General features: G+C 57.5%; 49 protein-coding genes and 4 tRNA genes (2 of these 53 running past the window's edge). 22 read left to right on the top strand and 31 right to left on the bottom strand.

Annotated elements, in window-relative coordinates; all coding sequences use genetic code 11:
- The 7 genes from ACN082_RS01555 to ACN082_RS01525 form a co-directional block, all read left to right on the top strand.
- Nucleotides 1–423: the 3' portion of an ABC transporter substrate-binding protein gene (locus ACN082_RS01555; RefSeq protein WP_419099093.1), read on the top strand. It extends 1,179 nt beyond the left edge of the window; the window shows 423 of its 1,602 coding nt (coding positions 1,180–1,602); its start codon lies beyond the left edge, outside the window; its stop codon occupies nucleotides 421–423.
- A gap of 189 nt (nucleotides 424–612) precedes the next feature.
- Nucleotides 613–1,566, top strand: coding sequence for an ABC transporter permease (locus tag ACN082_RS01550; RefSeq protein ID WP_419099092.1), 954 nt, complete (start codon nucleotides 613–615; stop codon nucleotides 1,564–1,566).
- A 2-nt stretch (nucleotides 1,567–1,568) separates the two neighbouring features.
- Nucleotides 1,569–3,548, top strand: a complete 1,980-nt coding sequence (locus ACN082_RS01545; protein WP_419099091.1) for a dipeptide/oligopeptide/nickel ABC transporter permease/ATP-binding protein — start codon at nucleotides 1,569–1,571, stop codon at nucleotides 3,546–3,548.
- Nucleotides 3,545–4,411 carry an ATP-binding cassette domain-containing protein gene (locus tag ACN082_RS01540; protein WP_419099090.1) on the top strand — a complete coding sequence of 289 codons (867 nt, stop codon included), beginning with the start codon at nucleotides 3,545–3,547 and terminating at the stop codon, nucleotides 4,409–4,411. The genes ACN082_RS01545 and ACN082_RS01540 overlap by 4 nt, the downstream gene beginning before the upstream one ends.
- A 52-nt stretch (nucleotides 4,412–4,463) precedes the next feature.
- Nucleotides 4,464–5,384: a dihydrodipicolinate synthase family protein gene (locus ACN082_RS01535; RefSeq protein WP_419099089.1), complete on the top strand. Its 921-nt coding sequence runs from the start codon at nucleotides 4,464–4,466 to the stop codon at nucleotides 5,382–5,384.
- A 33-nt stretch (nucleotides 5,385–5,417) separates the two neighbouring features.
- Nucleotides 5,418–6,371, top strand: coding sequence for an ROK family protein (locus ACN082_RS01530; RefSeq protein WP_419099088.1), 954 nt, complete (start codon nucleotides 5,418–5,420; stop codon nucleotides 6,369–6,371).
- An 8-nt stretch (nucleotides 6,372–6,379) separates the two neighbouring features.
- Nucleotides 6,380–7,066 carry an N-acetylmannosamine-6-phosphate 2-epimerase gene (locus ACN082_RS01525; RefSeq protein ID WP_419099087.1) on the top strand — a complete coding sequence of 229 codons (687 nt, stop codon included), beginning with the start codon at nucleotides 6,380–6,382 and terminating at the stop codon, nucleotides 7,064–7,066.
- 42 nt (nucleotides 7,067–7,108) lie between these two features.
- Here ACN082_RS01525 and nagB read toward each other — a convergent pair whose 3' ends face one another.
- Both nagB and ACN082_RS01515 read right to left on the bottom strand, forming a co-directional pair.
- Nucleotides 7,109–7,918, bottom strand: coding sequence for a glucosamine-6-phosphate deaminase (gene nagB / locus ACN082_RS01520; RefSeq protein ID WP_419099086.1), 810 nt, complete (start codon nucleotides 7,916–7,918; stop codon nucleotides 7,109–7,111).
- A 411-nt stretch (nucleotides 7,919–8,329) separates the two neighbouring features.
- Nucleotides 8,330–10,039, bottom strand: a complete 1,710-nt coding sequence (locus ACN082_RS01515; RefSeq protein WP_419099085.1) for a long-chain-fatty-acid--CoA ligase — start codon at nucleotides 10,037–10,039, stop codon at nucleotides 8,330–8,332.
- Between the two features lie 47 nt (nucleotides 10,040–10,086).
- Here ACN082_RS01515 and ACN082_RS01510 point away from each other — a divergent pair, with 47 nt between their 5' ends.
- The 5 genes from ACN082_RS01510 to ACN082_RS01490 all read left to right on the top strand — a co-directional run bounded on the left by ACN082_RS01510 (nucleotide 10,087) and on the right by ACN082_RS01490 (nucleotide 14,489).
- On the top strand, nucleotides 10,087–10,236 hold the full coding sequence (locus ACN082_RS01510; protein ID WP_419099084.1) for a hypothetical protein: 150 nt from the start codon (nucleotides 10,087–10,089) through the stop codon (nucleotides 10,234–10,236).
- 133 nt (nucleotides 10,237–10,369) lie between these two features.
- Entirely contained in the window at nucleotides 10,370–11,206 is an 837-nt protein-coding gene (locus ACN082_RS01505; protein ID WP_419099083.1) for a hypothetical protein, read from the top strand.
- Nucleotides 11,207–11,388: 182 nt separating this feature from the next.
- Entirely contained in the window at nucleotides 11,389–12,102 is a 714-nt protein-coding gene (locus tag ACN082_RS01500; RefSeq protein ID WP_419099082.1) for a LuxR C-terminal-related transcriptional regulator, read from the top strand.
- A gap of 28 nt (nucleotides 12,103–12,130) precedes the next feature.
- Nucleotides 12,131–13,483 carry a sensor histidine kinase gene (locus ACN082_RS01495; protein WP_419099081.1) on the top strand — a complete coding sequence of 451 codons (1,353 nt, stop codon included), beginning with the start codon at nucleotides 12,131–12,133 and terminating at the stop codon, nucleotides 13,481–13,483.
- The gene (locus ACN082_RS01490) at nucleotides 13,473–14,489 is read left to right on the top strand and encodes a hypothetical protein (RefSeq protein WP_419099080.1); all 1,017 of its coding nucleotides are present in this window, start codon (nucleotides 13,473–13,475) and stop codon (nucleotides 14,487–14,489) included. The genes ACN082_RS01495 and ACN082_RS01490 overlap by 11 nt, the downstream gene beginning before the upstream one ends.
- Nucleotides 14,490–14,966: 477 nt before the next feature.
- Here the strand turns inward: ACN082_RS01490 and ACN082_RS01485 are convergent, their stop codons facing one another.
- The 4 genes from ACN082_RS01485 to ACN082_RS01470 form a co-directional block, all read right to left on the bottom strand.
- Nucleotides 14,967–16,427, bottom strand: coding sequence for a dihydrolipoamide acetyltransferase family protein (locus tag ACN082_RS01485; RefSeq protein WP_419099079.1), 1,461 nt, complete (start codon nucleotides 16,425–16,427; stop codon nucleotides 14,967–14,969).
- 21 nt (nucleotides 16,428–16,448) lie between these two features.
- Nucleotides 16,449–17,438 (bottom strand): alpha-ketoacid dehydrogenase subunit beta, encoded by a 990-nt coding sequence (locus tag ACN082_RS01480; RefSeq protein ID WP_419099078.1) that lies wholly within the window; start codon nucleotides 17,436–17,438, stop codon nucleotides 16,449–16,451.
- 4 nt (nucleotides 17,439–17,442) lie between these two features.
- Nucleotides 17,443–18,618 (bottom strand): thiamine pyrophosphate-dependent enzyme, encoded by a 1,176-nt coding sequence (locus ACN082_RS01475; RefSeq protein WP_419099077.1) that lies wholly within the window; start codon nucleotides 18,616–18,618, stop codon nucleotides 17,443–17,445.
- 181 nt (nucleotides 18,619–18,799) lie between these two features.
- Nucleotides 18,800–19,945: a histidinol-phosphate transaminase gene (locus ACN082_RS01470; RefSeq protein WP_419099076.1), complete on the bottom strand. Its 1,146-nt coding sequence runs from the start codon at nucleotides 19,943–19,945 to the stop codon at nucleotides 18,800–18,802.
- A 108-nt stretch (nucleotides 19,946–20,053) separates the two neighbouring features.
- Here ACN082_RS01470 and ACN082_RS01465 point away from each other — a divergent pair.
- Nucleotides 20,054–20,128: transfer RNA gene (locus ACN082_RS01465), tRNA-Thr, on the top strand.
- 86 nt (nucleotides 20,129–20,214) lie between these two features.
- Here the strand turns inward: ACN082_RS01465 and ACN082_RS01460 are convergent.
- From ACN082_RS01460 to ACN082_RS01445, 4 genes are all read right to left on the bottom strand, one after another.
- Nucleotides 20,215–20,457: a hypothetical protein gene (locus ACN082_RS01460; protein WP_419099075.1), complete on the bottom strand. Its 243-nt coding sequence runs from the start codon at nucleotides 20,455–20,457 to the stop codon at nucleotides 20,215–20,217.
- Between the two features lie 35 nt (nucleotides 20,458–20,492).
- The gene (locus ACN082_RS01455) at nucleotides 20,493–21,344 is read right to left on the bottom strand and encodes an HpcH/HpaI aldolase/citrate lyase family protein (RefSeq protein ID WP_419099074.1); all 852 of its coding nucleotides are present in this window, start codon (nucleotides 21,342–21,344) and stop codon (nucleotides 20,493–20,495) included.
- 82 nt (nucleotides 21,345–21,426) lie between these two features.
- Complete coding sequence (locus ACN082_RS01450) at nucleotides 21,427–22,173, bottom strand: ABC transporter ATP-binding protein (RefSeq protein ID WP_419099073.1); 747 nt, start codon at nucleotides 22,171–22,173, stop codon at nucleotides 21,427–21,429.
- 32 nt (nucleotides 22,174–22,205) lie between these two features.
- A complete protein-coding gene (locus ACN082_RS01445; protein ID WP_419099072.1) occupies nucleotides 22,206–23,297 on the bottom strand; it encodes an ABC transporter permease in 1,092 nt (363 codons plus the stop codon).
- Between the two features lie 195 nt (nucleotides 23,298–23,492).
- Between ACN082_RS01445 and ACN082_RS01440 the strand changes: the two genes are divergently transcribed.
- Together ACN082_RS01440 and ACN082_RS01435 are read left to right on the top strand one after the other, a co-directional pair.
- Nucleotides 23,493–24,887: a sensor histidine kinase gene (locus ACN082_RS01440; protein ID WP_419099071.1), complete on the top strand. Its 1,395-nt coding sequence runs from the start codon at nucleotides 23,493–23,495 to the stop codon at nucleotides 24,885–24,887.
- Nucleotides 24,877–25,506 carry a response regulator gene (locus tag ACN082_RS01435; protein WP_419099070.1) on the top strand — a complete coding sequence of 210 codons (630 nt, stop codon included), beginning with the start codon at nucleotides 24,877–24,879 and terminating at the stop codon, nucleotides 25,504–25,506. Before ACN082_RS01440 ends, ACN082_RS01435 begins: the two co-directional genes overlap by 11 nt.
- A 137-nt stretch (nucleotides 25,507–25,643) precedes the next feature.
- Here the strand turns inward: ACN082_RS01435 and ACN082_RS01430 are convergent, their stop codons facing one another.
- The 5 genes from ACN082_RS01430 to ACN082_RS01410 all read right to left on the bottom strand — a co-directional run bounded on the left by ACN082_RS01430 (nucleotide 25,644) and on the right by ACN082_RS01410 (nucleotide 31,242).
- Nucleotides 25,644–26,834, bottom strand: coding sequence for an acyltransferase family protein (locus ACN082_RS01430; RefSeq protein WP_419099069.1), 1,191 nt, complete (start codon nucleotides 26,832–26,834; stop codon nucleotides 25,644–25,646).
- 170 nt (nucleotides 26,835–27,004) lie between these two features.
- Nucleotides 27,005–27,490 carry a dehydrogenase gene (locus ACN082_RS01425; protein ID WP_419099068.1) on the bottom strand — a complete coding sequence of 162 codons (486 nt, stop codon included), beginning with the start codon at nucleotides 27,488–27,490 and terminating at the stop codon, nucleotides 27,005–27,007.
- Between the two features lie 128 nt (nucleotides 27,491–27,618).
- Nucleotides 27,619–27,810: a YbdD/YjiX family protein gene (locus tag ACN082_RS01420; RefSeq protein ID WP_419099067.1), complete on the bottom strand. Its 192-nt coding sequence runs from the start codon at nucleotides 27,808–27,810 to the stop codon at nucleotides 27,619–27,621.
- Between the two features lie 7 nt (nucleotides 27,811–27,817).
- Nucleotides 27,818–30,088 (bottom strand): carbon starvation CstA family protein, encoded by a 2,271-nt coding sequence (locus tag ACN082_RS01415; RefSeq protein ID WP_419099066.1) that lies wholly within the window; start codon nucleotides 30,086–30,088, stop codon nucleotides 27,818–27,820.
- 143 nt (nucleotides 30,089–30,231) lie between these two features.
- Nucleotides 30,232–31,242, bottom strand: a complete 1,011-nt coding sequence (locus tag ACN082_RS01410) for an NAD(P)H-quinone oxidoreductase (RefSeq protein ID WP_419099065.1) — start codon at nucleotides 31,240–31,242, stop codon at nucleotides 30,232–30,234.
- 165 nt (nucleotides 31,243–31,407) lie between these two features.
- On the opposite strand from ACN082_RS01410, the gene ACN082_RS01405 reads away from it, so the two are divergent.
- A tRNA-Ser gene (locus ACN082_RS01405) sits at nucleotides 31,408–31,495 on the top strand.
- A 289-nt stretch (nucleotides 31,496–31,784) separates the two neighbouring features.
- Nucleotides 31,785–31,873 (top strand) — tRNA-Ser (locus ACN082_RS01400).
- 77 nt (nucleotides 31,874–31,950) lie between these two features.
- Here the strand turns inward: ACN082_RS01400 and ACN082_RS01395 are convergent.
- From ACN082_RS01395 to ACN082_RS01355, 9 genes are all read right to left on the bottom strand, one after another.
- Entirely contained in the window at nucleotides 31,951–32,478 is a 528-nt protein-coding gene (locus tag ACN082_RS01395; protein ID WP_419099064.1) for a SixA phosphatase family protein, read from the bottom strand.
- A 9-nt stretch (nucleotides 32,479–32,487) separates the two neighbouring features.
- A complete protein-coding gene (locus tag ACN082_RS01390; protein WP_419099063.1) occupies nucleotides 32,488–33,270 on the bottom strand; it encodes an alpha/beta fold hydrolase in 783 nt (260 codons plus the stop codon).
- 134 nt (nucleotides 33,271–33,404) lie between these two features.
- Nucleotides 33,405–34,175, bottom strand: a complete 771-nt coding sequence (locus ACN082_RS01385) for a winged helix-turn-helix domain-containing protein (protein ID WP_419099062.1) — start codon at nucleotides 34,173–34,175, stop codon at nucleotides 33,405–33,407.
- Nucleotides 34,176–34,583: 408 nt separating this feature from the next.
- Nucleotides 34,584–35,222, bottom strand: coding sequence for a uracil phosphoribosyltransferase (gene upp / locus ACN082_RS01380; protein WP_419099061.1), 639 nt, complete (start codon nucleotides 35,220–35,222; stop codon nucleotides 34,584–34,586).
- Between the two features lie 461 nt (nucleotides 35,223–35,683).
- Nucleotides 35,684–35,774: transfer RNA gene (locus ACN082_RS01375), tRNA-Ser, on the bottom strand.
- Nucleotides 35,775–35,855: 81 nt separating this feature from the next.
- Nucleotides 35,856–36,515 (bottom strand): TetR/AcrR family transcriptional regulator, encoded by a 660-nt coding sequence (locus ACN082_RS01370; protein WP_419099060.1) that lies wholly within the window; start codon nucleotides 36,513–36,515, stop codon nucleotides 35,856–35,858.
- Between the two features lie 104 nt (nucleotides 36,516–36,619).
- A complete protein-coding gene (gene tadA / locus ACN082_RS01365; protein ID WP_419099443.1) occupies nucleotides 36,620–37,093 on the bottom strand; it encodes a tRNA adenosine(34) deaminase TadA in 474 nt (157 codons plus the stop codon).
- A 38-nt stretch (nucleotides 37,094–37,131) separates the two neighbouring features.
- Entirely contained in the window at nucleotides 37,132–39,315 is a 2,184-nt protein-coding gene (locus ACN082_RS01360) for a RecQ family ATP-dependent DNA helicase (protein ID WP_419099059.1), read from the bottom strand.
- A gap of 6 nt (nucleotides 39,316–39,321) precedes the next feature.
- Nucleotides 39,322–40,071, bottom strand: a complete 750-nt coding sequence (locus tag ACN082_RS01355) for a DUF6270 domain-containing protein (protein WP_419099058.1) — start codon at nucleotides 40,069–40,071, stop codon at nucleotides 39,322–39,324.
- Nucleotides 40,072–40,145: 74 nt separating this feature from the next.
- Between ACN082_RS01355 and ACN082_RS01350 the strand changes: the two genes are divergently transcribed.
- From ACN082_RS01350 to ACN082_RS01335, 4 genes are read left to right on the top strand one after another with little or no spacing between them, the layout of a single operon-like run.
- Complete coding sequence (locus ACN082_RS01350; protein ID WP_419099057.1) at nucleotides 40,146–42,143, top strand: glycosyltransferase family protein; 1,998 nt, start codon at nucleotides 40,146–40,148, stop codon at nucleotides 42,141–42,143.
- A gap of 36 nt (nucleotides 42,144–42,179) precedes the next feature.
- The gene (locus ACN082_RS01345; RefSeq protein ID WP_419099056.1) at nucleotides 42,180–42,821 is read left to right on the top strand and encodes a hypothetical protein; all 642 of its coding nucleotides are present in this window, start codon (nucleotides 42,180–42,182) and stop codon (nucleotides 42,819–42,821) included.
- Nucleotides 42,818–44,296 carry a hypothetical protein gene (locus tag ACN082_RS01340; protein WP_419099055.1) on the top strand — a complete coding sequence of 493 codons (1,479 nt, stop codon included), beginning with the start codon at nucleotides 42,818–42,820 and terminating at the stop codon, nucleotides 44,294–44,296. The genes ACN082_RS01345 and ACN082_RS01340 overlap by 4 nt, the downstream gene beginning before the upstream one ends.
- Entirely contained in the window at nucleotides 44,293–46,800 is a 2,508-nt protein-coding gene (locus tag ACN082_RS01335; RefSeq protein WP_419099054.1) for a bifunctional glycosyltransferase/CDP-glycerol:glycerophosphate glycerophosphotransferase, read from the top strand. The genes ACN082_RS01340 and ACN082_RS01335 overlap by 4 nt, the downstream gene beginning before the upstream one ends.
- 85 nt (nucleotides 46,801–46,885) lie before the next feature.
- On the opposite strand, the gene ACN082_RS01330 is transcribed toward ACN082_RS01335, so the two are convergent.
- From ACN082_RS01330 to ACN082_RS01320, 3 genes are all read right to left on the bottom strand, one after another.
- Nucleotides 46,886–47,881 (bottom strand): hypothetical protein, encoded by a 996-nt coding sequence (locus ACN082_RS01330; RefSeq protein ID WP_419099053.1) that lies wholly within the window; start codon nucleotides 47,879–47,881, stop codon nucleotides 46,886–46,888.
- Between the two features lie 318 nt (nucleotides 47,882–48,199).
- Nucleotides 48,200–50,434, bottom strand: a complete 2,235-nt coding sequence (locus tag ACN082_RS01325) for a hypothetical protein (protein WP_419099052.1) — start codon at nucleotides 50,432–50,434, stop codon at nucleotides 48,200–48,202.
- Between the two features lie 2 nt (nucleotides 50,435–50,436).
- Nucleotides 50,437–52,458, bottom strand: a complete 2,022-nt coding sequence (locus ACN082_RS01320; RefSeq protein WP_419099051.1) for a CDP-glycerol glycerophosphotransferase family protein — start codon at nucleotides 52,456–52,458, stop codon at nucleotides 50,437–50,439.
- 227 nt (nucleotides 52,459–52,685) lie between these two features.
- On the opposite strand from ACN082_RS01320, the gene wecC reads away from it, so the two are divergent.
- Nucleotides 52,686–53,939, top strand: a complete 1,254-nt coding sequence (gene wecC, locus ACN082_RS01315; protein WP_419099050.1) for a UDP-N-acetyl-D-mannosamine dehydrogenase — start codon at nucleotides 52,686–52,688, stop codon at nucleotides 53,937–53,939.
- Here the strand turns inward: wecC and wecB are convergent.
- The 4 genes from wecB to ACN082_RS01295 form a co-directional block, all read right to left on the bottom strand.
- On the bottom strand, nucleotides 53,895–55,091 hold the full coding sequence (gene wecB / locus ACN082_RS01310) for a non-hydrolyzing UDP-N-acetylglucosamine 2-epimerase (RefSeq protein WP_419099049.1): 1,197 nt from the start codon (nucleotides 55,089–55,091) through the stop codon (nucleotides 53,895–53,897). The two genes, wecC and wecB, sit on opposite strands and share 45 nt — an antisense overlap.
- 48 nt (nucleotides 55,092–55,139) lie before the next feature.
- Nucleotides 55,140–56,012 carry an ABC transporter ATP-binding protein gene (locus ACN082_RS01305; RefSeq protein ID WP_419099048.1) on the bottom strand — a complete coding sequence of 291 codons (873 nt, stop codon included), beginning with the start codon at nucleotides 56,010–56,012 and terminating at the stop codon, nucleotides 55,140–55,142.
- Complete coding sequence (locus ACN082_RS01300; RefSeq protein WP_419099047.1) at nucleotides 55,999–56,913, bottom strand: ABC transporter permease; 915 nt, start codon at nucleotides 56,911–56,913, stop codon at nucleotides 55,999–56,001. Before ACN082_RS01300 ends, ACN082_RS01305 begins: the two co-directional genes overlap by 14 nt.
- A gap of 213 nt (nucleotides 56,914–57,126) precedes the next feature.
- Nucleotides 57,127–57,509 carry the 3' portion of a hypothetical protein gene (locus tag ACN082_RS01295; RefSeq protein ID WP_419099046.1) on the bottom strand. It continues 301 nt past the right edge of the window, so only the last 383 of its 684 coding nucleotides appear in the window; its start codon lies beyond the right edge, outside the window; its stop codon occupies nucleotides 57,127–57,129.

Raw genomic sequence — 57,509 nt, 5'->3', positions numbered from 1 at the left:
TCCCTCAAAGATGCCGGTATTGAGGTTGCCCTAGAAGACTCACAGTCTTCCTCCCTCTACTCCGACTTTGTCGATAGCGGCGACTTCGATGTGGTCCTGGCCCCCGGCGATCCCTCAGTCTTCGGCAATGACCCCGACCTACTTCTGTCCTGGTGGTACCGCGGTGCTACCTGGCCTGAGAAGCGCTTCCGCTGGTCCTCCACCCCTGAATACGCCGCCCTGCAGAGCGCAATGTCTGCCGCGGTCACATCAGAGAAGCCCGACTGGAAGGCCTGCCTGGACATCGTGGCAGAGAATGTACCCCTCTACCCCCTCTTCCACCGCAAGCTGCCCACCGCGTGGGCTACCGACAGCCTGGTTGACTTCAAGCCGCTCCCCACGACCGGCCTGTCATTCCTGAATGTCGGCACCACCCAGGCTTAGCCTGGGATCCGTGAGCGGGCTCCCCCTCCACACATGATTTGAACCGCTCACAGTAATCGCTCATTGAGCACCTGGTTGCCTGCCCGCCCGGCCCCTAGGCCGGTAGCGGGCAGGCTCAGCCAGCCCTGGCGCCTCACCGTGCGCTAGCCACACCCACCTCGTTCTTTCTCTTGCAGGGAGTGACTCTCCGTGTCAAACTTTCTTAGGCTCCTCGGCAGACGCCTGGTAGCCCTGCCCATCATGATTTTGGGCGTTACCCTTCTTGTCTTCATCATTCTCCAGTTCACTCCTGGTGACCCCGCCACTATTGCCCTGGGCGAAGGCGCATCGGAAGAAGCTAAAGAAGCCTACCGAGACTCGCACGGTCTCAATGACCCGCTCTATGTCCAGTACTTTGCCTTCCTGGCACGGCTAGCTCACTTTGATTTGGGTATGACTACCCCACCCGCTCAGCCTGTTATTGACCAGATTAAGGTCGCTTTCCCCACAACCTTGCAGTTGACCTTCCTGGGGGTTGTCATCGCTGCTGTGGCTTCCTTGGTCCTTGGCGTTGTTGCCGCCCTTTACCGCGATCGCTGGCCCGATCAGCTGATCCGTGTGCTGTCCATGGCCTCCATCGCCACTCCTTCCTTCTGGCTGGGTATCCTCATGATTCAGTACTTTGCTCTGGGCCTGGGCTGGTTCCCCACAGGTGGTTCCGCACCGGCAGGTAGCGGATTTGGCACCTGGCTTTTGCACATGTTCCTTCCGGCAGTGGCTCTTGCTGTGCCCGTCAGCGCATCGCTGACCCGAACCGTTCGTACCTCCATGGTGGAAGAACTCGACAAGGACTACGTGCGCACCGCTATCGGTAACGGTGTCCCCCGCAAGGAAGTTATTACCAAGAACGTACTCCGTAACGCCCTCATCACCCCGGTCACCGTGCTGGGCCTGCGCATTGGCTACCTTCTGGGCGGCGCGGTCGTCATCGAGATGATCTTCTCCCTCAATGGCATGGGCAACCTCATCTTTATCGGTATCACCGGTAACGACATCAACCTTGTCCAGGGCGTTGTACTAACCATCGCCATCACCTTTGTTCTGGTCAACATTGTCGTTGACCTGCTCTACCTGCTCATCAACCCACGAATCAGGAGCGTCTAATCATGCGTAGCGGACTCGCAGAACGCCTCTCAGCACCGGGCATCCGATTCAAGGCGCTCCCCGCTAGCTCAAAGCTAGCTCTCACATTCATCGCCCTTATTGCCCTGGTTGCGCTCTTGGCACCCTGGCTAGCTCCTCACGATCCGCTAGCCTCCACCGGCGCACCGATTGGTGCACCCAACTCTGAGTACCTCTTTGGTACCGACCGTCAGGGCCGCGATATTCTCTCCCGCCTCATGTACGGTGCCCGCGCTTCCCTGCAGGTAGGCCTCGGCGCTGTTGCCCTGGCACTGATTATGGGTGGAATCCTGGGCTCACTTGCAGCAACCAGCTCTAAATTTGTTGCAGAAGTCATCATGCGCATCATGGATGTGCTCATGGCCTTCCCCGGTATCGCTCTGGCCGCTGTCTTGCTGGCCTCCCTGGGCAACTCTGTTGGGACTATTATCTTCGCTATTGCGGTGGTCTACACCCCGCAGCTAGCCCGCGTTGTCCGCGCCCAGGTGCTGGCAGCCTGGGACGAGGACTACGTCCGTGCAGAGCGCGTTATGGGTGCCCCCCGCTTCTACATCCTGCTCAAGCACGTGGTACGCAACACCATCGCCCCGGTGCTGGTTTTTGCAACCGTTATGGTGGCCGACGCTATTATCTTGGAGGCTTCGCTGTCCTTCCTCTCCGCCGGTGTACGCCCCCCTGAGCCTTCCTGGGGTAACGTCATCGCAGACGGTCGCGCTATCGTGCTAGCAGGCGGCTGGTGGGCCACCACCTTCGCAGGTGGCGTTATCTTGCTCACCGTCCTGGCACTTAACGTGCTCTCTGAGGGCATGACCGATGCCATGGTGAACCCCAAACTCCGCCGTAAGGTCAAGATCGAAGAAAATAATGAACAGCCAACCGCCCAGGCTCTAGCAGCATCTGCGGCCCTAACCGTACGTGACCGCAAGGCTAGCGCTGAGCTTGAAACTGTTCTGCAAAAACTCAAAATGACTGAAAGCCGCAGGGAAGACCGCCTCATGGCAGATCCTTCAGCTCGAGTCATACTTGAGGTCAAAGACCTTTCTATCTATTTCCCTGAGCGGTTTGGCGACACCCCCGTGGTTGACCGCGTTTCCTTCACCGTCACCGAAGGCCAAACTATGGGCTTGGTCGGTGAATCAGGTTCCGGTAAGTCCATCACCTCACTGGCTATCATCGGCTTACTTGACCGTAAGGCCAAGATCACCGGCTCCGTCCTCTTTGAAGGTCAGGAACTGGTCGGTGCCAGCGAAGCCGAGTTCCAGAAGCTCCGCGGTGCCGTGATTTCCATGGTCTACCAGGACGCCCTGAGCTCTCTGAACCCCTCCATGCTGATCAAGGACCAGATGGAGCAGCTCACCCGCCGTGGCGGCCGCAAGAGCCCCGAAGAACTCCTCCGCCTGGTCAAACTTGACCCGGAGCGTACTCTAGCCTCCTACCCGCATGAGCTATCTGGTGGTCAGCGTCAGCGTGTTCTCATCGCCATGGCACTCTCCCGCTCCCCCAAGCTGGTTATTGCCGATGAGCCCACCACCGCACTCGATGTAACCGTGCAGGCAGAAGTAATCGACCTGCTCAATGAGCTGCGTGAGCAGCTGGGCTTCGCCATGATCTTCGTGTCCCACGACCTGGCCTTGGTAGCCCAGGTAGCCCATCGTATCTCGGTTATGTACGCGGGCCAGATTGTAGAAGCCGGCGCAACCAGCCAGCTCTTGACCAACCCCCAGCATGAATACACTCGCGGCCTTCTGGGAGCAGTGCTTTCTATCGAGTCCGGGGCAGAACGGCTCTACCAGATTCCCGGTACCGTGCCCTCACCCTCAGATTTCTCAGCAGGGGACCGCTTTGCACCCCGTTCACTTCGACCCGATGCCGACCCCGAGCAGAAGCTGGTCTTCACGCCTGTTGAAGGCGACAGCGACCACCTCTGGGCATCCCACCTCACCACCGCACAGGAGACAGCATGAGCAACCCAGCTGTAACCCCCGCAGACAAGAGCCTGCTCAATACCACCGGCCGGGCTGCAGTGAGCCGTGTCAATGAGCCCATCATTGAGCTCAAGGACGTCCAGGTTCACTACCGAGCCCGTAGTGGCGGTATTCTCAAGCCCACTATCGTCAAGGCTGTTGACGGGGTAAACCTCACGGTTCGCCGCGGTGAAACCATCGGCCTGGTCGGTGAGTCTGGGTGTGGTAAATCCACCCTGGCCTCTGTGATTGTGGGCCTGCAAAAGCCCACCGGCGGTGACGTCCTCTTCAAGGGTAAGAGCGTGCTCAAGCGCAATGCTGCCCTGCGTAAAGAGTTCGGTTCCGATGTCTCGATCGTCTTCCAGGACCCGGCCACTGCGCTCAACCCCCGTATGACCATCCAGGACATCCTCAAGGATCCCCTTGATGTGCACGGCATTGGCGATAAGTCAGGCCGTGACCGCCGAGTGCGTGAGCTCCTGGCGCTGGTGGGTCTACCCGTTTCCGCCGCCGATGCTCTGCCCTCCCAGATTTCTGGTGGTCAGCGTCAGCGCGTAGCAATTGCCCGCGCCCTGGCTCTGGAACCCAAGATTATTGTGGCCGATGAGCCCACCAGTGCGCTGGATGTGTCGGTGCGTGCCCAGGTGCTCAACCTGCTCTCAGACCTTAAAGAAGAGCTCTTCTTGGGTATGGTCTTCATCTCCCACGATATCCAGACCGTTCGCTACGTCTCAGACCGTATCTGCGTCATGAACAAGGGCAACATCGTCGAAGAGGGGACCGCCGAACAGGTCTTTGATACCCCCAGCCAGGATTACACCCGCACCCTCTTAGGGGCTGCACCCACTCTGCTCCACGTCTAAAAGAGACAGCGGCTTTCAACTCAATAATTTAATATTCCAGGAGAAGAATCACATGAGCTCCCCGCTTTTTTCCGGCCTTATCCCGCCACTTCTAACTCCCCGTTCCGCCGACGGCACCCTCGATTTGGGCTCCCTGGAGCGACTGATTAACCACCTGATCGAAGGCGGTTCACACGGTATTTTTGCCCTGGGTTCATCCTCTGAGGTGCTTTACCTAACCAATGCTGAGCGAGAAAAAGTGCTCCGCACCTGTGTAGAGACCATTGCAGGGCGAGTCCCTCTCATTGTCGGAGTTAACGACATGACCACAGCCCGTGTTATTGACGAAGCCCAGCGCCTGCTTGCTATTGGTGGCGACGCGATTGTGGTCACCAGCCAGTTCTACGCTGTAGATAATACCTTTGAAGAAGACCGACACTTCCGCGCTATCGCTGATGCTGTAGATGTACCGGTCTTCGCCTACGACGTTCCGGTACGCACCAAGCAGAAGCTCCCCCTGGGCTTGCTGGTTCAGCTGGCCAAGGACGGCGTAATTGCCGGTGTTAAAGACTCATCCGGTGATGACGTTGCTTTCCGCCAGCTCGCGCTTGCAACCGCTGATATTGAGGGCTTCGCCGCCTTTACAGGTCATGAGGTGGTCTGCGACGGTGCTCTGCTCTCAGGTGCGGCAGGCCTCGTACCGGGCCTAGGCAATGTTGACCCTGCAGGCTACCGTCGTCTCTTTGATGCGGCTCAGGCCGGGGATTGGGAGAGCGCCCGCAAGGAGCAGGACCGCCTAGCCAAGCTCTTTGACATTGTTTTCGTTCAGACCCCCAGCGTCTCAGGCGGAGCGGCTGGCCTGGGTGCTTTCAAGACCGCACTACAGATCATGGGAGTCATTGAATCAAACACAATGTCTCAGCCCATGGAGACACTAGGGTCCGAAGAGGCAGAGCGGATTCGCGCTATCCTTGCCTCAACGGGGCTCCTCTAGGCCGGGTTTAGCACACCCACTGAAGGGACAAGGATGAGTAACCCCCAACACGTCGCCCTGGTCGCTGACCTAGGAGGCACCAAAACCGCGCTTGGCATTGTCAGTTGCACAGGCCAGGTTCTCCACCGTGACCAGATACCCACTTTGGCTCAGGCTGGTGGTACTGAGCTGGCCCGGCACACGGCTGAGGCGCTCAAAAAGCTGGGTGCTACTGCCCGTGAGCTAGGCTATGAGCCCCTTGGGGTGGGTATTGGATCTGCTGGCGTCATTGGCTCCGAGGGGCAGGTCATCACGGCTGCCAACCTGATTAAGGGCTGGAGCGGCACTCCCCTAGCTTCTATTCTCAGTGATGTGACGGGTCTGCCTGCCTACGCGGTGAACGATGTCCACGCTCATGCCCTGGGTGAGGCCTGGCTCGGTGCTTCCGCCGATGCTGAAAGCAGTCTCATGGTGGCTTTTGGCACAGGTGTGGGTGGCTCCTATATTGTGGGGGGCCAACAACTTCACGGAGCGCATTCCCTTGCTGGACATGTGGGGCACTTCTCATCCCCCTGTGCTCTAGATATTGCCTGCACCTGCGGAGGAGTGGGGCATGTGGAGGCTGTCGCCTCAGGCACCGGCATCGTCAATAGCTATCGCAGGCTGGGCGGACCTACTGAGGTTGAGAGCCTGGTTGAGGTAAAAGAACTTGCTGCTACCGGAGATACTCATGCCCAAGAAGCTATTGCGCTAGGTGCGCGGGCAGCGGGTATCGCACTCGGTGACCTGGCAACTATCCTGGACCCCCACCTGATTCTTGTCTCCGGGGGTGTGACTAACCTGGGCGATCTCTGGTGGCAGGGCATGGTGCAGGCCTACCAGCAGGCAGCACTTGGACAGGCTACCGAAACCCGCATTATCTCAGCTTCACTAGGTTCAGATGCCCCGCTTCTGGGGGCGGCAAGCCTGATCCCGGATTTCATTGTCAGAGACTCATCAGGAGGTTAGGATTCACCGTGTTTACAGCTCAAGAACTGATTGATTCGCTTGCAGGCCAGCTCATTGTCTCCTGCCAGGCTTACCCTGGTGAGCCTATGCGCGACCCCCGAACAACCGGGCAGGTAGCGGCTTCTGCAGTGATGGGAGGCGCGGCCGCTGTCCGTGTACAGGGGTTGGCTGATATTCAGTTCACCCGCACCAGCGTTGAGGTCCCGGTCATTGGCCTGTGGAAAGACGGGCATGAGGGTATTTTCATTACCCCCACCTTGCACCATGCCCTGGCAGTAGCCCAGGCGGGTGCCCATGTGGTCGCGCTTGATGGCACTAGGCGTGACCGGCCCGACGGGCTCTGCCTCAAAGAGGTAATTGACGGGGTACACGGGTCGAGCCCATCACTGGTCATGGCAGACTGTGATTCTCTCGAAGCAGCTGTTGCGGCGGCGGAAGCCGGAGCTGATTTTATCGGCACCACCCTGGCAGGCTACACCGATGCCCGCCCCAAGACCGCTGGCCCCGACCTTGAGCTCCTGGAAGCTATTGCCGCACAGGATCTTGGGCTACCGCTTATTGCCGAGGGCCGGATCCATAGCCCGGCTCAGGCTCGGCAGGCTCTGGAGGCTGGTGCCCACGCTGTTGTGGTAGGCACAGCTATTACGCACCCTATTTCTATTACCGGATGGTTTAAGGACGCCCTCCAAGCATAAAAGTAGGTGGGGCTACTTTCGAGTAACCCCACCTATTTTTATTTATCCAAGAAATATAGCTGGCTTTTGGAAGTCGGGGATATTTTCTTGCGCAAAACGATAATATTCTGCATTTTTTAATTGGCTGGCTGCGGCCTCATCGACCACGACGGTGACATCTGGGTGCATCTGGAGTATTGACCCCGGGCAGAAGGTGGTGATGGGGCCTTCTGCCATGCCCGCGATTGCGCTTGCCTTGTTGGCTCCGTCTGCGACCAGGACAATCTTGCGGGCTTCCATGATGGTGCCAATCCCCTGGGTTAGGCAGTGTACTGGCACCTGGCTTGCATCGCCGTCGAAGAAGCGGGCGTTATCAGCCACAGTCTTAGGTGCTAGAGTCTTGATGCGGGTGCGTGATACGAGCGAGGAACCGGGCTCATTGAAAGCTATATGCCCATTGGCGCCTATACCAAGTATCTGCACGTCAACTCCACCTGCGGTCTTGATTTTCTCTTCGTACCGAGCGCATTCAGCATTGATATCCCGAGCCATGCCATCGAGGACATGCACCTTCTGGGAGTCGAGCCCGATTCGCCCAACAATTTGCTGGTTGACGACGCTTCGGTAGGACTCGGGGTGAGAGGGGTCTAGGCCAACGTACTCATCGAGGGCAAAAGCGCTGACAGAGCTAACGTCTAGGCCTGCTTCTACGCGTTCTGCGAGATAGCGGTAGGTAGCCTCTGGGGATGATCCCGTGGCAACTCCCCAGACCGTTGGGCGGCCCTGGCGGTTATTGCGTTCCGTCACCATAGCGATTAAAGACGCCGCGTAGGCACCGGCTTGATCCTTTGAATCACAGATAATTATTTCCATATTAATATCTTACGAAAAATATATCTAGAAGCGGCAGAGGGCGCGTTTATGACACCCCGTGACACAAATTTGAAAATTCGCAAGGAATATTTTTAATAATTATTATTCCCCGAGGTTCAGGTCAGAAAAGTAGATAGGGTTTTACTCATCAGGGTAGATAAAGCTGGCTCACCGCGAAGTTGCTGGCTTGGGGTTGGTGTTGGGGGCTGTCTCCTTGCTCCTGCTCTGTAGGTGGTGTGGTTGTCTGCTGGCTTGGGGTTGGTGTTGGGGGCTGTCTCCTTGCTCCTGCTCTGTAGGTGGTGTGGTTGTCTGCTGGCTCGGGGCTGGCGTTTCAGGGTGCAGACGACCACACCGCCTAAGGACGCAGAGGGACACACCGACTAGGGGGGGGACAGCTACCGCAAACCCTGCTTAACGCTGAGCTAGCTCTTCCCTCACCTTGCGGCGCAGGGCCTTGCCCAGCATGGAGCGGGGCAGTTCATCAACCTCGTAGTAGTTTTTAGGAACCTTGTAACGGGTCAGTCGCGCGTAGCAGTGCTCTTTAAGTTCTGCGGGGTCTAATGCATATCCTTGGGCCGGGACGATAGCGGCGGTGACAGTTTCGCCTCCGCTAGCATCGGGCATACCCACGACAGCGCAGTCTGCTACGGAGTCGTGTTGTTTAAGGACATTTTCAATTTCGGAGGGGGAAACGTTGAAGCCACCAGTGATGATGACTTCTTTAATCCGGTCGACGATTTCTATGAAGGAATCTTTATCGAGACGGACAATATCACCCGTTCGTAGCCAACCTCCCTCCAGCAAGGTATTGCGGGTATCTTCTGCGCGTTTCCAGTAGCCTTTCATCACCTGGGGTCCGCGCACCAATAGTTCACCTTCCTGCCCTTGTTCGAGGTCTTGGAGGGTTTCGGGGTCAACAACGCGGATGTCGGTGGAGGGGAAGGGGATACCAATGGAGCCCGCGCGGCGGGTGGAGTTGAGGGGGTTGCAGGACACCAGGGGTGAACATTCTGAGAGCCCGTAGCCTTCCACAAGCATGCCTCCGGTTGCTTCTTCCCATTCGGTGACCAGTTCGGTGGGTAGGTGCATGGCACCTGAGACTGACCAGCGGATTCCCTGGAGCGAGACTTTGCGCTGTTTTGCTTCGTCGAGCATGCGGCGGTAGATAGGTGGGACGGCAGGCAGGATGGTTGGTGGGGTTTTTTTCATGGCTCGGAAGATGAGGTCCATGTCCACGGTGGGGAAGAGTACCAGTCGTGCTTTGCAGACAGCGGAGATGGTCTGCCCCAGTGTCATGCCGTAGGCGTGGAAGAGCGGGAGCACGGCGTAGATGACTTCGTTACTTCCGGGTTGAATCCATTCTTCGCCCATTCTGCCGTTTGATTCGAGGTTGCGGTGGGTGAGCATGACGCCCTTGGGGAGCCCTGTTGTCCCGGAGGTGTATTGGAGGAGGGCGAGGTCTTGGGCGGTGGGGCGGTGGTGGTCGGCAGCTAGGGGTTGGTTCTTCATGAGCTGGCGCCAGGGTGTGGCGCCGCGTGCGGTTCCTTCGAGCTTTTCGCGTGAGGTTTTCATCTTGCCTATGGGGAGTTTGAGTGCTGCTCGCATGGCAAGTGGCATCTCTTCGATCATGTTGACGGCGTAGATGGTACGGGGGCGGATGTCTGCGGGGAGGGAGCTTATTTTATCTGCGATTTTGTCCCAGACGATGGCGGCTTTTGCTCCGTGGTCTTCAAACATGTGGCGGAGTTCTGCCTCGGTGTAGAGGGGGTTGTGCTCAACGACGATAGCGCCTAATCGGAGAATGGCGTAGAAGGCAACGATGTGCTGGGGGCAGTTGGGGAGGGCGATGGCTACGCGGTCCCCGTGCTGGATACCCGCTTTGCGGAGCCCTTCAGCTACCCGGAGGATCTGGTCACCGAGCTGGGCATAGGTGGTAGTGGAGCCGAAAAATTCGAGGGCAATTTTCTGGGGGGAAGTGCGAACAGCCTCTGCCATGAGGTGGCTCAGTGAGGTTTCAGGCAGCTTCACATCGCGGTGTGTTTCGGGCCGGTAGTTCTTCTGCCAGGGGCGGTGAGCCAGGGGGAAGGTGTCGGTCGTATCGTTATTTTCGGCTACATGCATACACAAGATTGTGCCACAGGGGTGCTTGAGCTGACATACTAAGGGGTATGGCGCAACGTGGAAACAAAGACATCACGACCGAAGAATTTCGGGAGTTGATGAAAGAAATTAACAAACGCATGATACTTGTGGGGCTTGGAGCTATTGCTCTTGGCCTGGTCATTATCGGGTTGATGTACCTTTTGGGTGGCAACTAGGTGGGAGCCCGCAGGGACCGTAAGAGTGTCTTTGAGCAGATGACAGCAGGTATGGGTTACCGCCCGGATCAGGAGCGCGTCGAGGTTCTGAGTCTGGTCTAAGTACCCCCTTTTTTTGATAGGTTTACAGGCAATGAGCAGTACAGATCATCGGCAGAGCGGCCAGGAAGATTTTGAGGATTGGGACGCGGTTTTTGAGGACTCAGAATCAACACGCTTGCTCTCTCCCTCGCAGCACCACTACACCGACCGGCTTGAAGAAGATACCAGGCCGCTTGAAACTAGCAGCTACCAGCAGGAGATCCTTTCAGCGACCCGGTCGGGGCAGGCTCCTTACCCTGTGGGCCGGCAACAGGCGCACCCTGCTACCGCTCAACTCCCCCTACCCCATCAGCAAACAGAGGCCGGTTGGGACCATGAGGTTGCTCCCCTACCGTCTGCTCGTGTAGCTGTCTACCGCAGGATTCAGTTCCTACCGGCTATGAGCGGTAGCCTCGTGGCTTATGCTCTGAGCACCGGGCTATTTGCCTTGGTAAGAACCGTCTTCACTGCTGTTGGTATCTCGACCTATAGCAGTCTGACGGGAGGCGCTCTGGCCGTTTCTGTTGCTTCCAGTCAGGGCCAGGCTATTCCTTGGGTAGTTGCAAGTGCTCTTATATGGCTGTTGAGCTTCGGCTGGGCAGGATATGTTGCCACCCGCATGGCTGCGGTAGCACCTACCAGGCAGGCCCTGGGGGTTCTTGCTGTCAGCTTCCTTGCGACTCTCCTTGCAACCCTGGTGACATGGGCTTCCGCTTGGCTCCCGTCACCTCTTACGCCCAGCTTTGCCTTTCAGCGGCTTCTGGCCCCCGACCTGGCCCTTGGGGCTCTCACAGCGCTAGCCGCAGGGCTACTCGCCGCTATCGGCTCAATGCTGGGCGCGGCTCTGGGAATGAGATATCGTCGAGCCCTGACAAGTATAAATTCCTAAAATAGCATCAACTTAGGAAGGCTCTAAGTCACCTTAAAAGCCAGGGGTTAAGAGGGCTTAAACCGGGCTTTAGCTGTAAAATATGTTCGTAATGTAAACAGTCTGCTCATCGCACCCATGCAACCACCGAGCAGCCACCGTCTCAGGTGAGGGTTGCACAGCATACAAGGTAAGTAAGAAATATGAGCGTAGTACGTGTAGGCATTGTCGATGACCATGAGGTAGTCCGCGAAGGTATGCGGGCAGTCGCTGCCGGCGCTAGCGAAATTGAGCTGGTAGCGGCTGCTCCCACCGCAGCTGACCTGCTGGTAGCCTTGGGGCGCAACCTCAATGACCCTTCTCATGCTGATTTGGGAAAGCTGAAGCGTGACTGCGATGTTGTGCTTCTGGACCTCTCACTTCAGGATAAGTCTCGCCCGTCAGAGAATGTTGATATCCTACAACGGGCAGGCATTAAGGTTCTTATCTTCAGCATCGGAGAAAACCCCGGCCTGATTCGCGAAGCCCTGAAAGCTGGCGCGCTGGGCCTGGTTCGCAAGTCTGAGCCTCTTGAACATGCCCTGGCCGAGGCCAAGAATATCGCAGACGGTAAAGCCGTTGTTACCAAGGAACTTGCCGCCGCTATTGACGGTGACCAGGAGTTCTCTCGCGCTAATCTCTCCCCCCGAGAGCAGGAAACCCTGCGTCTTTATGCCTCCGGCTTTGCACAGGTTCAGGTAGCCCGCCGTATGGGCATTAAGCAGTCTGCGGTTAAAACAAATATTGACCGTATCCGCGAAAAGTACGCTCGTGTTGGTCGCCCGGCCCCCACCAAGATTGACCTGCGTATCCGCGCTATTGAGGATGGCCTGGTAGATACCATGGAAGACACCTCCACCGCAGACCGTCACCTGTAATTCGCTCACCCCTGTACCCCTAAGGATTGTGCACCTGTCTACTGTTACCGGAGGCGCCTCCAAGGACCTGGCCCAGGCTCTCCAACCCTCAAGAGTCAATCGACTCCGCGCTTTCTCGCTGAAGTCGCTCAACCTCACTAGCGGCCAACAGCCACTGATGGGGCCGAGCTCCTTTGGTCTCTATTGCACCCTAGAAATTGTCTACTCCCTCATCGCGGTCGGCCTGCTCCTGCAATCTTTGGCCAATATTTCCGAGAACCGGGGCGGGGACTCTCTCTGGTACCTGGCCATTATCCCTGTGATAGTCACCCATGCCTCTTTGCTCATGTTCAACGGTGTGCGTAAAGAGGTTTCGGCCAGGACAGTTAATTTCATGCTTGTCATTGCCTACGGCACCTATATAGTGTGGCCTTTGAGTATCGGTGCCCAGCATTCGGCTATCCCCTGGTCCTGGCTTTTTGGTATCTACGCCATGCTGGTTCCGGTCTTTGAGGAAGAATCACGGGACGGCATTACCCACAGCATTGCTTTACCCGCACTACTGATTATCAGCTCGGTGGCTTCCCATCTTCTGACCGGAGTCCCCTTGAATCCCACCGAGCTGATGATCCGAGCTTGCTATTTATGTTTTACCTGCGTTCTGCTAGCAGGTCTTGCGCGGTTTGCGCTCAAAGCCGTTAGGGAGTCTGATAGGACCTACTACGAGACGCTCTCAGCCCAGCTTCTACTCAACCGTTCACGTGACTATTCCCAAGAGCTACAGAACTTTGACAAGCTGGTGCACGATAATGTGATGGCCGCCTTGCTCGATGCCAGCCGCAACCCCGGGGAACTCCCCCAGCGCACCCGCCTGCTGGCACGCCGAGCTATTGATGTTCTTGAAGAGGAAAGCCTCAAGTCTCAGCCCCAGCGCCCCATTACCTTCCAGGCTCTGACCGAACAGATCGCTGAAGGCGTTGAGCCCTGGAACCAGCGCCTACGCTTTATCTCAGACTCCATGGAGAAGTACCCCCTAGCGAGCCCCGACTCTACGCTGCCCTATACGGCGGCACGCGCTTTTACCCATGCGGTCACCGAAGCTGTTTCGAACTCCGCCCGGCACTCGGGAACCCGCACCACACAGATTTCCATTCGTACCGAGCTGCGCAGACCCTACAACTCGACCAGGTCCGATGAGGAACGCCCCTATGTGCTCTGCACTATCTCGGATAGAGGCCAGGGTTTCTCCATGAAAGATATTGATTTCCGTCGCCTGGGTGTGCGTGTTTCTATGATCCGCAGCATGGAAGAAGTAGGTGGCAAGGTCACCATCACTTCTGCCCCTGAAAAGGGAACAACTGTCATTGTCCAGTGGCCCCATGAGGACCCCGATGCTGGTTAAGTACTATCGTTCCCGTCAGCTCACTCTGCTTCTGAGCGCTGTCACTCTCCTGGTTCTGGGCTCCTTCTTCTTCTGGTACTCCCAGTACACCACCAACCGCGCTCCTCACTGGGCTACCATCATCAGTCTCTACGCTATTGCCACGCTCCCGGTCTTCTTGCCCACTCAGCGGCTGGCTCTACCCGATGCGATGCTTCCCCTTATTACTATTTTGGGGCTACACAGCGTGGATACAACCTTGAGCGCCATGAGCCATTCAGTCACCTTCTCTAGCCTCTCCTGGCCGCTTATGGCCTATACTCTGCTGGCTATGGGTCTAGTTTCCCGCAGGCACACTTTCTACGGCTGGCTCTTCTTTGCAAGTTTTGTATTACTGGTGCTGAGCTGGCACAGCAACTACTTCTTAAGCCGGATCAATCTTTCTACCGAGTTCTATATCCCTTTCCTGCTCATGGTAGTCTGCACCATCGTGCCTCAGCAGATTGAGCAGGCCGTCTCTAAGACCCGGCAGGCTCGCAGTATGCGCATCATTGCCGATGCGGGCCGTACCGAAGAAGCAGATATGAGCGCTATTGCAACCCAGCGTGTGCAGGAAGTGCGCACTCTGACTGAAGACATGCTTCACCGTATTGCCTACAACGAATCACCCGTGAGCCGTGACGAAATGGACGAGTTTCGGTTTACCGAAGCTCAGCTGCGTGACACTATCCGCGGTCGCTACATCGTCAATAAGGAAATTCTTCATGCGGCCTGGCTTGCCCGCCAGCGCGGTGTCAAGGTAGATATTCTCGACGAGCGAGGAAGCGCTCTACCTGCCCGGCTCTCGATGATTCTGACCCAGTGCGCGGTCGACCTGTTCGATAATGCCTCGGGCGGGACTATTACGGTTCGTGCTTTCCCTGCTGACGACCAGATAGCTGTCATGCTGGTGCACGATGGTAACTCAGAGGATGAGGAGCCCAGCGCAATCGAAATTTCTCAGACTGGCCTGGTTGAAAGGTTCTAAGAACCCCAGCCTACTCGGGGACACTCCCCCGGCTTTTGTAGGCACCTTTGCCTTATTCAAAGAATTTTCTGAGAGCATGCGTAGACCTATATGAGGACATACAGGCTGAGGTTACCCAGACTAAGATTTTAAGTAACTTGATAGCTGTTCGACGATGAGTCGGGGGACTCAGCTTTCTGGTGACGTTGGGGGACTGATCCAGAAAATGTAGAACAGCCAGTCAAGGGCATAAGGTAACCTACGGGGCCTGAACTTGTCCGGACCGATGTGTCCGGGGATTCGGATTTCTTGGGGGAGATAATTCGAATTCTGCTCCAGGTTTCGTACCTTGGCGTTGTGAGGCCTTCACCTGTTTCAGGTGGGGGCCTCGCCTCTTTAATCCTTTCGGGAGCAAGAGGTATCAAACCGCCTGCAAAAAGGCTCAGCCCGCGCATGCTGCCAGCTGAGCCTTTGAGTGTCTTTGGGCAGATTTCTACCCTACATATCGAGGAGGAGGGCTGGTTCTTCGAGGATAGAGGCAACATCGGCCAGGAACTTAGCCGAAAGGTCACCATCCAGCACACGGTGGTCGAAAGAGCCACCCAGGGTGGTAACCCAGCGCGGAATAACTTCCCCGTCCACGACCCAGGGCTTCTGCTTGATCGTGCCGAAAGCCACGATAGCGGCCTCACCGGGGTTCAGAATAGGCGTTCCGGTGTCGATGCCCAGAGAACCGATATTAGTGATAGTCAGGGTGCCTTCCTGCATCTCAGCAGGCTGTGTCTTACCCTCGCGGGCCCGGGCACTCAGGTCATTCAGCGCTACAGCCAGCTGACGCAGGTTCATGCTCTGGGCGTCCTTGATGTTCGGTACCATCAGGCCGCGAGGGGTAGCCGCCGCGATGCCCAGGTTCATGTAGTGCTTAATCTGAATCTCTGAGTCGGTCCAGGTGGCGTTGACCTGCGGGGTGCGCGAGGCCGCCCAGATAACGGCCTTAGCAAGAATCAGCAAGGGGGTTACCTTAACACCCTCAAACTGGGGTGACTTCTTGAGGCGCTTGACGAACTCCATGGTGCGGGTAGCATCCACGTCCACAAAGATAGAAACGTGCGGGGCCTTGAAGGCGGAATCCACCATAGCCTTGGCCGTAGCCTTACGAACGCCCTTGACCCGGATACGCTCGATGCGGTCACCACCGGCCCCGGCGGGAATCCAGAAGCTGGTGGGATCGGCGTTATCGGTAAAGTCAGCGGTTTCTGCCAGGCTCAGGTGGGCCGCAAAGTTGAGCAGGTCACGCTTAGTCACCTGTCCCCTGTCGCCGGTGGGGGTCACCTGTGCCAGGTCAATGCCCATTTCCTGGGCAGCCTTACGCACCGGAGGTTTGGCAAGAGCCTGGCGGCGGGGAACCTCAGAGTGTTCAGCCCCGGGCAAGTGTTCTGCTGTGCCCAGACGGCGCAAGACTCCCCCCATGCCACTCTCTTCAAAGAACTTGCCTGCGCGAGCAGGCAGGGAAGTCAGCAGGGGCTTGCGCTGTTCAGCAAGCTGTGCTGCAGCAGCCAGGGGCGCCGGAGGCGGCGCAAGAGGAGCTGGCGAAGGCGCATTCTTCTTGCGTGTACGGCGCTTAACGGGATCAGCCTTAGGGCCTGAGCCCACCAGCGCGGCACCGGCACCGGGGTCCTTCTCAGCCTTAGCCTCAGGAGCGGATACCGCCTGGGCGGAGCCCTCAGCGCTAATAGCGATAATGGGGGTGCCGACCTCCACGCTCTGCCCCTCGGCAACCAGAAGGTCCTGCACCCTGCCATCGTAGGGCGAGGGAAGCTCTACCACGGACTTAGCCGTTTCAATCTCAACGATAATGTCGTTGAGCTTAACAAGATCACCGGGAGCTACTTTCCAGCTCAGGATTTCTGCTTCGGTGAGCCCTTCGCCCACATCAGGAAGGTTAAAAATCTGTGACATGGTATGTGCCTTTCGTGGGGGCTAGTAGGCCAAAGAACGGTCGACGGCTTCGAGCATACGGTCGATGCCGGGCACGTAATCTTCTTCTACCTTAGAGACTGGGTAGGGCATGTGGTAGCCGCCCACGCGGATAACGGGTGCTTCAAGGTGGTAGAAACAGCGTTCGGTGATTGCCGCAGAAATATCGGAGCCCAGGCCACCAAAGGTCGGTGCCTCGTGGGCTACTACCAGGCGGCCGGTCTTCTGCACAGAGGCCTCAATGGTCGGGACATCCAGCGGGGACAGCGAGCGCAGATCCAGCACCTCAATATCGTGTCCGTCTTCGGCGGCAGCTTCTGCTGCGGCCAGGGCAACGGGCACAAGTGGCCCGTAGGTGGCGATGGTCAGTTCGGAGCCTTCCCTGACGACCTGCGCGGTAAAGGGGTCAAAGTTGGCGTCAGCAAAATTGACTTCGCCCTTCATCCAATAGCGGCGTTTGGGTTCAAAGAAAATGACTGGGTCGGGGTGGGCGATTGCTGTGCGGAGCATCCAGTAGGCATCGTGCGGGTTAGATGGGGTGATGACGCGCAAGCCCGGGGTGTGGGTGAACAGGGCTTCGGGTGATTCTGAGTGATGCTCGATGGAGCCAATCATGCCGCCGTAGGGGATACGCACGGTCACGGGCACCTGGTACTGGCCGTGGGTTCGCCCGTGCATCTTGGAGAGCTGGGAGGTGATCTGGTTAAAACCGGGAAAGACAAAGCCGTCGAACTGAATTTCGGGGACGGGCCGGTAGCCGCGCAGGGCCATGCCGATGGAGGTGCCGATAATACCGGCTTCACCCAGGGGTGAGTCCATCACACGGGTAGGGCCGAAGGTCTCTTGTAGCCCTTCGGTTACGCGGTAGACGCCGCCCAGTTTTCCGATGTCTTCGCCCAGGGCTAGCACCTTGCGGTTGCTGGTCATCTCGTCGTGGAGGGCCCGGGTAATAGCCTTGGCCAGGGTGAGGGTTTCTCTTATCTGCTCGGTCATGTCTTTATTCCTCTTCGAACCCTTCGGTGTAGGCGCGGTGGAAGGCTAGGTCGTCCTCTACCTGCTGGTGGGGTTCGGTGTAGGCCCGGCTGAGGTAGGTTTCAAAGTCTGCTGGCTGGCTAGCAAGCACAAAGTCACGTACACCCCTGACCTGGGAGTCAGCAAAGTCAGTGACCTCAGTGAAGAAGGTGTCGTCCGCGTACCCGGCTGAGCGCAGGTATTTTTCGAGTCGGGTCATAGGGTCAAGCTGAGCGAAGGCGGCCTCGTCCTCGGAGGCGCGGTACTTGGTGGGGTCATCGGCGGTGGTGTGGGGGCCCAGGCGGTAGGTTTCAGCCTCAATCAGCACGGGGCCTTGTCCCGCCCTAATTTTTTGCATAGCGTAGCGGGTTGCGGCATAGACGGCGAGCACATCGTTACCGTCTACCCGGATACCTTCAAAGCCGTAGCCGGCGGCCCGGGTTGAAATGGGCACGCGGGATTGGACGCTAAAGGGTACGGAGATAGCCCACTGGTTGTTCTGCACAAAGAAAAGGACCGGGGCGTTGTAGCTGGCTGCAAAAATCATGGATTCGTGGGCGTCGCCCTCGGTGCTGGAACCGTCACCAAAGTAGACAACAACCGCAGGTTTCTCGGGGTCGGTAGCCGGGTCGGTGGCTTGCCCCTGTCCGGTCTGGTACTGCCCGGTTTCGGCCTGGATTTGGGCATCGAAGTTGAGGCCCATGGCATAGCCGGTGGCATGGACAACCTGAGCGGCAAGGACCAGAGTGTAGGGGTGCACATTGTGCTTTTTAGCGTCCCAGCCCAGGGTGCCGGTGCCGGTAAAGAGCGGGGTAATTTCGGTGGGGTCAATCCCCCGCTCCAGGAGCACGCCGTGCTCGCGGTAGGAGGGGAAGATGTAGTCGTTAGGTGCCAGTGCACGGGCGGAGGCTATCTGGGCGGCCTCCTGCCCCACAGACGGAACCCAGAGAGCTAGCTGACCCTGCCGTTGCAGGGAGGTCATTTCACTGCAAAAACGGCGGGTGAGCGCCATGGTACGGTACATGTCTTTGAGATCTTCGCCGGTGAGCTCATCGGCAAAGGAGCTAAAGCTAGCGTGTGAGCTAGTAGTTCCGGTTTCATCCAGAAGTTGGATTCGCTCCGGGGTCCCCCAGGGGTTCTGGGGGCTTTTTGTTTGTGACATGCGTGTCTCCGGGTCCAGGTCTGTCTTTTTCTCTTGTTTAACCCTACGCCCGCTCTCGGCAGGGCAGGGCCTTATTTTTAGAATTTTTGACTGTTTCTTTACAAATAATGAGTTTACACAGACTCTGGCTCCTCCCCTACCCCGCAGGTTTCAGGGAGAAGCCAGCGCCGGAAAAATCCCCTTATTGGAGGGCAGGAGCTACTGAACGGTGAGGGAACTTTTCTGCAAGGGTGAGCAGGCGGGCGTTAGCCTGATCTTCACCAATGCTGACGCGTACGCCCTCACCAGCAAAAGCCCGCACCGAGAGAGCATGTGCCTCGGCCTGCTGAGCAAAGGCAGTTGTGTGTTCACCCAAGGGTAGCCAGACAAAATTAGCCCTGGTTTCGGGAACCCAGTAGCCCAGCTCCTTGAGCCCGGTCACTACTTTTTCGCGTTCAGCTACCAGGTGCTCTACCCGCTCCATGACCTCATCGGCGTGCTCGATGGAGGCGATAGCCGCTTGCTCAGCAATTGTTGTAACGGCAAAGGGGGTAGCAGCCACCCGCAGGTAGGCGGTGATATCGGGGTGGCTGATGGAGTAGCCAACGCGCAGGCCCGCTAGGCCCTGTGCCTTGGAGAAGGTGCGCAGCAGCACCACATTGGGGTAGTCCCGGTAGATATCCAAACCGTTGAGGGGCGGTTCCTGGCCCTCAGGGATTTCAGAAGCGGCACAGAACTCAAAGTAGGCCTCGTCAATAACTACCAGCAGGTCCTGAGGGATCTTACGGAGGAAGTCCCGCACCTGACTTTCAGTCACTGCCGGGCCGGTAGGGTTGTTGGGAGTACAGATGAGAATAACGCGAGTGCGGTCGGTGATAGCCGCCGCCATGGCGTCAAGGTCGTGGGCGCCGTTGGGTAGGTTGGGTACCTGGACGCTCTTAGCCCCGGCGAGACCCACACAGATGGGGTAGGCCTCAAAGGAGCGCCAAGCGTAGATGACCTCGTCCTGGGTACCGTCTTCGTTGGCACCGGCGAAAGTTGCCAGAATCTGGTTGAGCGCACCCAAGCTACCTGCTCCGGTCACGATGTCCTCGGGGTCAACCCCCAGGTACTCACCCAGGCGGGTGCGTAGGGCGGTTGACAGCGGGTCCGGGTAGCGGTGGGCAGTGTCAAAGTCAGCAAGCACCTGAGCGACAGAAGCAACCGGCCCGAAGGGATTTTCGTTGGAGGACAGCTTGAACCGTTCTAGCCCTTCCACAGTGGCAGGGGGCTTGCCGGCAGAGTACTTGGGGAGTCGAGAGAAAACGGGGCGGGGGCGCACACCGTCATTTTGAGTAATCTGAGTCATAGACCCAATTCTAACCAACCAGCGCCCCAGGGAGAACGCCCCAGCATCACAGCTGGCAGGTAGCCTTGCCTTTCTGATAGAGTTGCTTCGTCCGCGCAGGCGCGGCTGGCCTCCATAGCTCAGGGGTAGAGCATTTCCCTCGTAAAGAAAAGGTCGTCGGTTCAAATCCGACTGGGGGCTCCATAAGACGGCTAAGGGCCGCTTCCGAAAACACTCGGAAGCGGCCCTTTGTCTCTACCAGCTCGGTCAGCCCCGGCTAGCAGAAAGCTCTAAGACCGGTCCTCGTCAATGTGATGAGCCGTGCTGTAGCCAATCAGATAAGCCCACATCCAGGCGCTTACCGGCACCAGAAAACACAGCGCTAACAGGCTGGTGTCATTGTCAAAAATCCACCGGTAGAACCACCAGATTCCCGCCGAAGGAACAAGTAGTAGCGCAAAGAGACGCAAGAACCCGGGTGCGTAGCCCCCCTGAGGGGTTCTGCGGGCTTGAAAACCAAAATAATTTTTCACGGTGCTTATCTTTCTTGGCTCACCTAGGGAAAACTCTAGCTACGCCACAGGCCATAGGTCTTGGCAAGTGATGATACTTTTCGGGCACGCGCCAAACGTGGCAGATAGGAACCGTCCTTGGGTACAGAATCGCCTTCGCTCTTCTGCAAAAGCTCCCGCGCCCAGGCAATTTCGTCGGCGCTCGGGGCAAGCCCCAGATTGATAGTCTCGGTCTGTGCCGGGTCCAAGGTCAGTTTACCGGTCATGCCGTGACTGGTGGTCACCGCGCAGTCCTTAAGCAAGTCCCCGCTGTGCTTACCCACAGAAGGCCCATCAATCGGGCCTGCCAGCCCGCCCACGCGGGAGGCCAAGACCAGCTGTGACCGCGCAAAAGCCAGCGCAATCGGGTCGGCTGAAACTCCGGTGTCGCGGCGGTAGTCACCCACACCAAAAGCTAGGCGGAAGGTACCGGGAGCCTTGGCAATACGCACCACATTCACCATGCCCAGGGCGGTCTCAATCAGCGCGATGACCGGAGTACCGGCTGGGAGCATCATAGCGGTACGAGTTACGTGGTCAGGGTGTTCGGTCATAGCAAGCATGACCCCCTTGAGCCCCTCCGCACGGTTCAGCGCTTCAAGGTCTTTAGACCAGTGTTCACTGTCAATCGCGTTGATACGCACCCAGGCCGAAGCCCCCTTATTGAGCATGGCAACGATGTGCTCACGGGCAGCATCTTTGGCTTTCTCGGGGCAACCGTCCTCAAGGTCAATGATGACCGAATCTGCTTCTGATTCCAGGGCTGCTGCAATGGTCTGTTCGGTTGCATCAGCTGATACTAGAAGCCAGGATCGAGAAAGTCGGGCGGGCAAAGATGCGGCGCGTTCGTTGCGGTGGAAATTAATCACGGGATCCTCGTTAAGGTGGGTCTGACCCTCTCAAGTCTACCCCCGCAAGAGCTACCCGCTGCGGGTTCTTCCCGGCCCGCCCTTAGAGTGTGAGCAAACGCCCGTCCACCATATGTAACTGGCCGGTAGCCAGCGCGGCCTGCTCGGCATCGTGGGTAATCATGAGCGTGGCAGTATTGAACTCGGCAGTGACCTGTGCCAGCAGTCGCACAATCTCTTCCGAACGCTCACTATCTAGGGCACTCGTTGGCTCATCGGCCAGCAAAAGCGCTGGCTGGCTCATCAGGGCGCGAGCAATATTGACTCGCTGACGTTGCCCACCCGAGAGCTGGTGTACCTTGCGGTGGCTGGCAGCAGAGAGCCCTACCAGATCAAGAAGGTCATGGGCCTGTGACCTAGCTGCCCGTAGCTCTGCCCCTCGAGCTCCCCCAATGCGTGCTACCAGTTCTAGCTGTTCTGCAGCGGTGAGTGAGGCAATCAGGTTGGGTTGCTGGAAGATAATGCCGATGGTGGTGCGGCGGAGTTCAGCTAGCTGGGAGTCCCGGTAGCCGGTGGTCTCTACACCGTTGATGAGGCGGCTACCGGAGGTAGGGGTGATCAGCCCCGCCGCCACAGACAGCAGGGAGGATTTACCGGAGCCAGATGCGCCGGTCAGGGCAAAGAAGTCACCCCGCTCTACCGTCAGGTTGATGCGGTCCAGGGCGCGCGCGGTCAGGGGTTTTCCGGAGCTATCAACCCCGTCGGGATAGTCAAGGGTGATATCGCGTAGCTCGAGGGCGGCGGCAGCTGCGGCTTGGGTAGGTAGAGAGCCTGGCAGTACAGAGGTCATGGGTTTACCTTTCGGGATTAGATCAGAATTAATTAGTTGCCACCCAGGGCGAGCATGGGATCAACGGTTGCTACACGCCGTAGAGCGATAAGGGCACCGCCCATACCTAAGGCCCAGATTCCAGCTGCTGGTCCGGCAACTGTCAGGGGTGAGAGCTGGAAGGGTACAGTGCCCGAGACGAGAGCCCCTAGCGCCCAGCCAGCTAGGGCACCGCTGAGAGTTCCTAAAGCCAGAATTAGGCCAGCCTGGGCCAGGGCATCACGGGTCAGGAAAGCACGAGAAGCACCTAGCGCTCGCATGAGGGCGATATCCCGAGTGCGCTGAATGGTCCACACCGTCAGGAAGGAAACGATGACTAGGGCAGAAATACCGTAGAGGAAGCCCTGCATGGTCGTCAGGGAGCCGTGCTCTGATGAGTAGGCGGGCAGGGCCGCAAAGGCTTGCTTGGTGGTCAGTGCCTGGGTTCTGGTTGCTGTGGCCGTGGCATCTACATGGCTAGCGCCCTGAACTGCTAGCACTGTTCCCAGTACGGCATCTGGCCCTGTGGTTGGGTTCTGGTGGGTGAGCTTCTGCCAGGTGCTGGTGGTGATCCAGCCTGCGGGGGTGTGGGAGTAGTAGGTGTCTTCAGCGATACCTGTCACAGTGAGTTCGGTACCATTCACGCTCACGGTATCACCCACCCCTGCACCTAGGTCGTGGGCCTGGCTCAGGGGGAGGACGATCTGGTCATCAGCTGCTTCAGAGCCCTCATGCAAGGGAGCGGTGGAGGCGGGCAGCTGAGAACCCTGGGGGGTGGCGATGAGGGTCATGGGTGCGGCTCCTTTGCCCTCAACCTTAGCCGTCAGGAAGCCCACCGGGGTAACCCTGCCTGCCTCTTCCTGCCATTGCTGGGTGAGACTGGTAGTCACACTGGAGTCGGTGAAAGAAGCCTTAGCTCCGGCTGTATCGGAGGCGAAAATAAACCGGTCGGCCCCCATTTTTTGGAGGGCATCGGTGTTTTGTCGCCCCAGCCCCCCGGTCAGCCCCGTCAGCATGACCAGGAGCAGGGTAATGAGGGTGACCGTTGCCCCAATCAGGGTAAATCGGCCCTTAGCAAAGAGGATATCGCGCCAGCCAACAAACATGAGATTTTACCTTTCAGAAGACATTCCCCGGCTCGGGGGGCTATATCTATCTGACCAGCTCACCGACCCTTACTACATCGGGGTAAGGGTTGAACCTATAATCAACCGTTTGGACGATAGCGGGGGAAGCGAGGTGAGGTTCTGAGAGGGCTAGACTGGTTGGGGTAAGACTTGCTTAGTTCAGTAAGGATGCCCGTGCCCCTTGCCCCACCCGCCTCCGCTGCCTCTGGCGGTAGCAGGCAGACGTTACTGGTGCTCACTACTCTGAGAGTGAGCTTGCACGTCATGTTCGCTTTCCTACTCATTTTTGGTGCTGTTTTGGCTCTAGTGGGCAGCGTCTACCAGCCCCGCCACACCGCTATCGGGGTCCTGACACTTACCCTGGGGGCTATCTACCTGGCAGGTACGGTCTATGAGAAGCGGCGCGGCCTACCTCAGCGGTTGAGGCTGGCAGGTTTTCCCTTGGCCTCCGGTGGTACTTTGCCTTTTAGCCCGGCTCATCTCTGGTTGCTTGTGATTACAGGTTTGTGGCTGGCGCTGATGTGTTTGGATAGCTCGTTTACCTGGGCTGTTTTCCCCGTCATGTTCCTCTACCTGCACCTCTTGCGACCTCTAGCCGGGGTGCTGGCTACCGGTGCGCTGTGCCTTCTGGCGGTTGCTTTGCCTTTGGTGGGCCCTGCCGGGTTCGGCCTGGCTCGTTTACGGGCTGAGGGTCTGACTCCGGGTTACCTGGTAGGCCCTACGCTGGGGGCTATGTTGGCTGTAGTTATCTCTTTTACCTACCGGGCACTGAGACAGGATGCAGCCCACCAGTTTCGGCTAGCTGAGCAGCTCAGGGCGGTGCAGGCCGAGCTGGCTCAACAGCAGTACCGGGCTGGAAAGATTGCTGAGCGCGAGCGCCTTGCCCGGGAAATACACGATACTTTGGCCCAGGGGCTATCGTCGATTGTGCTGGTGTCCCGTGCGGCCTCAAATGCCTTGGAATCAGGTGATACTGCTCTGGGGAGGGAACGATTGCAGGTCATTGAGCAGAGCGCGTCCACTAACCTGGCAGAAGCCCGCCGTTTTATTCATGACTTAGCTTCGCCCGCGCTAGATAGTTCTGTGGTAGGTGCTTTGAGCTCTTTGGTCGCTTCGACGCAGGCCACTCAGCAGGCGGCGGGTCTTGACTTCCGGTGCTCTTTGACCGTTGATGGTGATGAGTCTGCGGTGAACCGGTTGCCTGAGCCGATTGCCTCTACCCTGGTGCGGGTAGCCCAGGGTGCGTTGGCGAATGTTGCTGCCCATTCTCAGGCCAGTCAGGCGGTGATGACGCTCAGCCTGTGGCCGGGTGAGGTGGCACTGGATGTGTGCGATAACGGGGTTGGTTTTGACGTTCGTGCGCTCTCACCGGTAACGGATAAGGCTGAGGTTGCCCTAGCGGAGGGTAGCACCGGCTATGGGTTGATCTCTCTGACTGCCCGGGTAGACCAGGTGGGTGGGACCCTGAATATTGAAAGTTCTCCTGGCGCTGGTACCGCCTTGTCTGTCCGTCTACCGGTAGAGGGTGTACTGGCTGCCCCGGCTTCTGGAGGTAACTATGACTGTTAAGGTTGTGCTGGTCGATGATCACCCGGTAGTCAGGGCTGGTTTGGGTGCCTTGTTTGCCGGGTTTAGCGACATCGAGGTAGTGGCAGAAGCCTCCGATGGGGGTCAGGCTGTTTCGGTTGTACAGGAGCTAACCGTACGGGGCGAGGCCCCCGATGCGGTGGTGATGGACCTTCAGATGAAACCTATGGGCGGGGTGGAGGCGACTCGTCTGCTGGCGGCTATGGGGGGTCCTCCAGTGCTGGTGCTGACTACCTTTGATACGCAGGCCGATATTGTGGCAGCTGTTGAGGCCGGCGCTCTGGGCTATTTGCTCAAGGACGCCCCTCCGGAGCAGGTGCATACGGCTGTACTAGCTACGGCGCGGGGCCAGAGGACGCTCTCGCCCGAGGTCATGGCGGCGCTGGTGGACCGGATGCAACGGCCTACTGTGACTCTTTCAGCGCGGGAAACTGAGCTTCTTGAGCTTGTTTCTACCGGTGCAACCAACAAGGAGCTTGCGCAGAAGCTCTTTATTTCGCAGTCCACGGTAAAGACGCACCTGGTGCATATTTTCACCAAGTTGGGTGTGGATAACCGCACGGCCGCTGTGGCGGCGGCACGCGCGCAGAACCTCATCTAGTTGTATGGTGCGGGTGTGGTAGCTCCCGTGTAAGGAGGAAGGCCTGCTTTGTGCCCCGCCAACTGGCTCGGGGTTGGCCTTCTAGGGCCTTGGCGGGCACAAAGCAGGCCGGGGTGGATACCTTCTCGGGCAGAAGCCTAAGACTTCTGCTTGTTCCAGGGAATGACAATAGGGGTGTCAGCTGGAGCGGGTGCTGGCTTCTGGTCTTGCTTCCAGCTGGCCCCAAAGCGGCGGTCTTTAAAGCGCTGGACGGGGACCTCAACCATGAGGTAAATCAGTACACCCGCGAGAAGGCCGGGGGGAACCAGAAGAGCAACCTGGGCCAGAAGGGGCAGGTCCTGCAGGTGGCCTTCGATTGCTTTGAACAGCACATCGTGTACCAGGTAGATACTGTAGCTCGACAGGCCAATGAGTTGCAGGGGCCGCCAGGCTAAGAAGCGGTGGATAGCCGCGCCCAGGGGCTGGCGGGAAGCTACCAGCCCCCAGAGCATAATGGTGGAAGCTGACCAGGCCTGGAGCGAGTAGCGCACGGTTTCGCGGAAGGTTGTATCGCGGATGACCAGGGTCATCAGGTAGACCCCTATGGCGGTGAAGAAGACCCAGTTACGGCCCAGGAGCGGGATAGTGTACCCGTCTCGTGTCAGGCCCCCGGAAGGCATGTAGTGCTTGCCTGCTAGGTGGCGTCCTCGGACCATTTCATCGTCGCTGTATCGGTGGTACCAGAGGGCGGTGAGCATGCCGATAGCGATTGCTTCAAGGCGGGTATCGGTGCCGAAGTAGATGCGGTCGCTGCTGGCACCGGCGTCGAACAGTGCCCACCGTGACAGGGCCGAGTACAAGATAAGGGATAGGCCCAGCAGCGTCAGGGCCTTCCGGTAGTTGCGCCAGCGCACCATGAATAGCCAGAGGATGGCAAAAACCAGGTAGAACTGCTCCTCGATGGAGAGCGACCACATCACGTGGCTACCGGGTAGCACGGTGATGTGTGAGTCCAGGTAGCGCAGGTTGAAGAAGAAGAAAACCTGGCCCAGCACGTCAAGGGGGTCAAGGGTTCCGCCGAGCGCCCAGTAGACGATGGTGGGCAGGACTATGACGAGGATAAGGGGAGGGGCAATTTTGAGGAAGCGGCGGATGTAGAAGCCCGATACATCGAATTTGCCGGTTTTGTCGCGTTCTCGAAGAAGCAGGTAGGTGATGATGAAGCCTGAAATGGCAAAGAAGATGGTTACCCCGGAGCCGCCCGGCACAAATTTTAGCCCTGCGTGTGAAAAGACCACGAGTAGCACCGCAAAGGCGCGCATGGCGTCTATGTGGGCGTAGCGGTTCATAGGCTTACTTCTCCCCTAAAAGCGTGTGTGATTGTGCCTTCTTTAAGCGTAATTGCACGCGCGCTAACTTTACCTGTACTTTGGTCTTCTTAATAGGTACGGTTTAGGGGATATTTACGCGGTCTTGGCGACAAATCCCGGAGTGTAAAAAAGTTCTCCCCTGTCAGAAGCTAAGAGGCTGTTTGTTGCGCTTCACAGCGCGCCTGCTCTAGGTAGGTTTCTGCGTCGCTAATGTGCTGTTTGACGGTGTCTATTCGGCGGGCGATGCTCTCAGTTCGGGTGCATCCGTTCAGGCAGTCACCGGCGCAACGGGTCATGGCTAGGGCCTCAGCGGTAAGGGCCAGTGCGTTGCCTGCTCGGGAGAGCGCGCGGTGCAGATCGGAATATACGCCGGTGGGTGAGGCGGGGATGTCCTGGGAGTCGCTGGGAGCTAGCCGGTGCGCTTCGGCGGCAACGGTTCGAACCCTGGGGAGCAGGTCAGCTAGCTCGTTGGCAAGCGGCACGATTTCTTCGAGTGTGGGGCCTACTGGGACGCGCTCGAGGATCTGGTGAAAGCGGTCAAGCCCTCGGACGAACCGGTCGTGGGTTCTGCGCCAGAGGCCTTGCCCAAGCTCAGCGTCGTCACGACGGCTTTGCAAGAAGTCTTTGATGCCCATTGCTTGGCCCTTTCTTACCGGTTCCTACTTTCTTAGGTTACCCTAATTTTTTCGCCTGCTGGTCACCAGCCTATGCAGGGAGGCCGCTACCCCAACTTTTGGTGGGGTAACGGCCTCTGGGCTACTTGTTAGCAGCAGCGGGCACCGGGGTTACGGTCCAACCCGTCGGTGTATTCCCGCCAGAACTGGCGTTCGGTCATGGGCTCCTGGTGGCAACCGGTTGCTCTGTGGTGGGCCAGGTACTTTTGGTACTTGTCAGCGCCCATCACTCCCCCGGCAAACCAGCGAGCCCGTGAGAGAAAATACCGTATCTTCTGCATGGCTCTCCTAGTGGCCGCTGTGGCTTGCTGAGCCGCTGATCTGGTCGGGGTACTTCTCGTAGAAGGCCTTCCATTCCTTTTCCAGTTCACGCTCGGCCGGGGTGGCGAAGAGGCCAGCCGGTGCGTAGATGGTGGACTGGACATAGGGGTTCTCGTGGCTCTTCTGGGCGTGACCGTTTTTGGCCTTGAATACCTCCAGGACGGCGGCAATCACCACGATCAGGGTCAGCACCACGAAGAGAATGGAGAGTGTGCCCTGCACGAAAGTGTTGCGCACAACGGCTTCCATTGCTTCCACGTTCTTTGCCGCGCCGAGGGAGGTTTCACCGGCGGCTAGGGCCTCCTTGAAGCGGTTGTGATTAGCCCAGTAGCCCACTGCGGGGTTGGTGGAGAAGATCTTCTGGTAAGAGCCGACCACGGTAACCAACAGGTCGAAGGCCAGAGGCAGGGCGATAATCCAGAGGTACTTGAAGCGGCCCTTGTTAGCGGCTATCGCTAGGCAGACAGCTAGGGCACAGGCAGCCAGGAGCTGGTTGGCGATACCGAAGAGCGGGTAGAAGGTGTTAATGCCACCCAAGGGGTCGGTTACACCCAGAATCAAGATGGATCCCCAACCTGCCACCATAAGAGCGGTGGTAATCCAGGCACCTGCCCGCCAGTTGTGGTCGCGGAACTTGGGGAAGAAGTTCCCCAGGGTATCAGACAGCATGAAGCGGGCAACACGGGTACCGGCATCCACAGCGGTCAGAATGAAGAGAGCCTCAAACATGATGGCGAAGTGGTACCAGAAGCTAGTCAGTTCGAACCAGGGGAGCATCTTGCCCAGAATGAATGCCATGCCCACGGCCAGGGTAGGTGCGCCACCCGTGCGGGAGACGATGGAATGCTCGCCCACCGCATCAGCTGTACCCTGTAGTAGCTCGGGTGTAACCTGCACACCGGTCAGACCCAGTGAGTTCACAAAGAGAGCTGCCGATTCTACAGTGCCGCCTGTGGCACCTGCTGAGGAATTCATGGCGAAGTAGATACCACGGTCAATGGTGACAGCTGCAACCAGGGCCATGATAGCGACAAAGGACTCCATGAGCATGCCGCCGTAACCGATAAAGCGGGTCTGGCGTTCTTTTTCAACCATCTTGGGGGTGGTACCCGAAGCGATGAGCGCGTGGAAACCGGAGAGCGCACCGCAGGCAATGGTGACAAAGAGGAAGGGGAAGAGGGAGCCTGACCACACCGGGCCGTCTGATCGGGAGGCGAACTCGCTGACGGCGGGTACGGTAATTTCGGGGCGGACCACGATGATACCCACGGCCAAGAGCACGATGGTGCCGACCTTCATGAAGGTGGAGAGGTAGTCGCGGGGTGCCAGCAGGAGCCAGACGGGCAGAACAGCGGCGATGAAGCCGTAGATGATGACACACCAGGCCAGGGTGACCCGGTCAAGGTGCAGGTATTGGGCGCCCCATTCGGTGTGGCTGACCCAGCCGCCGCTGATAATAGCGGCCATGAGCAGGACGAAGCCGATAATTGAGATCTCACCGACCTTGCCGGGGCGAATGTAGCGCAGGTAGACACCCATGAAGAGGGCGATAGGGATGGTCATGCCCACGGAGAATACGCCCCAGGGGGATTCACCCAAGGCGTTGACAACCACCAGCGCCAAGATGGCGGTAATGATGATCATGATGGCCAGGGTTGCCAGAATCGCGGCGTAACCACCAATGGTGCCAAGCTCTTCCTTGGCCATCTGGCCTAGGGAGCGTCCACCGCGGCGCACTGAGAAGAAGAGAACCAGGTAGTCCTGGACTGCACCGGCCAAGATAACGCCGACGATAATCCAGATGGTTCCGGGCAGGAAGCCCATCTGGGCGGCTAGGACGGGGCCAACCAGGGGGCCTGCGCCGGCAATTGCGGCGAAGTGGTGCCCGTAGAGTACGCGGCGGTCGGTGGCGGCGTAGTCCTTACCGTCAGCATCGTACTCTGCGGGGGTTGCCCGGCGGTCATCGGGCTGAGCCAGTTTGGCTTCAATGAACCGGGCGTAGAAACGGTAGGCGATCAGGTAGCTACAGACGGCGGCGAAGACGAACCAGATAGCGTTCACGGTTTCGCCACGGAAGATAGCGATCATGGACCAACTGACTGCGCCAAGCAGAGTAATCAGTGCCCAGATAGCGATGGTTTTGGGGGTCCAGGTGCGGTGTTCTTGCTCTAGTACCTCGGGGTCTATGTAGGCTTGCGGGCGTTCCTGCTCCACAGTTGAAGAACTCTGTTGTGTCATGGGCTCACTCCAGTGTGATCGTGCGTGTTCCGCCAGTTTTAATGCGGTGTGCGTGCTCACACTATACCGGGCTTTGGGTGATAGGTCACATTGCTTCGCTCATGTGACATTTGGTTTAGAGCGCACCTACCTGTAACCCCTCTTTAGTCATGCGCTGATGCGTCAGGGACCAGGAGAATTTTACCCCGGTGAGCCCCGGATTCGAGACGGGCATGGGCTTGGGCGGCCTGCTCCAAGGGGAAAACAGAGTCGGTATGAAGGCTGATGGCGCCGCTCTCGATTAGGGGCCAGACAAGTCTGTGCACACCGTCCACAATGCGCGCCTTATCGTCGGCACTTCGTGAGCGCAGGGAGGTGGCATGCAGGCTCAGCCGCCGCGGTAGCATGTAGCCCAGGTTCAGTTCACCTTTAGCGCCGCCCTGAAGTCCAATCACCGCGAGGGAACCGTCCAGGGCCAGGGTTTTGATGTTTTCTTCGAGGTAGCTACCGCCCACCACATCGAGAATGTAGTTGGCCCCGCGTTCTTCGGTTGCCTGCCGCACGATCTGGCGGAAGTTCTCGGTGCGGTAGTTAATGGGGTGGGCACCGAGGCTCTGAACATAGTCGCACTTTTCGTCGGTGCCAGCGGTTGCGAAAACCGTGAGGCCCAGCGCCTGGGCTAGTTCAATGGCGTGGGTGCCGATTCCACCGGTACCCCCGTGAATGAGCAGACTGGCCCCTTGATTGGTTTGGGGGCTGGTGCCTACCCCGAGGGTGAGCACCAGGTTGGAGTAGACCGTTGCGGCTACCTCTATCAGGCCGGCGGCATCGCCTAAGCTGACCCCGGCAGGTAGGGGCAGAGTGTGTGCTAGGTCCACCGCGACGTATTGGGCGTAGCCACCTCCTGCAAGCAGGGCAACTCTTGGTTCCCCGACGAGGGTCGTATCCACTCCGGGTCCGACCGCTTCGATGACACCAGATACCTCTAGTCCGTAGATGGAGCTTGCCCCTGGCGGTGGCGGGTAGAAGCCGCGACGTTGGGCAAGATCGGCCTGGTTAATGCCCGCTGCAGCGACTTTGAGGAGGACCTGGCCCGGCCCTGGCTCAGGAACCGGCACCTGGCTGACGCACAGAACTTCGGGGCTTCCGTGCTCAGATTCAACAATGGCTTGCATGCTCTCCCCCTTTTTTTCTTCCTGTCCCTAGGCAGGCGGTTCAGCTAAATCGTGCGGTGGGTATTGCCTGACCTTACTACCCTAGCGAGAGCAAGGGCACAGAAACTAGTATTTTGCTTTATGCTCCAGCCTGTGTAACATGGGATGAGTGCTTTGAGCGCATTTGGATGGTTGTCCGAGCGGCCGAAGGAGCTGGTCTTGAAAACCAGTAGGCGGCAACCCCGCCTCAAGGGTTCAAATCCCTTACCATCCGCACCTAGCCCATCTTACGTATCTTACGTGAGATGGGCTTTATCTTTAACAAATGGTGAGGCAGAATCCCTGGGCAGCGCTGCCACTATTGGCAAGGTCACCGGCTGGGGTTGCTCTTATCTACAAGGTACTGGGGTTTATAGCCCTGGTTGGCTTAGTCCTCCTAGCAATGACCGCTAACTCATCTACCGGCTACTAAAGCTTACGTTTTGACCAAGCTTCTTTTTGTCGCTAGACTGGTCTAAGCTGTGGTGCTGAGCCAGGTTGACGGGTTAAGCTGAGCAGCGTTAGGAGACGTGCCAGAGCGGCCGAATGGACTTCACTGCTAATGAAGGGTCGGGGTTAAACTCGACCGGGGGTTCAAATCCCCCCGTCTCCGCTCTAAAGCCCGCCTACTCGATGAGTAGGCGGGCTTTTTCGTGTTTGCTCTCCCCCCCTAGTCACGGGGCCTCTGGTTTAGAAGCTAACGCAGTGGATCAGCTGAGCTTCACCGTCCACCAGCTGCCCCCAGTCCCCTTGGACCTGGAATACAGCCAAAGTGGCCGGGGCAAATCCGTAGGAGGCATCCATGAGGGCCTCGTAGTCGGAGTCGGGCCGGGCCAGTTGCAGGATTGCGTCCTGCACACCGGGTAGGTGGGCAATTAGCATCAGCGAATGCACGGCCTCGGGGGTGCGGTTAATAGTGGTCAGTAGCTGGGAGGCAGGCGCGTTATAGAGGCGCTCATCCAGGCTAGCAGTGGGCGCCTTCTCCCCCAGCGCTTCGGAAACCCAGGTGGTGGTCTGCCGGGTACGCAGGGCGGCTGAGCTGACCATCATCTCGGGGATTAGGCCCTGCTCTACCAGCCAGGCACCGGCCCGAGGGGCTTGGGAGTGGCCACGCCGGGTCAGGGGGCGGTTGAAATCATCCAGCCCCCAATCAGCCTCGGCGTGGCGCATGATGATGAGGGTGCGGGCATCGTGGCGGGGCAGAGCAAAATCGGTCATACACCTATCCTAGTCGCGGTTGCCCAAGAAGCCTCTGAGTAAGTAGATAGTCTCCTGGGGCTTCTCCGAATGAACCCAGTGGCCCGCTCCCCTAATCACAGAGCGCCGTACCAGGGGGAAGAGCCGGCGCATAGGCTCAAAGTCTGCTGGGGTGATGTAGGGGGAATTGCCACCGGCGATCCAGAGCACCGGGCCCTTGTACTGCTGTTCTGTTCCCGGCCAACCCATAATCTGCGCTAGGTGCTCACGGAGCATGACCAGGTTGGGCTCCCAGCTGTTGCCGCTCTTGGACATTTTTAGGTTTTGGAGCAGGAAGGCTCTCACTCCTGCTGCAGGAACGGTGCGGGCCAGGTCAGTATCGGCCTGTCCCCTGGTGGTGTAGGTGTCGATGGGTAGAGCCAGCATACTGTCCATGAGCACCTCGAAGCTACCCTTGGACTCACCGGGGGCGATATCAATAACGACCAGCTTGCTGACCAGGTGCGGGTGTCTCAGGGCAAGGAGCATAGCAATTTTTCCGCCCATGGAGTGCCCCATGACGACCACCGGCTCACCGGCGGCATACTCGGCTACAGCTTGGGCGGCCAGGTCAGCCATCTGCCGGTAGTCAAAGCTATCGGTCCAGTAGCTTGAGCCGTGGTTGGGTAAATCAAGGAGCAGGGTTTGTACACCCTCGCCCAGGTTTTTGGCGATAGCGGTGAAGTTCTTTCCCCGCCCCAAAAGGCCGTGCAGAAAGACGGTTTTGAGGGGGCCTGAACCGATGACGGTGGTCGCAAGAACAGAAGCAGTCATACCCTCTACTTTAACCCCATCGGGCGGCACACCCGGCACCACCACAAACGGTAAGGCCACCCCCGCTCGGTGCAAGGGTGGCCTTACCCTTATAAAGGGTTCTGGGCTGAGCTGGGCTCAGCTGGCAAATCCGTTTAGATGGAGTACTCGGGTGCGGCCCAGACAACGACCTCGGGGTGCTCGTAGAAGCGGTAGCCCTGGCCACGTACGGTGCGTACGGTGTTGGAGAGACGACCCAGCTTGGAACGCAGACGGCGGATATGAACGTCGATAGTGCGCTCGTTGGGGACTTCCTCGGCATCTCGCCACAGGCTGGTCAGCAGTTCTTCGCGGGCGACGGTGCGCTGGCCGTTTTCTACCAGGTAGTTGAGGAGCTCAAATTCCTTGTAGGTCAGGTTGAGCATCTCACCGTCCAGGTAAACTTCACGGCGGGAAAGGTCAATGAGTACACCGACGGAGTGGGTGGGCTTTGAGTCATCGGCCGTGTGGTGGCTAGTGTGCTGGCCAGCTTCGGGCTGGTAGTGCACCGCGGTGGGGTCGCCTAGAGCATTGCGAACCACTTCGAGGTCGCTCCCCTGCGCATCGGAGGGGGCTAGGGCAACGGCGGCATAAGATTCAGCGCCGGGGACCTGGTTCTGCACGTAGACGCGGGTGTCCTGAACGATGCGGACCAGTGAGGTGCCCTGCGCTGCAGCGGCTTCCTCACTTAGGCCAACGTAGATCACGAAGCCACGGGCCTCATTTTCTTGAGCTACTGCTCGCTGGGGTTCTGGCTTGTAGGTCATGGGGCGAAGATTAGCTGGCTGCTGCCTGATTGCTCGGCCTTGATTCGGTGCGCCCTGCTGGCGCTGTGCGGCAGAACGATTGCGTTGCGATATGTGAACATATCCCGGTGCGCCTGACATTTGCCTACCTTCTCCCTGTGTATCGAGCATTCTAGTGTGTGGCTCAGCTAGACTGCACATCCCGTGCGTGAGGGAGTTGTCGCTGTCTAGCTTTAATCGTTGTCCGAATTTGTAATTAAAGCAAGGAACATTCAGATAAATTTTTAACTAATCTACCCGTATTCACAGGGAAAGGGCCTTGTTCAGGGACCTGCAAGCACCAATTTATACCCTGAGTTCTCAATAAGATCGATGCGGAAAGGCCTCTCTATCCCATAAGCCGCTAGTCACAGAATCCAGCGCTCAGGGGTGGGGACAGCTCAGGCAGGTCAGCGGTTCTTTGCAGAACCAAGCCAACCTGCCTGATTAATATGTGAGAACTAGGGGCGGCACCTTGGCCCTTAGGCCAACTGTGCTTACTATCGCGCCCTAGTCGGCTACCCCGTAGAGACGGTCACCGGCATCACCCAAACCAGGAACAATATAAGCCTTTTCGTTGAGGCGTTCATCCTGAGCGGCCAGGAAAAGGTCAATATCGGCCATACCCTCAACACCGCGTTCCAGAGCGGCTATACCTTCGGGGGCACCCAGCACGCACACGCAGGTAATACGCTCAGCCCCGCGAGCGCGCAAGAACTTGATGGCCTCAATCAGGGTGCCGCCGGTAGCGAGCATGGGGTCAAGCAGGTAGACCTGGCGGCCAGTGAGGTCTTCGGGCAGACGCTCAGCGTAGGTGACAATATCCAGGGTTTCTTCATTGCGAGCCATGCCCAAGAAGCCAACCTCGGCGGTGGGGATAAGACGGGTCATACCTTCGAGCATGCCCAGGCCCGCTCGCAGAATGGGGACGATCAGCGGGCGCGGGGTTGAGATGTGCGACCCGACGGTTTTAGCCACGGGAGTTTCAACCTCAATGGGTTCGGTGCGGATCTCGCGGGTGGCTTCGTAGGCGAGCAGGGTTACCAGCTCGTCAACCAGCTGCCGGAAGATAGGTGAGGGGGTGTTTTTGTCTCGCAGGACGGTAATTTTGTGATCGACCAGGGGGTGATCCAGAACTTTAATACGCATAGTTAAAACCTATCAGCTCCTAGGCCCTGGGGGAGGGCACCATCAGCCTCTAGCCACACCTCACCCTGAAGGCTAGGCCTAAGCACATCTGGCAAGGAGACTGCCAACCCCTAGCCTGCTAGAAGGCATACCAGCATGACTACCATGGCACCAGACACCCCCACCTCCCTGGGATCTTTTCCCTTGACCTCTTTCATCTGTCGCTCGGACTGTGTAGGGTGCTAGGGCCTTTGAAAGTTTTAATTGTTCGCTGAGTTTGAACGGAAACTTGCCTGATTATGGGGCGCTCGCAGGCTTCTAAGCTGCCCCCCCTTGTTGGCCTCCGGGCAGGCTTCTTTGGGCCTGCTTGTCACCTGCTTTGATGCCAAGTTGTTGGGCAAACGAGTATCACAGAGACATTTTAAGGTATAGAAAAAACCCGCCTAACCTAGCTTCTACTAGCCTAAACGGGTTTTTCTTTGTGGCGGTGACGGAGGGATTTGAACCCTCGGTACGGGGTTACCGTACACAACATTTCGAGTGTTGCACCTTCGGCCGCTCGGACACGTCACCAAACTCTGGAAAGTTTACCCTAGATGCCCCAGCGCCTCAACTTAGAGCCAGTGCCAGCACAGGCCAAGACCGGTTCGTGGCCTAGGCAGGGCCCAGGATGTAACCGTCGACGGTGAGCATAGCCAAATCGGCGGCTTCGCTGGCACTACGCTGGGCACCGTGGCGGGTTTCGTCCATCGAAAGCATGAAAACAGCACCGAATATAATCAGCGAAAGCCCCTCAACGGAACGCTCCTTATTCACCCTGTAGCGGGTCGAAAGCCTAGTAATCAATTCACGAACAAACCGCATAATATCGGCACGGATCAGATCGGTAGTCGGCGACCATTCAGAGCCAGCTCGCCACAGTTCCGAGACCCACAGGCGCGCAAAGCCGGGGTGCTCCCGCAGGTAGACAATAGCCGCCTCAAGAGCCTGACGGAGAGAGACCTTGGGGTCTAGCCCCCTATCGCTCGCCATTGTCATTTCCGCCAGCAGCAGCTTAGCGCCGTACTGCAGAAGTTGATCGATCATGGTCTTCTTAGACCCAAAGTTGTAGTAGACCGTACCTTTAGAAACACCGGCCCGTTCAGCGATGTCTTCAACGGTAGTCGCCGTAGGCCCGCCCTGGCTCATGATATCCATGGCAGCTTGAAAGAGCTTAAGCTGGGTTTTGTTGGTCCGCCCCGGGCGGCGGGTGCTGGCTTGGACAACAGGTGCCTGGTGTGCATAAACAATGGCGTTCGCTTGAGTGCTGTTCACACCCGCCCCCTCTTTTATTTGAAAAAATCAGTTACCTTTTGCAAATATACAGGATAGTGGGCAAGAAACAGGGTCTTGCGAGCACATGAATAGCGTAACCTTAACTACCTCTGTTGGCGGAAGAAAGTGGTCAGCAAGCTAGCGCACTCTGTTTCAAGCACACCGGGGTAGAGCTCTACCCAGTGGTTGACTTTCCGATCACGCAGAACATCGTAGACGCTCCCAGCCGCACCGGTTTTTTCTTCCCAGGCACCCATCACCACGGTAGGGATACGTGCCAGCAAAATCGCGCCAGCACACATAAGGCAGGGTTCCAAGGTCACCACCAGGGTGCACCCCTCAAGCCTCCAACTCCCCAGGTGCTCAGCCGCCTCTCGAATGGCTAGGACCTCAGCATGGGCGGTAGGGTCAGCATCAGCTTCACGCCGGTTATAGCCCCGGCCGATCACCTGCCCCGAGGCATCCACAAGAATTGCCCCGATAGGGACGTCATCGCTGACCAGGGCACAACGAGCCTGATCAAGGGCCAGGCGCATGAGGGCTTCGTGGTCGCGGTTGCGGGGGCGGTCGCTAAAGATAGTGGGCACGGTCACCGGCTCTCATATGAAAAGGGGTTCTAATGGGTAATAGCAAGGGCATAAGGTAGCACGGCGGTGGCACCAGCCTTGCGGAGCATACGGGCAACAACCGTACTAGACCAGCGGGAGTCAATACGGTCAGTCACCAGCAGGACCGGACCGGGGCTACTGGCAAGGTACTCTTGCACCCGGTCGGGAAGCCGGTAAGCACCCAGCACACCGGCGCATCTAAAGACGCTGTTGCCGCCGAAGTGCTCTGGCTCTTTGACCCATTCCATATCGCCCAGGTCAGTGAGCTTACCGGCAGCCGCTAGCCCACGAGCTAGCGAGGACGCCAGGGCAGGGCGCACCGGGGAGGGCAAGCCCACCACAGCTACAGGCCGCTGTTCCCAGTCCCAGTCTGCAAGAACTTGAAGGCTGGCACGGCCTAGATCTGCGGGTACCGGCCCGTCCAGAGGGCTGCCGTCGGGGCCGGGGGCAAAGATTTCTCGCAGGCGATTGCCCCAGCCCAGGTCAGTGAGCCTGGCAAGGGCCCGGCCTGCTTGGGCCCGCTCCTGCAGGGCGATTCTGCCCCCAAGAGGCTTACCATGGTCCACGGTTGCCTCAGACACCAGAGAGCCCAAACCGCTAGGCCACATGGCGCGCGGCTCAATTTCAACACCAGTACGGTTGAGGGTAATCCCTGCTTGCGCGGTCAGTGCAGGGTCAAGGCCGCTGGGGTACCAGGGGCCAGCGCACACATCGCAGATACCGCAGGGTTGGGCGGTGGTGTCATCAAGCTCTTGGGCTAGGAAGACCATACGGCAGGTGCTGGTGCGCTGGTAGTCCAGCATGGCCTGCTGTTCACGCAGGCGCGCCTGGAGCACACGTTCATAGCGGGGAGCATCGTAGTGCCAGGGAGCGCCCGTGGCTACCCAGCCCCTCTCGGCCCGCTCAACAGCGCCCTCAACCGCGAGGACCTTCAGGAGCAGATCCAGGGACGAACGTTTGACATCCACGCGAGTTTCCAGCGCCGGGACGGTCAGTTCCTGCCCCGCGGAGCTTGCTTGGCGAAGAGCGGCAAGAACAGCACCGGTGTTCTCGGGGGTGGGCATACTGGCAGTTGCGAAGTACTCCCAGATTTCCCGGTCTTCTCTACCGGGCATAAGTAGTACGTCGGCCTTGATAGCACCGCGACCAGCGCGCCCGACCTGCTGGTAGTAGGCAACCGCGCTGGAGGGCGCGCCCAGGTGAATCACAAACCCCAGATCCGGCTTATCGAAACCCATGCCCAGGGCGCTGGTAGCAACCAGGGCTTTGACCCGGTTCTCTTTGAGGGCTTCTTCGGCTTCTGCCCGCTCGTCCGCATCGGTTTTCCCGCTGTAGGGCAGTACCGGGTAGCCTGCTGCGCGCAGGGCAGCGGCGGTGTCTTCGGCAGCGGCCACCGTGAGCGTGTAGATGATCCCAGAGCCGGGTAGGCTCCCCAGGTGGGTTGCTAGCCAGCCCAGCCTATCGGTGGCGGTGGGCAGATGCAGAACGCCCAGCCGCAGAGAGTCACGGGAAAGTGGGCCGCGCAGAATAAAGACCGAGTCAGGGCCGGCTTGACCACCCTGCTGGATAGCTAGTTGCTCCGCAACATCCTCAACTACACGCTCATTAGCGGTGGCGGTAGTGGCCAGAACAGGCACACCCGCTGGCAGGTTGGCGATAAGGTCACGGATTCGGCGGTAGTCGGGCCTAAAGTCGTGGCCCCAGTCAGAGATACAGTGGGCTTCGTCAATCACCAACAGGCCACAGGCGCGCACCAGCTCAGGGAGCCAGTTCTGGCGGAAGTCCGGGTTGTTCAGGCGTTCGGGGCCCACCAGCAAAACGTCTAGTTCACCGGCGGCCAGGTCAGCGCGGATTGCCGCCCATTCGGTCACGTTCGATGAGTTGACCATAGCGGCTCGTACACCGGCGCGGGCGGCGGCCTGCACCTGGTCGCGCATCAGGGCCAGTAGCGGGGAGACAATCAGGGCGGGGCCGCTGCCCTGGCGGCGCAGGAGCAGGGCCGAGATGAAGTAGACCGCAGATTTACCCCAGCCGGTGCGCTGGATCACCAGGGCGCGGCGGCGGTGCTCTACCAGCGCTTCGATAGCCTCAAACTGGCCGGGGTGGAACCGGGCCTCAGGGGCGCCGGTGAGCTGGGCGAGCAGGTCCTGGGCCTGCTCTTTAAGGGGTGCACTACTGGCGGTGGAGGTCATGAGAGCCTAGCTTTCCGGGGCGGGGTTGACGATCGCATCCCGCAGGTAGTGGTAGACCTCAGGCACATAGTGGAAAGGGGCCAGACCCCACTGGTGGCCGGGGTCAGCTACCACAAGGTCTGCGGGAACATCAATGATAGGTAGGCCCCGCTGCGCCACATAGTCGTAGTAGGGCACCGTGAGCTGGTTGGCTTCTTGGGCGCTAATTCCCATGCTGACGGGGGTAGGCTCATGGGCACTGGTCTGTTCGGCCCAGGGCAGGCGCAGAAGGCGCACCTTAGCAAGGGCACCGTGTTCGGTCAGTGCATCAATAAACTCGTCTGCTTTCTCGCACCAGCTCTGGAAATGCTCTTCAGCGCCTAAGGCAACGTGGGTGCCGTCCTCAATCAGGCCCATAGCCGGCTTGGAGGCAACCAAGTCGATAGAGCGGGTCACAACCTCACCGGTGCTAAACCAGTGGACCCCGTGACGTTCATCGAAGATATCCCACAGGATCAGGTCATACTGGTCTGCGGTCTCTAGCAGGGAATCCAAGGATTGACCGGCCCAGTCGGCGCGAAGCATCTTATCTTGAAATTTATTGCTCAGCTCCAGGTCTGCAGGGAGCTTATAGCTGGCATCGGTAGCCCACGAAAGCAAGGAGTGCCGGGCGGTGTAGCCGACTACCCGATAGTTTTCAGGCAAATACTCAGCGGTATCGCGGGCAACACAAGAGCCGTAGATAAAGACCCTCTGTACCTGATTTCCTACTGTCATGCTCTCCCTTATGTATTCGCCGCTGACGGTGCGGTAGGTTTATTGTATCTGCCTATTTGAGTCAAGGAGTAGCGGTGCCCCAGCTTTTGTCCCCCTCTGAACTACGTCGCGCGCTCTGGCACTTTCGCCGAGGAGGCCTGAGGCAGGTCCGTAAGTTCAGGCGGCGTCAGGTCATGGCAAACCACTTTGGCGGTGCGGCCTTTAGTTCCCGCTCCCGCAGCGGGGGCAAAGGTTTAGGCCTAGCCAGCGAGGAAGCCGTCGGCGCGGTCCCCCAGGTCAGCAAGGACCGAAAAACCCCTGCTGGCTACCGTCTTGACTTCCTGCCCCTAGACTACCCCAGCTACCCTCCGGTTTTTGAGGGCTTAAAAGTGGCTACTATTCTGGATGATTTTTCTGCGCTGGCCTGGGGTTTTGAGTTCACCACTTTAGCTATCACCCCGGAGAACTGGCGAGAGGTCTTAGAGCGCGAGAAGCCTGATTTTCTGCTGGTGGAGTCTGCCTGGGCCGGTAACGACGGCGCCTGGCAGTACCACCTAACCGGGGAATCAGCCCCGCGCCCTGCCGTCAAAGAGCTTCTGGCCTACACCCGGCAAGAAGGCATCCCCTCTGTTTTCTGGAACAAGGAGGACCCCCCGCATTTTGAGGACTTCCTCGCTACTGCCGCGCTTTTTGACTTTGTTTTTACCTCCGATAGCAACATGGTCACCCGCTACCAGCAAGAGCTGGGGCATGAACGGGTCTATCCCCTGGCTTTTGCCGCCCAACCAGCAGTGCACAACCCGGTGCGCCCCCACCACGGGGTAGCAGAGCGTGGTGCGGCCTTTGCAGGTTCTTACTTTGCCCACAAATACCCTGAGCGCCGCGAGCAGATGGACTACCTGCTCAAGGGTGCCCGCACCGGAGCGGCCCAGGCCGGTGAGCCTTTTGAGATTTTCTCCCGCTTTTTAGGTCAGGACGAACGCTACCAGTTCCCCCAGCCGCTCACCGAGCACGTCGTGGGCAGCCAGAGCTACCAGCAGATGCTGGTGGCCTATAAGGCCTATAAGGTCTTCTTGAACGTCAATTCGGTGGTGGATTCCCCGAGCATGTGCGCCCGCAGAATCTTTGAGATTCTAGCAAGCGGAACACCCGTACTGACCAGCCCCTCAGCCGCTATTACCAGCTACTTTGACGAGACTATGATCCAGGTGGCAGGCACCGAAGACCAAGCGCATCAGGCAACCCGCGCCCTACTAGCAAGCGGTGAGTACCGGGACCGGCAGGTTCACCTGGCCCAGCGACACATCTGGTCACAGCACACCTATTCCCACCGGGCACTGACCATTCTCAATGCGCTGGCAAGCCAAGGAAAGCTGACCGGGCCCTTCGCCCTGGGGCAACCGAGTGTCAGCGTCATTGCCTCTACCTGCCGCCCTGAACAGGTGGAGCACCTCCTTGAACAGGTAGGCCAGCAGACGGTACAAGCTGAACTGGTTCTGCTGACCCACGGTTTCACCCTCGATTCTCGCACCTTCCAGGACCGTGCCCGTCAGGCCGGGATTGAGCGGGCACGCCTGCTGACCGCAGGTAGTGAACGCTCTCTGGGCTACTGCCTGAACCAGCTTGTTGATGCGGCGCAGGGGCAAGTCCTTGCCAAGATGGATGACGATGACCTCTACGGCCCCCACTACCTGGAGGACTCCCTGCACGCCCTACGCTTCTCCCGCGCCGATGTGGTTGGCAAACAGGCATACTATATGAACCTGCAAGGCCTTGAGGCAACGGTGGTACGGGCGGCAGAACGCGAACACCGCTTCACCGACTTCGTCGCAGGCCCGACCCTGCTAGGTTACCGCAGCATCTTCCAGGCCCACCCCTTTGAGGACGTCTCCACCGGCGAAGACACCGCCTTCTTAGAATCTGTGGCTCAAGCTGGCGGGCGTATTTACTCCGCTGACCGCTTCAACTTTGTGCAGGTACGCAGAGCAGCAGGGCAGGGAGCCAAGCACACCTGGGATATCAGCGACTCCCGGGTTCTGGCCCAGGCACGGCTCCACCACTACGGCCTCAGCCAGCAGCACATCTTCTTCTAAAGCCCCCGGGCTCAGTCCCCTCCCTGAAAGGTACCTATGGCTGGTCTCTCTAGCTTCTTTCGGTTCACCCAGCGCTCCCTGAACGAAGACGACACCAGGGGCGCTATCAGCACCGGCTCCGACGAGGTAGCTCTGGGCCGGGTCATTAGCCAGGTCGATGAGGACCGTGTAGCGGCAGGCTCCCAGATTCTGGCGGGCATGCTCTTTGGCAAAGATTTCTCTGCCCTGCCCCCGCACTGGAAACAGGCACAAGCCTACGGGGTAGTTTCCCCCGCGCTCGCGCAGGAGTGCAAGCAGGACCTGGTAGCGCTCAACCCCGGCTGGGCCTACGCGGTAGCGCCCACCCTCAAGGCCAGCTACTTTCTGGTAGAAACCCGCGCCCTGACTCAGGGGAGCTGGGCGGGAACCCTAGAGGCAGGCGGCGAACACCTCTTCGACGAGCTCCTGGCCCTGGTTTCCCAGGCCAGGCGCTCCTACACCACCCCCGTGCTGATTGATAATGCAAGGGTGCCCGCTGGCCCACCGGCCTCCTTTAGGCTGTTGAGCGCCCACCAACGGCTCCGCAAGGCGGTGACAGCCCAACTAACTGACCTCCAGGGCGCCGACTACGCCCTCTCACCCTTCCTCCAACAGCTCTTGGCCTACACCCAGCAGGAGCACAGGAAGGCCCGCCCATGACCACCGCTCTCATCTACCGGGGCCGAGGTAAGAATCTCTCTGGCCTTGACCAGGCCGCGCTCAGGCTCCAAGTAACCCTGCATTCTCTAGGGTTTGAGGCACACGTCCTTGCCCAAGAGCAGCCGCTGGCTACCATCACCGATGAAGTCCAGGCCCAGGCAGGCAAGACCCAGGCCCAGCTGGTGTTTGTGGTCGGTTACAGCGCCGCTTTCGCGGTGGCCCAGCAGTGGAACCGGCAGCTACCCCTGGTCGCGGTTCTGCCCGATATTCCCAGCCACACCGAATCGCTCTACGACAGCACCAGCCAAAATATAGAAACCATCATTCGGCTGGCTGACTACACACTGGTCAATGACACAGCCTCCCGCTCCCTCATTGAGTACTCAGTGCCCGGGGCCGACGGCTCGGTGGGCACTCTGGCACACCTTGAACCGGTGCTCCGTATGCTCAAGCTCCAAGACCTGAGTTTCCCACCGCTCAAGGTCCTCATCAGTAGCCACGACTTCCGGTTCACCCCCGGCATTGTTCGTATGCTCGAAAAAGCCAATAAGGTGGAGGTCAGGCTTGAAGAGTGGGCACTCGAAGACGCTGCCCCTACCGATCACAACCACCAAGAACTCATGGACTGGGCCGATGTGGTGCTCTGCGAATGGGCTGGCCGTAACGCCATCTGGTACTCCCACAACCTGCCCGCCGGTAAACGCCTGCTCATTCGCCTGCACGGTTTTGAGGCTCAAGCCGCCTGGATTACCGACCTCAATTTCAGCCGGGTAGACCAGCTCATTCTGGTCTCGGAGTTCTACCGGCAGCAGGTGCTCTCCCTACACCGCTGGGACCGGCACAAAATCAAGGTCATCGGTAACTCAATCGAGTTTGATGCCTTCAGCCGCCCCAAGCGGCAGGACGCGCCCTACCACCTGGGTATGCTCGGTTTCACGCCCTTCCTCAAACGCCCTGACCTAGCGGTGGAGGTCCTGGAGAATCTACTCGCCCACGATGAGCGTTACATGCTCCACCTGCGCGGGCGCGCTCCCTGGCGCTTCTCCTGGCTGTGGAACAAGAACCTGGCAGAAGTGGATGCTTACCGCCAGCTCTACCAGCGCATCGGTAGTTCCCCCCAGTTACGGGAGCACCTTGTCTTTGAAACCCAAGGCGCTAACGTGGAATCCTGGTTCAGCAAAATCGGGTGGATCCTTTCGCTCAGTGACCGTGAGACCTTCCACCTGGCCGCTGCCGAAGGCATGGCTTCGGGCGCAGTCCCCCTTTTCCTAGAACGCACGGGGGTGACCGATATTTTCTCGGATCGCTGGGTCTTCCCCTCAGCTGAGGCTATAGCGGACTACATCGTAGAACATACCTCCCGGCCCCTGTGGGCTGCCCAAAGTGCCGCCGCGCAGTCCTACGCCACCCGGTTTGACTTTCAGGAGGTCGCCCAGGAGTGGGCTAACTCAATCTGCGGGGTGGAGGGCGCGTGAGTGCTAGGTTCTCGGTCATTATTCCGGTAGCCGGTTCTGGCCCCTACCTGGCCCAGGCTCTGGAGAGCCTGCGCTCGCCGCTGGTGGAGCGTATTTTTGTGGTGGCCGATAATGCAGAAGCTCTAGAAGCTACGCGGGAGCTAGCTGCCACCAACACCAAGGTGCGGGTGCTCAGGACGGGGCAGGGGAATGTTTTTGCCTGTAGCGCTGGGGCCGCCCGCAATGTGGGGCTGGGGGCGGCGGTAGCTGAGTCAACGGACTGGGTGGCCTTCTTGGATGCGGACGACACCGTGTCCCCAGGTTACTTTGAAGCCCTCGGTGAGCTGATAGCCCAGCACGCCGACCAGGATTTTTCGTCCAGCCCACTGATTCACACCAGGATTATGCGCTTGGACCAGCAGGAACACGATGCTGAGCCCCAGGAGGTTCACCCCCTGCGCTACCGGTTTATGCAGGGTAGCCGGTGGGTGAGCCTGACCGATGAGCCACACATGATTGGTACTTCGGTGGCGGCGGCTGTTTTCAACCGGCAGGTGCTTGCAACTACGGGTCTGCGGTTTGATGAGGGGGTTAACTGGTCTGAGGACTCTGACTTTATCGTTCGGCTCCTGCTGGCCTGCCGGGCAAGAGGTGTGGGTGTGTGCGCGGGTGCGCGCTATCTTTACCGGGTGGGTCACCAGCGGTCCCTGACCAGCGCTGCCTGGTCTGCTCCGCTCAAGTACACCCTGCCCTTCGAGCGCTTTTACCTGCCCTGGTCACAGAGCTCTAGGCCCCTGCCACTGTGGTTGCAGAACCAGCTCCTCTACGAGCTGGCCCACTACCTACAGATTGACCGTCAGGTGTTCTCGCCCGCCCTTGAACTACCTGGGCAGGTCCGCAGAACCTGCGCCGGTTACATAGAGCAGATCTTGGGGAAGATTGACACTAGCCTGCTGGAAGGCTTTGCGGTTCTGCCCCTGGGCTTAGACCGCAGGCAGCTCTTGCTGGCTCGTTCTGCCCAGGTGGATGCTCTGCCCTATGCACCGCTGACCAGCCGCCAGGTGTTCTCTTATGCTAAGCGGTCCTGGCGCCCGGTACAGAAGTTCACCTATTTCTACCGGGGCGATGCGCTCCCGGCAGGCCAGGACGTACCCGCAGAAGTCTTTATGGTGCAGGGCCAGCCGGTAGAGCCTGTGACCGCTAAGTGGGTGAGCCACACTCTCTTTGGTGTGGAGTTCGTGCGGGAACGTATTCTCTGGTTTGAGCAGGCCCCTAGCATGCGGGTCGCTGGGTTTGACCTAAAAGTTAGCCCCTACGCTGGTACACCGCTTCTGCTCCGTCAGCTTGCCCAGCCCACTCCCCCGCCTTCTACCGAGATGGCAGAGAGGCCGCCCTTGCTCATGCAGGCTAAGAAGGGCCTGTGGCGGCTCAAGCGGGCGCTCACGAGCCGTTCAGGTCAAGGGTCTGCCGCACCGGGCCAGGTTCAGCCCGCGCAGGTGCGGCAGGTCTGGGTGTACGCGGATAGGGAGCACCGGGCCGGTGATAATGCGGAGGCTTTTTACCGCTACGCCAGCGCCCACGCACCCCAGGTGGAGCACGTTTTCTTGCTTTGCAGGCAGAGCCCCGACTGGGCCAGGTTGGAGCAGGAGGGGTTCACCCTGGTAGAGGTGGCTAGTGCCCAGGCTCAAGAGCTTGGCAGGCGAGCCAGTAACCTGCTGGTCAGCGATATTAGTGCGCCCGGGTTAGCCCCTATTTTGGCTGCTTTAGGGCCTGATCAGCGGCTTGTTTTTCTTCAGCACGGTATTTTGCGGCGCGATCACTGGCGTTGGCTCAACCCCCGCCGGATTGACCTTATGCTCACTACCTTGGACAGCGAAACCCAGGCCATTGTGGGTGATGGGTCCTGCTACACGCTGACCCGCCAGGAGGTCTGGCAGCTGGGGTTACCCCGCCACGACCGCCTGTACGAGTTAGCTGCTGGTGAGGTTCGGCGCGATAGGGTGCTGGTGGCCCCTACCTGGCAGCAGAGCCTAGTAACCGCAACAGATGATGAGGTTCGGGCCTGGGTAGGCTCCTGGGTGGGGCCTTGGGTTGAGGCCTGTGAGCGGCTGGGCCAGCGGGGTGTGCGCCCGGTCTTCTTTGTGCACCCCAACATGGAGGAGCGGGTGGCTCACTTGGGTGAGGGTTTGGGTGTTGAGCTGGTGTTTGGCCATCAGTTCCAGGAGGCGTTGGTGCGCTCGTGTGCCCTGGTGACTGATTATTCGTCCGTAGCCGATGATGCCCTGCTGGTGGGTGTGCCGGTTGCGCTGGTGGTAGCGCCCGATGACCCCCAGCTCAAGCGGGCCAGGAATCTGTTAGAAACCCCCGGCGTGACTCTCATCAGACCTGAAAATCTGCAAGAGCTCGCAGTTTCTTTCCTGCTTACCGGCAGTTCTGCCCGGAAAGCTAAGACCCTCAAACCTGGCAAAGACAGCTGTGGCAGTTTACTGAGTAACCTTCAAGGCAGCCTCTCACTATGGCTCTAGCTATTAGCTGCCCCACAGCTCAAGCTGGTAGAGGTCCCACCTCAGCTACTTCATCGCCATGCCCTACCTCAGCCCGCAGCTACTACTAAACCGCTCGCAAGGTAACGTCCGATGATTTAGCGTCAATGGAAACACGGAGATTCTTGATATCTAGAGGGATTGTTACCACATGACGAAGGTGTAAGAGCCCCTGGTCTGGAACGGTGTGCTTCCTTATGGACTCACCCACGGTTGAAACCACCTGGCTTCCAGGTGGCGCTTCAACCTCCGCCACCAGCTCCCGTGTAGAACCCGGGACGTTACTCCGAAAAGCACCGTAAGTTATGAGCTCGTTGAAAGGGTCGCCGGAGTGGCTGGTTAAGATATCATCACGGTTTTGGGAGCTTTTGTCAGCTACTGAAAGCCCACTACAGGTGAGAACAAGCAATTTACCCTGGTCTCGCAAATCGACAATATGGTCAAGAACCCCCTCAAAAGTCTTGATATCCATACAGTTGGGGCTGTCCAACTTGTTGGAGTGCCACATGAGGACCGTTCCTACCTGCCATTGAGCCACACGCTCTAGCAGTTCTTGGGCCCTTTCTAGGGTGTAAGTATCGAGGCTGTAATGGGTCTGTCCGTCTACAGGAGATCCTGTCAGGCTCCTGTAAAAAGTATTTTTAAAGTAGCCAGAAGCCAAACTGTGATGGGCTAGGACCAAGCGTCCCGCCTCTGTAGCCCAGTTCTGCGGAGTGTGAGAGGGCATAAACCCGTCGAAGGAAATCTGGGCACCACCCGGAGGGGCAAAACAGTCGATAGGGATGCGGGGCATCAAGCTGCGAAGCTGATAGAGCGGCGCAATAAGCTCCCGATAAATGCCCTTACTCCCGGAGGCATCACCATGTGTAGCTCCGTGGTTCCAGATTTCGCCCCCGTACCGAATTGCATGCTTCTGCATCAGGGGGAATTCTTTTTCTTTGATCTGCCCCTTATGGATGTGCGATGAGGTAGTAACGCGAGTATAGGGCAGACCGCGCTCAACGATGAGAGGTAGCACCTTGTGCCGGAAGGCAAAGGGAGCATCATCAAAACGAAGAGCCACTGCCCCTCGACCCTGGGTGCCAATAACCCCTCCTTTGCGTGCCATTAACTGTTGACGCAAAACCTCCCGGGGAGGAGGTTCTGGAGCTTGCATTTTTTCATCTACCCAGAAATTGATCACTCGTTTATAACCCATGGGTTGGTATAACTTTCCTCTATCCTCAAGAGACCAGCAATTCTTAACGCAGCCAAAGCCAGCATGACGACCTTGATGTCATATGCCTAGCTAATCCGCTGAGCGGTTGTAGCATCAAAAATAGTCGCTGTTTCCTTCATGATCTTTACGATAAGAAACGGCATTCAGGGTTGCAGCATCCAGTTACTTCCGCTTACTTTTCTTCCCCGATTTTCTAATACTATTTTTTCTGGCTGAGAAAGTAGCATCAACTTTTTCCTTAGCCCGTTGACCTTCCTGCCTAGTGGCTACGACGGTATCGCTTGATGTTTGAGCTAGAGCAACTCTCGGGGCAGTCCCAGCCGATAGAGTCGGACTCTGGCTCCTCCCCTGACTCACCTCTTCGGCCTTGAAATGCTCTGGAGCCTTAGGCAATCTCAAGATATTCCCATCAGTCTGGCTGTTGCCTACAGCTTCAAGGCTCTGCATTTCTCTTTGGGCACTCTGCAGAACATTCAAACGGCGTTTTCTAATCCAGTTGCTATAAGGTCTACGGCTGATGTTTAGGTTGCTAGCAGCGTGAACAAGTACCACTTGAACATGCACCCAGTCTGTTTTAACTAGTGCTTTCACCTGGGTAGCATCAAGATTACGGTTATGGAGAACGATCCGGAGGCGCTGACCCTTGAGAGTCATCACGCACCGCAGCGCAAATAGGTTGGCAAAAGTCATCTCGTCCTGCGACTCAACGATAATGAGGGTCTTAGTGGGATGGGTTTGCTTAGCCGCCGCTCTAATCTTTGCGATGTTAGTGATGTCATCCACGAAATGGACTTCTACAGTCCTGCCATCAGCCTGAATCGGCTGAGCCACATATTTGAAACGACTATAGGTGGCCCCATTAACTATGGCGTATTCCTTGACGCCCCCCTGAGTATCATCCAATATGGGCTGAAACTCTGAAATAAGCTTATTCCTATGCTCCGGTGAGCGTTCAAGATGGTTAGGGAACCGCCCCTTATAGACGGAACCGTCTGCGCCCAAACCAACAATCGTATTGATCGATTCAACCGGGTCATAGGCAGGGATAATTCTTTGGCTTCTGTCAGAATATTTAACAAAGTCATAGGAATGATCCGTTAGCAGAACCCTAAAGACGCTTCTCCCTAGGTTGCCTTCCAGGTACCAATTGATAGGGTCTGTACGGCTAATTCCTGTCTGAATTCTGGCCTGTCCAAAGATAAAGGATTCATCGGAGAAGGTCCGCAGGGTTTCAGCCCTAATCTCCTTGACCGTGGAGACTCCAAGAAAACCTCGCATGATATTGAGAATTGAGGGCAGTGCTGTTCTCGCTACGTCTCCATGCTTGCCGTTGATTCTGTGTTTGGTCAGACCAGGAATATCACGCGCAAACTCGATGAGGGAGTGGTTACTGAGTTCATCAGAATTGGTGTAAAAATAGTCGATTTTCCGACCTTCACGGAAGTATCTTCTTAAAATGCTCTCTGGCTGTTCAATATTGTGAATTTCAGGAACCAGGAATAAGTTGTTCCTAAAGAAAGGTTTATTCATATAGTAAGGCAGATTCATCTGCGGAACAGCAACCACCAGCTGAGCACCCGGGTATTCCTGGGCATAGTAAATAGCTATTGACCCTCCCTTAGAGGCACCGAAGAGTAGCATGTCTCGGTCCTGCAAGTTGTACTCACGCAAAAGCGAATCTATGGCAGATTTGACCCTACTGTAGAGAGGTCGCCCGGCGCTGTCGGTAATCATGTAAGTACCAGAAACCATGTAGCGGTCCTGGAAACAAACCATCAGGGTGTCCTTGAGATCTTTATCCGTCAAGGCCTTTAGGTAACTGACAGAGTAGGGGATTCTGGTGGTCGATGGCCCAAAACCGGGGAAGGTAATGATGATTTTTCGGGGATTAACTTTATTTCCTCTGAGAGAGTAGAAAACGTCCCCGTGTTGCTCTACACCATACTTGAAGTCATAGTCAGTCTGCTGCTGGGTCGAGAAGGCCCCCTGGCTAATAGCTAACGTGAACGGAGCGTCTATAGACAGGCTAAAGTTCTCAAGCCTACGGGACGAAACAACTATATTTCTATATTCAAGGGGGAAACCTCGGGCAGGCTTTTCAATTTGGTTGCCGTATATGAGCTTATTACCTTGAAAAAGCTTAAATCTCTTGTCAAGGTGATTTTCCCAGTCCTTGATAGTCAGCTTTGCGAAGTACTTACCCTCTGGAAGGCGCTCGGATGAGAGACGTCCAAAAATTTCTGAGGAGTTAGTCCGTTCAATCCCGGCAGAGACCAGAGCGCTTCTTCTCGAGAGGGAATAAATCTCCCGGGCGATGCTTCGTGATACGTCAGAGAAAGCAACCTTCTTGGCAGCGTTCCTAATTTTCCTCTTGTATAAAAGTACTCGTTTATTCATTTTTAAAGACTCAGCATCCTTTCGACAATCCGAGAATTAATTTTGGATAGCTCTACACCCTCAAAAAATACTGCTCGTCGCTGTTCATATTTTTGGTCAATCTCTTTGTATTTGCCTGAAATAATGTGGTTGATTATTTGCTGGTGCTGGGTGAAAAGAGGCCCCATCGCATCATCTTCGTAGCTAAGCCGTGCATCGTAAGGCTGATCGTTGAAGAACTCCTCTGCATCCCACTGGTAGTAAGCAATGGGGATTCCTACGAAGGAACCATCAATGACCGCTGAGCTGTAGTCCGTAAAGATAAATTCAGCTGCTGAAATCGCGTCGCTGTAGCTCAAATCCGACAGCTTGACCCTATCTGAGAAATTGAAACAACCAGATCTTTTAGCGGTATTAGGGTGTAGCTGTACTATTAGTTCCTTATCGTTTTCTTCAAGGAATTCTAGCAAATTTTCATCAGTGAAAATATTATTGATTGATTTAAAATAATCTGACTCCATGAACTGCTCTGTAGAGCTGTTTTGCAGATTAAAACGCCATGTTGGCATAAATAGCAGATGCCTAGTCTCCCCTACCTTCTTAGCCAAAGTTTCAAACCTTGGGAGGCCAGAGTTTATCGTCTCTTTGGGAGCAAGAGCTGAGAGGTAGTCATATTCCACCTTGCCCGTAGAAACAAACACATCAAAGAACTTAGATAGAACCCAGTCAGTCATATCGTTGAGCTGCACCCCGTGCTGAAGGTAGACAAAACGTGAATTTGCCAGGCTCTTACCTCTATAGTTGAGTGAGTAGATCTGGGATGAAACGACCAGGTCGGAGATAAGGAACTTCTCGTAAAACTCCTCATTGAATATAGGTATAAGGTTGAAACCCAGTGACAGCAGGCGTTCCCAATCCTTGGACTTGGGGTTCAATGCGAAGTAGGCGTTATGGTAATTAGGGTAGTTTTTAATAAAGTATGCGTATAAGTGCTCAGCATTATCATCAGCCTGCATTGGGCGATCAAAGAAGATAATTGTTGAGTCAGGGGTTATGGGGCTAGAGTAGAAATCATACGACTTCGGGTTGTTAAAAGATGCCCTTTGCTCTTTAGGAAGATAGGATTTATAGACCTCAACCTCACTCCCAGCAAAATCAAGACTATAGAGCAAGAAATTATCTTCGCCCGGGCTTTTCCGGTTGAATTCTAGATATATATCTGAGTCTGATAGCTGCTTATAGAGATATTGGTCCTGGACGGAGTCTGCAAGCCAGATCAAGAAACCTGTCTCAAATGAATGTAACGCTTCCGAATACTTATAAATCTCATCCAGGCGATAAAAGTTTATTATTTCCTTGAGATGGATGATAGATATATCGGTTGAATTTTTCTGGCGGACCCCCCGCAAGAAAAGTATCACCAACCGAAGTATATACAGTCGCATCTCCAGCGAGCCTGTAGAGGCGACGGGGAGAATTCTCTTTATTCCACGGTTTATCTTCAGACCATTTGCTACCTTAGTAACAGATGAGACAGAGTAACCAGCTTCCAGAGGGGTAATTTTTTCAATACCCCAGTACAGGCGGTAGGCAATGTATAGGGAATGTATATCAATATCGCGAAATATATCTAGAATATGAGATAAACGACTTGTGTTGAAGGCTATGCCGAAGATATCTGTGTCTCGACTGTAGTAATAATCCAAGTCATTTTCTTTGATGATATCGGTCTGGGGTAGCGCGCCAGTATAAATTTTAGGCTCTGCAAGGAATACACTGTTCTGGTTCAGGTACTCAAGCATCTTTTCCAGGTAGTCAGGCCTTATGATGTGGCTCGAGTCCATAAAAATAACATATTTGCTGTCGAGGCTCTGAACCAGTTCACGTAGCCGATGAACATCCAGCTGTTGGTCTACAACCTCGATACTGTAGCTGTTTTCCCACAGCAAGGAAGCACGCATGATATAGCGGTATATCTCTGACTCAGGATCCAACGCTGTGGTTGCTTGCACAACAATTGTGAGAACTTTCCTCTGGTCAGACATAGTCTTCCTTACTCATTGGCTGCTTCGTTTTTTGCATCGAAACCTTATGGGGGTTCTTCCCCAGGCTACGGGGTGGAGTTATCGCCAGTTTAATACTACAGCTCTGCCGCCAAGTAATCTCACGAGCTGCTTGTGGGGTTTAGCCGACATCCACGGTATAAACTACTGCACTGAGGTAAATTAAGTGTAATACCGAAGATTTCTTCTGAAAGTTTTGATAAGTAGTCATGGATTCCCCCACTATTGCCTTCATCGGTCTGGGCTACATTGGCCTGCCGACAGCTGTCGTCCTAGCTCAAAGCGGGGCGCGTGTGATCGGCGTGGACATCAACCCTGCAACCGTTGAGAGCATTAGCAAGGGTCGTGTCACCATTGTGGAGCCTGGTCTTGACCAAGCCCTCACAAGCGCCCTGGCAAGCGGCAACCTGACCGTCACCACCCAAGTTCCCCCGGCAGATACCTACATCATCGCTGTTCCCACCCCCTTTACCGAGCAGAAAGACGGCGACCTCAGCTACATCATGGCCGCCGCTAGTAGCATCGCTGCCCAGCTCAGGGGCGGGGAGCTGATTATTCTTGAATCGACCTCTCCCCCCACAACCACCCAGAAACTGGCCCAGCACATTATCTCGCTGCGCCCCGACCTGGTGGCAGATGGGCAGGAAAACCCCGGGGGGAAACCTGTTATCTACTTTGCCTACTGCCCCGAGCGTATCCTGCCCGGTAAGGCACTCCAAGAGCTGATCAGCAACGACCGGGTAATCGGCGGGCAGACCCCCACCGCTACCCAGCGGGCCCAGCAGATCTACGCACGGTTCTGCACCGGCCAACTCCTAGCCACAGACGATGTCACCGCAGAGATGGTCAAGCTGACCGAGAACTCCTTCAGAGACGTCAATATCGCCTTCGCCAACGAACTGTCGATGATTGCCGCCCAGCTTGGTGTGAACGTGTGGGAGCTGATCGACCTAGCCAACCACCACCCGCGGGTTAACATCCTGCAACCTGGCCCCGGTGTTGGCGGGCACTGCATCGCAGTCGATCCCTGGTTCATTGTTGCCGCCGACCCCCACAATTCGCGGCTGATTAGAACAGCCCGTCAGGTCAACGACTCAAAACCGGGCTGGGTTATAGAGCAGGTCCAGGCAGAAAGCGCCCACCTGGATCGCCCCACCATCGCCGTACTTGGCCTAACCTTTAAAGCCAACATTGACGATTTGAGGGAATCCCCCGCTCTGGAAATCCTCACGGAGCTAACTCACCAGATTCCGGGGGCACGGTTGCTGGTAGTTGAGCCCCACATCGACCGGCTCCCAGCCCACCTCAGCCAGCTGGGGCAGGTTGAGCTTACAGACTGTGACCCCGCCATAGCCCAGGCGGATCTGGTGCTCCTGCTCGTTGACCACGACCGGTTCAAGCAGGTGCCCGCAAGAGCCTTAGCCGGTAAAGCCGTCATTGACACCAAAGGCCTCTGGCGCTAAACCCACAGCAAACTCCTCGGGTTCACTATCGGTCAGGCCCAGAAAGAAGCTGAGCGCCTGAACAGTTCGCTCAGCGGCCTTGCCATCACCGTAGGGGTTGGTGGCAACAGCCATGGCCCGATAGGTGTCCTCAGAATCTAGGAGCTTTGAAGCCTCTGCAACGATGTCCTCCTCACCGGTACCGACAAGCAGCACCGTACCAGCCTCAACAGCCTCGGGGCGTTCTGTGGTCTCCCGCAGGACCAGTACCGGCTTACCCAGGCTCGGAGCCTCTTCCTGCAAGCCCCCGGAGTCGGTGAGCACCAGGTAGCTGGCTTCTAGCAGCCAGATAAACTCCTGGTAGTCCAGTGGCTCAATCACCATCAGGTTAGGCAGGTCTTCAAGCAGAGGTAGGATGGTCTGCCGGGTGGCCGGGCTCTTATGGGCGGGAAAGACAAACAGGTCGGTTGGGTAGCTCTGAGCCAAACGGGCCAGGGCACGGCCGATATTTTCCATGGGGCGGCCATAATTTTCCCGGCGGTGGCTGGTGACGACAATAATTCTGCGCCCCGAGTTCAAGACACCCTCAATATCTTGCTGGTTGCTGGGCTGGCCCCTCTCCACCACAGACAGCAAGGCATCGATGACGGAGTTCCCGGTAACCCGGATGTCGCCCTGCCCGACACCTTCATGGAGCAGGTTCCGCCGGGCGCTATCGGTCGGAGCCAGGTGAAGCGATGCTATCTGGCTAATAAGCTTACGGTTCCCCTCTTCTGGGAAGGGAGAGGCCAGATCACCCGAACGTAAGCCCGCCTCCATATGCACCACAGGGATCTGCAGGTTAAAAGCCGCCAACGCGCCGTACAGGGCCGAGGTGGTGTCACCCTGCACGATAATAGCCGCAGGCTTCTGCTCTTGAAGAACCCGGTCTAGCCCGCCCATAATCTTCTGGGCAATCTGGTTCAGCCCCTGGCCAGGTTGCATGATGTCCAGCTCATAGTCCGGCCTGATATGGAAGATCTCTTGCACCTGCTCTAGCATGTCCCGGTGCTGGCCGGTGGAAACAACCACCGGGGTAAAGTCAGCTGAGCTTTCAAGGGCTTTAATGATGGGAGCAACCTTGATAGCTTCGGGCCTGGTGCCGTAGATAGTCATAATAGTACGGGGGGACATCGGTTCTTTACCTTGTAATCTGCCGGTGGTGGGGGGATCTGCGACGGTTTAGCGCTCGTCTGTCTCTTCGGGGCTATCCGCAACATACCCCTGTGCTCCCAGAGCTTTGGCCTCAGCAAGGAGCTGGGCGGCTGTTTCCTTGTTTCCCTGAGCTAGGTTGTGAGCAAACCAGCGGTATTTGCGGGCTACCTGGCGGGCGTCACCGTCCATGACGAACTCGCCGTAGTCCAGCCATATAGCGCGGTTGCAGAGCTCTTCAATGGTCTGGGCAGCGTGGGTGACCAGGAAGACCGTTCCAGCCTGGTCGAGGACCTCTTTCATGGCCTGGGCTGAGCGTTCTGCGTAGGCGGCATCACCGGTGGAGAGGGCTTCGTCAACCAGCATGATACGGGGCTTGGCCGCCAGTGAAATAGCGAAGCGCAGGCGGGCGCCCATGCCCGATGAGTAGGTTCGCATGGGCCGGTCGATAGCGGTACCGATGCCCGCTAGGTCTATGACTTTCTGCATGGCCTCATCAATGTGACTCTTTCTCAGACCCATAGCCAGGCAGCCTAGAATGATGTTCTGCCGCCCGGTTAGCTCCGGGTTAAGGGCTGCGCTCACACCTACAAGAGAAGGCCGAGACGAAGCGTAAACCGTGCCGGTCGTGGGCGATTCAAGGCCGGCAATAACCCTGAGCAGGGTACTCTTGCCCGAGCCATTGCGCCCTACCAGCCCGATGAACTCGCCCTCAAAGGCCGCAAAAGAAAAGGGTTGCAGGGCGTGTACTGTCTCTTGCTTGCGGCGGCCAAAAAGTCCGGCCGATACCTTGTAATCAACGGAAAGATTATTGACCACGATATTCGGTTGCAGGAAGCGGTCATCGTCGTAGGGTTTACCGGGGGCAAAGCTCCCCAGCTTCTCTTGGTTAGCGGAGCTCACGGCCGAACACCTCCTCTGCACGCCAGAAAATGAAGAAGCCCACCAGCAGGGTGCCAACCGTCCAAGCACCTGCACCGGCCCACGATTCAAGTGAGCCCCAGCTGTTGTTGAGTAGGACCTGCCGGTACAGGTCAATAAAAATGTAGACCGGGTTGGCCTGAATTACCTGGGCCAAAACGGGGTGGTTCACGAACCGTTCGATGGGGAAGATAATGCCCGAACCGTACATGAGTACGCGGGTCACAAAGTTCAAGAGCTGTTTAATATCGGGCAGAATAAATGCGTAGCGGGCAATAATCAGCGACAGCCCAAAAAGGAAGACTGAGTTAAGTGCAAAAACCGGGATAAACATGGCCCAGGCCGGTGAGGGGTACTGGTGGGGCGGGATAGCAATAAGACCCACAATCATAACCGCAAGGATAGGGCCCATCTGTAGAGTCTGCCGCACCAGCATCGAGAGCGGTATCGCCATGCGGGGGAAGGAAAAAGCCCTCATCATGGGCTTGCTCTGGTTCATCACGCCGGCAGCGTTATTCATAACGCTTGAGATGTACTGGAACATCAAAACACCGATGATGATGTATGCCGGGTAGTTATCTATACCCCGCGATGCTTTGAGCACTACACCAAAGAGCAGGCCGTAAAAGACGATGTCGAGCAGGGGCTTGACTAGTAGCCAGAGGGTACCGAGCCGGTGCTCGTTGTTCTGGGTCCTGACCTTGGTCCGGGAGTCGTACCAGATATAGCTACGGCGCCCCCAGAGGTCTTTGAGGTAGAGGCTCAGTTTGCTTCGCGCACCAACGGGCACGAGTCGTCCTGACTGGATATAGGGTGCCATATCGATGAGACGATAATCTACCGCCTCACGCGGTTGATAAATGACCCTGCTCGTCTTGCCCATGCTACGTTTCGCTTTTCGATTCCTTGGTAGGGGTGCCGGTTCTTCTTGAACTAGCCTCCGGGGTGTGCCCAAGCATACTGTGCCTCCCCCTGTCTGACGCTGGCAAATACCAGCGCGCTCACAGGCAGAAGGAGCACATGCTTGGGAGCTTACCTCACCAGTTTACTGGTCGCCTGGCCTTTCAACCCTGCCTAGCAGCAAACAGGGCTGCTTTTAGGGGCGAGAAGCAAGGTAGGACTGCTGCTGAACCCACTGCTTGTAGATACGGCTGCGCTGCATGTACTCGTTCGCGGGGCGTTGCCAGAAAAAGCAGAGGGCGGCGATTGCCAGCACAGCAGCCAGAAAACTTACGAGCATGGACCAGTGGAAGAAGACGAACCACAGGATTACGCCGAAGACCCTCGTAGCAGTCAGTGCGGCGTGGATGGTCAGTACGATACGCGCCCAGTTATGGCCCTTGACCATGAGGTAGGCCATGAAGGCAACCGCACCGTTAATAAGTAGGGAGAAAGATAGCCCTATGACCGTGCCTACCGTTTGTACCTGTGTCTCAAAGGCGTCCTGTGATGCTACCCCATTCTGGAAATCGGTAACGC

This window comes from Rothia sp. CCM 9417 (genome assembly GCF_048513575.1).
GTDB lineage: Bacteria > Actinomycetota > Actinomycetes > Actinomycetales > Micrococcaceae > Rothia.
This window is presented reverse-complemented; position numbering and strand designations above follow the sequence as displayed.

Excerpts from the sequence above, each read along its gene's own strand:
- ACN082_RS01360 (WP_419099059.1), bottom strand. The coding sequence starts at position 39,315 with ATGACCTCCACCGCCAGTAGTGCACCCCTTAAAGAGCAGGCCCAGGAC.
- ACN082_RS01390 (WP_419099063.1), bottom strand. The coding sequence starts at position 33,270 with ATGACTGCTTCTGTTCTTGCGACCACCGTCATCGGTTCAGGCCCCCTC.
- ACN082_RS01395 (WP_419099064.1), bottom strand. The coding sequence starts at position 32,478 with ATGACCGATTTTGCTCTGCCCCGCCACGATGCCCGCACCCTCATCATC.
- ACN082_RS01325 (WP_419099052.1), bottom strand. The coding sequence starts at position 50,434 with ATGAATAAACGAGTACTTTTATACAAGAGGAAAATTAGGAACGCTGCC.
- ACN082_RS01530 (WP_419099088.1), top strand. The coding sequence starts at position 5,418 with ATGAGTAACCCCCAACACGTCGCCCTGGTCGCTGACCTAGGAGGCACC.
- ACN082_RS01345 (WP_419099056.1), top strand. The coding sequence starts at position 42,180 with ATGGCTGGTCTCTCTAGCTTCTTTCGGTTCACCCAGCGCTCCCTGAAC.
- ACN082_RS01410 (WP_419099065.1), bottom strand. The coding sequence starts at position 31,242 with ATGCAAGCCATTGTTGAATCTGAGCACGGAAGCCCCGAAGTTCTGTGC.
- ACN082_RS01435 (WP_419099070.1), top strand. The coding sequence starts at position 24,877 with ATGACTGTTAAGGTTGTGCTGGTCGATGATCACCCGGTAGTCAGGGCT.
- ACN082_RS01475 (WP_419099077.1), bottom strand. The coding sequence starts at position 18,618 with ATGTCACAAACAAAAAGCCCCCAGAACCCCTGGGGGACCCCGGAGCGA.
- ACN082_RS01535 (WP_419099089.1), top strand. The coding sequence starts at position 4,464 with ATGAGCTCCCCGCTTTTTTCCGGCCTTATCCCGCCACTTCTAACTCCC.
- wecB (WP_419099049.1), bottom strand. The coding sequence starts at position 55,091 with ATGTCCCCCCGTACTATTATGACTATCTACGGCACCAGGCCCGAAGCT.
- ACN082_RS01420 (WP_419099067.1), bottom strand. The coding sequence starts at position 27,810 with ATGCAGAAGATACGGTATTTTCTCTCACGGGCTCGCTGGTTTGCCGGG.
- ACN082_RS01505 (WP_419099083.1), top strand. The coding sequence starts at position 10,370 with ATGAGCAGTACAGATCATCGGCAGAGCGGCCAGGAAGATTTTGAGGAT.
- ACN082_RS01485 (WP_419099079.1), bottom strand. The coding sequence starts at position 16,427 with ATGTCACAGATTTTTAACCTTCCTGATGTGGGCGAAGGGCTCACCGAA.
- ACN082_RS01500 (WP_419099082.1), top strand. The coding sequence starts at position 11,389 with ATGAGCGTAGTACGTGTAGGCATTGTCGATGACCATGAGGTAGTCCGC.
- ACN082_RS01450 (WP_419099073.1), bottom strand. The coding sequence starts at position 22,173 with ATGACCTCTGTACTGCCAGGCTCTCTACCTACCCAAGCCGCAGCTGCC.
- ACN082_RS01385 (WP_419099062.1), bottom strand. The coding sequence starts at position 34,175 with ATGTCAGGCGCACCGGGATATGTTCACATATCGCAACGCAATCGTTCT.
- ACN082_RS01425 (WP_419099068.1), bottom strand. The coding sequence starts at position 27,490 with ATGGGCATCAAAGACTTCTTGCAAAGCCGTCGTGACGACGCTGAGCTT.
- ACN082_RS01515 (WP_419099085.1), bottom strand. The coding sequence starts at position 10,039 with ATGCATGTAGCCGAAAATAACGATACGACCGACACCTTCCCCCTGGCT.
- ACN082_RS01490 (WP_419099080.1), top strand. The coding sequence starts at position 13,473 with ATGCTGGTTAAGTACTATCGTTCCCGTCAGCTCACTCTGCTTCTGAGC.
- ACN082_RS01415 (WP_419099066.1), bottom strand. The coding sequence starts at position 30,088 with ATGACACAACAGAGTTCTTCAACTGTGGAGCAGGAACGCCCGCAAGCC.
- ACN082_RS01470 (WP_419099076.1), bottom strand. The coding sequence starts at position 19,945 with ATGACTCAGATTACTCAAAATGACGGTGTGCGCCCCCGCCCCGTTTTC.
- upp (WP_419099061.1), bottom strand. The coding sequence starts at position 35,222 with ATGCGTATTAAAGTTCTGGATCACCCCCTGGTCGATCACAAAATTACC.
- ACN082_RS01445 (WP_419099072.1), bottom strand. The coding sequence starts at position 23,297 with ATGTTTGTTGGCTGGCGCGATATCCTCTTTGCTAAGGGCCGATTTACC.
- ACN082_RS01340 (WP_419099055.1), top strand. The coding sequence starts at position 42,818 with ATGACCACCGCTCTCATCTACCGGGGCCGAGGTAAGAATCTCTCTGGC.
- ACN082_RS01540 (WP_419099090.1), top strand. The coding sequence starts at position 3,545 with ATGAGCAACCCAGCTGTAACCCCCGCAGACAAGAGCCTGCTCAATACC.
- ACN082_RS01300 (WP_419099047.1), bottom strand. The coding sequence starts at position 56,913 with ATGGGCAAGACGAGCAGGGTCATTTATCAACCGCGTGAGGCGGTAGAT.
- nagB (WP_419099086.1), bottom strand. The coding sequence starts at position 7,918 with ATGGAAATAATTATCTGTGATTCAAAGGATCAAGCCGGTGCCTACGCG.
- wecC (WP_419099050.1), top strand. The coding sequence starts at position 52,686 with ATGGATTCCCCCACTATTGCCTTCATCGGTCTGGGCTACATTGGCCTG.
- ACN082_RS01480 (WP_419099078.1), bottom strand. The coding sequence starts at position 17,438 with ATGACCGAGCAGATAAGAGAAACCCTCACCCTGGCCAAGGCTATTACC.
- ACN082_RS01320 (WP_419099051.1), bottom strand. The coding sequence starts at position 52,458 with ATGTCTGACCAGAGGAAAGTTCTCACAATTGTTGTGCAAGCAACCACA.
- ACN082_RS01510 (WP_419099084.1), top strand. The coding sequence starts at position 10,087 with ATGGCGCAACGTGGAAACAAAGACATCACGACCGAAGAATTTCGGGAG.
- ACN082_RS01355 (WP_419099058.1), bottom strand. The coding sequence starts at position 40,071 with ATGACAGTAGGAAATCAGGTACAGAGGGTCTTTATCTACGGCTCTTGT.
- ACN082_RS01430 (WP_419099069.1), bottom strand. The coding sequence starts at position 26,834 with ATGAACCGCTACGCCCACATAGACGCCATGCGCGCCTTTGCGGTGCTA.
- ACN082_RS01545 (WP_419099091.1), top strand. The coding sequence starts at position 1,569 with ATGCGTAGCGGACTCGCAGAACGCCTCTCAGCACCGGGCATCCGATTC.